This is a genomic window from Bartonella sp. AP11XZML (assembly GCF_042196445.1).
Lineage (GTDB): Bacteria > Pseudomonadota > Alphaproteobacteria > Rhizobiales > Rhizobiaceae > Bartonella.
This window is the reverse complement of the sequence record NZ_JBHIQF010000030.1, coordinates 1-57,671: the sequence shown is the minus strand read 5'-3', so window position 1 is coordinate 57,671 and position 57,671 is coordinate 1. Positions and strand designations below refer to the sequence as shown.

45 protein-coding genes, 1 tRNA gene and 1 pseudogene (1 of these 47 running past the window's edge) are annotated in these 57,671 nt (G+C 37.7%); 12 read left to right on the top strand and 35 right to left on the bottom strand.

Going from position 1 to position 57,671, the window contains the following annotated elements; genetic code table 11:
* Window positions 1–1,250: the 3' portion of a DEAD/DEAH box helicase gene (locus tag ACFIMG_RS02795; protein WP_375620798.1), read on the top strand. It extends 154 nt beyond the left edge of the window; 1,250 of the gene's 1,404 nt are visible here — the last part of the coding sequence; its start codon lies off the left edge, out of view; the stop codon is at window positions 1,248–1,250.
* Window positions 1,251–1,309: 59 nt separating this feature from the next.
* Here the strand turns inward: ACFIMG_RS02795 and gltX (ACFIMG_RS02790) are convergent, their stop codons facing one another.
* The 7 genes from gltX (ACFIMG_RS02790) to ACFIMG_RS02760 form a co-directional block, all read right to left on the bottom strand.
* On the bottom strand, window positions 1,310–2,683 hold the full coding sequence (gltX, locus tag ACFIMG_RS02790; RefSeq protein WP_375678407.1) for a glutamate--tRNA ligase: 1,374 nt from the start codon (window positions 2,681–2,683) through the stop codon (window positions 1,310–1,312).
* A 10-nt stretch (window positions 2,684–2,693) separates the two neighbouring features.
* Window positions 2,694–4,355, bottom strand: coding sequence for an NAD+ synthase (locus tag ACFIMG_RS02785; protein WP_375678408.1), 1,662 nt, complete (start codon window positions 4,353–4,355; stop codon window positions 2,694–2,696).
* Window positions 4,356–4,474: 119 nt separating this feature from the next.
* Window positions 4,475–5,854, bottom strand: a complete 1,380-nt coding sequence (locus ACFIMG_RS02780) for a class II 3-deoxy-7-phosphoheptulonate synthase (RefSeq protein ID WP_375678409.1) — start codon at window positions 5,852–5,854, stop codon at window positions 4,475–4,477.
* 68 nt (window positions 5,855–5,922) lie between these two features.
* Complete coding sequence (gor, locus tag ACFIMG_RS02775) at window positions 5,923–7,314, bottom strand: glutathione-disulfide reductase (RefSeq protein ID WP_375678410.1); 1,392 nt, start codon at window positions 7,312–7,314, stop codon at window positions 5,923–5,925.
* A 203-nt stretch (window positions 7,315–7,517) separates the two neighbouring features.
* Window positions 7,518–8,087: a DUF2059 domain-containing protein gene (locus ACFIMG_RS02770; RefSeq protein ID WP_375674319.1), complete on the bottom strand. Its 570-nt coding sequence runs from the start codon at window positions 8,085–8,087 to the stop codon at window positions 7,518–7,520.
* A 107-nt stretch (window positions 8,088–8,194) separates the two neighbouring features.
* On the bottom strand, window positions 8,195–8,899 hold the full coding sequence (gene rpiA / locus ACFIMG_RS02765) for a ribose-5-phosphate isomerase RpiA (protein WP_375674320.1): 705 nt from the start codon (window positions 8,897–8,899) through the stop codon (window positions 8,195–8,197).
* A gap of 482 nt (window positions 8,900–9,381) precedes the next feature.
* Entirely contained in the window at window positions 9,382–11,640 is a 2,259-nt protein-coding gene (locus tag ACFIMG_RS02760; protein WP_375678411.1) for a ComEC/Rec2 family competence protein, read from the bottom strand.
* A 111-nt stretch (window positions 11,641–11,751) separates the two neighbouring features.
* Between ACFIMG_RS02760 and gltX (ACFIMG_RS02755) the strand changes: the two genes are divergently transcribed.
* From gltX (ACFIMG_RS02755) to ACFIMG_RS02725, 7 genes are all read left to right on the top strand, one after another.
* Window positions 11,752–13,182 (top strand): glutamate--tRNA ligase, encoded by a 1,431-nt coding sequence (gltX, locus tag ACFIMG_RS02755; protein ID WP_375678412.1) that lies wholly within the window; start codon window positions 11,752–11,754, stop codon window positions 13,180–13,182.
* 262 nt (window positions 13,183–13,444) lie between these two features.
* Window positions 13,445–14,740, top strand: coding sequence for a citrate synthase (gene gltA / locus ACFIMG_RS02750; RefSeq protein ID WP_375678413.1), 1,296 nt, complete (start codon window positions 13,445–13,447; stop codon window positions 14,738–14,740).
* Window positions 14,741–15,447: 707 nt separating this feature from the next.
* On the top strand, window positions 15,448–16,200 hold the full coding sequence (locus ACFIMG_RS02745; protein WP_375678414.1) for a transporter substrate-binding domain-containing protein: 753 nt from the start codon (window positions 15,448–15,450) through the stop codon (window positions 16,198–16,200).
* Window positions 16,201–16,666: 466 nt separating this feature from the next.
* A complete protein-coding gene (locus ACFIMG_RS02740) occupies window positions 16,667–17,419 on the top strand; it encodes a transporter substrate-binding domain-containing protein (protein ID WP_375678415.1) in 753 nt (250 codons plus the stop codon).
* A 79-nt stretch (window positions 17,420–17,498) separates the two neighbouring features.
* Window positions 17,499–18,221: an ABC transporter permease gene (locus tag ACFIMG_RS02735; RefSeq protein WP_375678416.1), complete on the top strand. Its 723-nt coding sequence runs from the start codon at window positions 17,499–17,501 to the stop codon at window positions 18,219–18,221.
* The gene (locus ACFIMG_RS02730; protein ID WP_375612132.1) at window positions 18,218–18,925 is read left to right on the top strand and encodes an ABC transporter permease; all 708 of its coding nucleotides are present in this window, start codon (window positions 18,218–18,220) and stop codon (window positions 18,923–18,925) included. Before ACFIMG_RS02735 ends, ACFIMG_RS02730 begins: the two co-directional genes overlap by 4 nt.
* A gap of 79 nt (window positions 18,926–19,004) precedes the next feature.
* Window positions 19,005–19,778, top strand: coding sequence for an amino acid ABC transporter ATP-binding protein (locus ACFIMG_RS02725; RefSeq protein ID WP_375678417.1), 774 nt, complete (start codon window positions 19,005–19,007; stop codon window positions 19,776–19,778).
* 20 nt (window positions 19,779–19,798) lie between these two features.
* Here the strand turns inward: ACFIMG_RS02725 and lpxB are convergent, their stop codons facing one another.
* The 13 genes from lpxB to ACFIMG_RS02660 form a co-directional block, all read right to left on the bottom strand.
* Window positions 19,799–20,995 (bottom strand): lipid-A-disaccharide synthase, encoded by a 1,197-nt coding sequence (gene lpxB / locus ACFIMG_RS02720; protein ID WP_375678418.1) that lies wholly within the window; start codon window positions 20,993–20,995, stop codon window positions 19,799–19,801.
* Window positions 20,988–21,860 (bottom strand): LpxI family protein, encoded by an 873-nt coding sequence (locus ACFIMG_RS02715; RefSeq protein ID WP_375612129.1) that lies wholly within the window; start codon window positions 21,858–21,860, stop codon window positions 20,988–20,990. Before ACFIMG_RS02715 ends, lpxB begins: the two co-directional genes overlap by 8 nt.
* Before the next feature lie 2 nt (window positions 21,861–21,862).
* Window positions 21,863–22,687, bottom strand: a complete 825-nt coding sequence (gene lpxA, locus ACFIMG_RS02710) for an acyl-ACP--UDP-N-acetylglucosamine O-acyltransferase (RefSeq protein ID WP_375609506.1) — start codon at window positions 22,685–22,687, stop codon at window positions 21,863–21,865.
* A gap of 24 nt (window positions 22,688–22,711) precedes the next feature.
* Window positions 22,712–23,179: a 3-hydroxyacyl-ACP dehydratase FabZ gene (fabZ, locus tag ACFIMG_RS02705; protein WP_375612128.1), complete on the bottom strand. Its 468-nt coding sequence runs from the start codon at window positions 23,177–23,179 to the stop codon at window positions 22,712–22,714.
* 1 nt (window position 23,180) lies between these two features.
* The gene (gene lpxD / locus ACFIMG_RS02700; RefSeq protein WP_375612127.1) at window positions 23,181–24,227 is read right to left on the bottom strand and encodes a UDP-3-O-(3-hydroxymyristoyl)glucosamine N-acyltransferase; all 1,047 of its coding nucleotides are present in this window, start codon (window positions 24,225–24,227) and stop codon (window positions 23,181–23,183) included.
* 65 nt (window positions 24,228–24,292) lie between these two features.
* Window positions 24,293–26,689: an outer membrane protein assembly factor BamA gene (gene bamA, locus ACFIMG_RS02695; protein WP_375678419.1), complete on the bottom strand. Its 2,397-nt coding sequence runs from the start codon at window positions 26,687–26,689 to the stop codon at window positions 24,293–24,295.
* 202 nt (window positions 26,690–26,891) lie between these two features.
* Window positions 26,892–28,040 (bottom strand): RIP metalloprotease, encoded by a 1,149-nt coding sequence (locus ACFIMG_RS02690; RefSeq protein WP_375613470.1) that lies wholly within the window; start codon window positions 28,038–28,040, stop codon window positions 26,892–26,894.
* 15 nt (window positions 28,041–28,055) lie between these two features.
* Entirely contained in the window at window positions 28,056–28,871 is an 816-nt protein-coding gene (locus ACFIMG_RS02685; protein WP_375613469.1) for a phosphatidate cytidylyltransferase, read from the bottom strand.
* A gap of 731 nt (window positions 28,872–29,602) precedes the next feature.
* Window positions 29,603–30,163, bottom strand: a complete 561-nt coding sequence (gene frr, locus ACFIMG_RS02680; RefSeq protein WP_375678420.1) for a ribosome recycling factor — start codon at window positions 30,161–30,163, stop codon at window positions 29,603–29,605.
* A 37-nt stretch (window positions 30,164–30,200) separates the two neighbouring features.
* Complete coding sequence (gene pyrH, locus ACFIMG_RS02675; protein ID WP_273790666.1) at window positions 30,201–30,920, bottom strand: UMP kinase; 720 nt, start codon at window positions 30,918–30,920, stop codon at window positions 30,201–30,203.
* Window positions 30,921–31,077: 157 nt separating this feature from the next.
* Window positions 31,078–32,001 carry a translation elongation factor Ts gene (gene tsf / locus ACFIMG_RS02670; protein ID WP_375678421.1) on the bottom strand — a complete coding sequence of 308 codons (924 nt, stop codon included), beginning with the start codon at window positions 31,999–32,001 and terminating at the stop codon, window positions 31,078–31,080.
* Between the two features lie 102 nt (window positions 32,002–32,103).
* Window positions 32,104–32,883, bottom strand: a complete 780-nt coding sequence (rpsB, locus tag ACFIMG_RS02665; protein ID WP_375678422.1) for a 30S ribosomal protein S2 — start codon at window positions 32,881–32,883, stop codon at window positions 32,104–32,106.
* A 167-nt stretch (window positions 32,884–33,050) separates the two neighbouring features.
* Entirely contained in the window at window positions 33,051–33,887 is an 837-nt protein-coding gene (locus tag ACFIMG_RS02660) for a cell envelope integrity EipB family protein (RefSeq protein ID WP_375620783.1), read from the bottom strand.
* Window positions 33,888–34,032: 145 nt separating this feature from the next.
* Between ACFIMG_RS02660 and ACFIMG_RS02655 the strand changes: the two genes are divergently transcribed.
* Both ACFIMG_RS02655 and ACFIMG_RS02650 read left to right on the top strand, forming a co-directional pair.
* Window positions 34,033–34,494, top strand: a complete 462-nt coding sequence (locus tag ACFIMG_RS02655; RefSeq protein ID WP_375607219.1) for a RidA family protein — start codon at window positions 34,033–34,035, stop codon at window positions 34,492–34,494.
* A gap of 134 nt (window positions 34,495–34,628) precedes the next feature.
* Window positions 34,629–35,051 (top strand): HIT family protein, encoded by a 423-nt coding sequence (locus ACFIMG_RS02650; protein ID WP_375678423.1) that lies wholly within the window; start codon window positions 34,629–34,631, stop codon window positions 35,049–35,051.
* A 7-nt stretch (window positions 35,052–35,058) separates the two neighbouring features.
* Here the strand turns inward: ACFIMG_RS02650 and clpA are convergent, their stop codons facing one another.
* Together clpA and clpS are read right to left on the bottom strand one after the other, a co-directional pair.
* Window positions 35,059–37,410: an ATP-dependent Clp protease ATP-binding subunit ClpA gene (gene clpA, locus ACFIMG_RS02645; RefSeq protein ID WP_375613468.1), complete on the bottom strand. Its 2,352-nt coding sequence runs from the start codon at window positions 37,408–37,410 to the stop codon at window positions 35,059–35,061.
* 6 nt (window positions 37,411–37,416) lie between these two features.
* Entirely contained in the window at window positions 37,417–37,788 is a 372-nt protein-coding gene (clpS, locus tag ACFIMG_RS02640) for an ATP-dependent Clp protease adapter ClpS (protein ID WP_375612119.1), read from the bottom strand.
* A gap of 234 nt (window positions 37,789–38,022) precedes the next feature.
* Between clpS and ACFIMG_RS02635 the strand changes: the two genes are divergently transcribed.
* On the top strand, window positions 38,023–39,372 hold the full coding sequence (locus tag ACFIMG_RS02635; RefSeq protein ID WP_375678424.1) for a D-alanyl-D-alanine carboxypeptidase: 1,350 nt from the start codon (window positions 38,023–38,025) through the stop codon (window positions 39,370–39,372).
* A gap of 32 nt (window positions 39,373–39,404) precedes the next feature.
* Window positions 39,405–39,683, top strand: coding sequence for a hypothetical protein (locus tag ACFIMG_RS02630; RefSeq protein ID WP_375612117.1), 279 nt, complete (start codon window positions 39,405–39,407; stop codon window positions 39,681–39,683).
* A gap of 1,829 nt (window positions 39,684–41,512) precedes the next feature.
* On the opposite strand, the gene ACFIMG_RS02625 is transcribed toward ACFIMG_RS02630, so the two are convergent.
* The 13 genes and pseudogenes from ACFIMG_RS02625 to ACFIMG_RS02565 form a co-directional block, all read right to left on the bottom strand.
* Window positions 41,513–42,904, bottom strand: coding sequence for an L-serine ammonia-lyase (locus ACFIMG_RS02625; protein WP_375620780.1), 1,392 nt, complete (start codon window positions 42,902–42,904; stop codon window positions 41,513–41,515).
* Between the two features lie 340 nt (window positions 42,905–43,244).
* Window positions 43,245–43,934, bottom strand: coding sequence for a nitroreductase (locus ACFIMG_RS02620; RefSeq protein ID WP_375612167.1), 690 nt, complete (start codon window positions 43,932–43,934; stop codon window positions 43,245–43,247).
* A 236-nt stretch (window positions 43,935–44,170) separates the two neighbouring features.
* Window positions 44,171–44,344: a hypothetical protein gene (locus ACFIMG_RS02615; protein WP_375646776.1), complete on the bottom strand. Its 174-nt coding sequence runs from the start codon at window positions 44,342–44,344 to the stop codon at window positions 44,171–44,173.
* Window positions 44,345–45,058: 714 nt separating this feature from the next.
* The gene (rpoC, locus tag ACFIMG_RS02610) at window positions 45,059–49,270 is read right to left on the bottom strand and encodes a DNA-directed RNA polymerase subunit beta' (protein WP_375632761.1); all 4,212 of its coding nucleotides are present in this window, start codon (window positions 49,268–49,270) and stop codon (window positions 45,059–45,061) included.
* Between the two features lie 172 nt (window positions 49,271–49,442).
* Entirely contained in the window at window positions 49,443–53,591 is a 4,149-nt protein-coding gene (rpoB, locus tag ACFIMG_RS02605) for a DNA-directed RNA polymerase subunit beta (protein WP_375678425.1), read from the bottom strand.
* Window positions 53,592–53,882: 291 nt separating this feature from the next.
* Window positions 53,883–54,254, bottom strand: coding sequence for a 50S ribosomal protein L7/L12 (rplL, locus tag ACFIMG_RS02600; protein WP_273790654.1), 372 nt, complete (start codon window positions 54,252–54,254; stop codon window positions 53,883–53,885).
* A 101-nt stretch (window positions 54,255–54,355) separates the two neighbouring features.
* Window positions 54,356–54,874, bottom strand: a complete 519-nt coding sequence (gene rplJ / locus ACFIMG_RS02595) for a 50S ribosomal protein L10 (protein ID WP_012755027.1) — start codon at window positions 54,872–54,874, stop codon at window positions 54,356–54,358.
* A 353-nt stretch (window positions 54,875–55,227) separates the two neighbouring features.
* Window positions 55,228–55,932, bottom strand: coding sequence for a 50S ribosomal protein L1 (gene rplA, locus ACFIMG_RS02590; RefSeq protein ID WP_375613460.1), 705 nt, complete (start codon window positions 55,930–55,932; stop codon window positions 55,228–55,230).
* A gap of 4 nt (window positions 55,933–55,936) precedes the next feature.
* Window positions 55,937–56,365, bottom strand: a complete 429-nt coding sequence (rplK, locus tag ACFIMG_RS02585) for a 50S ribosomal protein L11 (RefSeq protein ID WP_273723157.1) — start codon at window positions 56,363–56,365, stop codon at window positions 55,937–55,939.
* 150 nt (window positions 56,366–56,515) lie between these two features.
* Window positions 56,516–57,046 (bottom strand): transcription termination/antitermination protein NusG, encoded by a 531-nt coding sequence (nusG, locus tag ACFIMG_RS02580; RefSeq protein ID WP_273790740.1) that lies wholly within the window; start codon window positions 57,044–57,046, stop codon window positions 56,516–56,518.
* 20 nt (window positions 57,047–57,066) lie between these two features.
* Window positions 57,067–57,279, bottom strand: a complete 213-nt coding sequence (secE, locus tag ACFIMG_RS02575; RefSeq protein ID WP_273790652.1) for a preprotein translocase subunit SecE — start codon at window positions 57,277–57,279, stop codon at window positions 57,067–57,069.
* 200 nt (window positions 57,280–57,479) lie between these two features.
* Window positions 57,480–57,555 (bottom strand) — tRNA-Trp (locus tag ACFIMG_RS02570).
* A 47-nt stretch (window positions 57,556–57,602) separates the two neighbouring features.
* Window positions 57,603–57,671 (bottom strand): annotated as a pseudogene (locus tag ACFIMG_RS02565) (elongation factor Tu); the annotation flags it as partial.

Genomic DNA, 57,671 nt, shown 5'->3' with positions numbered 1-57,671 from the left:
CGGGAACAGGTAAAACCGCCTCTTTCGTATTGCCTATGCTCACTCTCCTTGAAAAAGGTCGTGCAAGAGCACGAATGCCCCGTACACTCATCTTAGAACCAACAAGAGAAATTGCAGCTCAAGTTGAAGAAAATTTTGATAAATACGGAATAAATCATCGTTTAAATGTTGCTCTTTTGATTGGTGGAGTTTCTTTTGAACTCCAAGATCGCAAACTTGAACGGGGAGCTGATGTTCTTATAGCAACACCAGGGCGCCTTCTTGATCATTGCGAGCGCGGTAAACTGCTCCTGATGGGCGTTGAAATCCTTGTGATTGATGAAGCTGATCGCATGTTGGATATGGGCTTTATTCCTGATATTGAACGCATCTGTAAGCTAACCCCTTTTACGCGTCAAACTTTGTTCTTTTCTGCAACAATGGCGCCAGAAATTACAAAACTAACGAAACAATTTTTACATTCTCCTGTATCTGTTGAAGTTACAAAAGCATCCTCAACAGCTACCACAATTACACAACGGCTTGTCAAATCTGGAAATAAATCATGGGATAAAAGAGCGGTTTTACGAGAGCTTATCCAAAATGAAGGTGCAGAGCTTCAAAATGCAATCATTTTCTGTAATCGAAAGAGAGATATCTCTGAACTTTTTAGATCGCTCATCAAACATAACTTTAATGTAGGGGCACTTCATGGAGATATGGACCAATATTCGCGCATGAACACCCTAGCTGATTTTAAAAATAATAAACTTACACTTCTTGTTGCTTCTGATGTTGCTGCCCGTGGACTCGATATTCCAGCTGTAAGTCATGTATTTAACTATGATGTTCCTACACATGCTGAAGACTATATCCATCGAATTGGTCGTACAGGGCGTGCAAATCGCAGCGGAAAAGCTTTTACAATTGTCACAAAAGCTGATCAAAAATATATCAATGCCATCGAAGAAATGAGTAATGAAAAAATTGAATGGCTCAATGGAGATCTCTCAACTTTAATAGCCGATGATCAAACAGAAGATATTGTTGTAAAGAAAAAATCTTCAAAACCATCAAAGAAAACTGCTCCAAAAGAGACTGTTGCTCACACTAAAAAATCTGTAGAAGAGAATAAAACAGAATATATCAAAAATGCAAATAATAAGGAGAAGCCATCTGAGCAACAACGCTCACGAAAAAATAAGAATTACACGCCCATTGGATTTGGTGATGATATTCCTGCTTTCATGCTTATAAAAACGTGTAAATAAACCCGTTCTTTACTCTCTTTAAGAGTGAAATGAACGAAATACTTTTAAAAAATCCGCTCTTATTTCCTAGAGAGCCTTTCCGTTACCTTTTCACGCCCTAAAAGCTGCAAAATTTTTCCCATTTCAGGTCCATGATCCATGCCCGTAAGTGCCTGACGTAATGGCATAAATAAAGCTTTTCCTTTTCGACCTGTTTTTTCTTTTAATGCTGTTGTCCAAATTTTCCAACTTTCCTCATTCAAAGCACCTTCAGGTAAGAAATCGAGTGATTGGTGCACAAAAGCACGATCCTCTAGTGCTACTGTATCAAAATTCTGTTCATCATGAATGATTTTCCACCAAAAAACAGCTTCATTGACTTTATTAATATTGCTTCTTATCGCGTTCCAGAAATATTCCGCTTTATCTCCCTCAATAGAAAGTTTTTTAAGGCGCATTTTTACTTCCTCATAGGTTAACTCATGGACAAGATGACTATTCAAAGCAAGAAGATCAGCAATATCAAATTTTGCAACGGATATTGACGTATCTTGGAGATTAAAATGCTCTAAAAGCGCAGCTTGATTGGGATAGGGACGCACATTTTGCGATGTCCCAATCAAAACGGCAAGGCATTGAACAGCTATAGATTCAAATCCTTCTTCCCGTAGAGAACGAATAGAAAGATCATTATTACGTTTTGAAAATCCTTTTCCTAAAACTGTCGCCAATAAATTGGTATGAGCAAAAACCGGTAATTCTGCATTAAGAGCTTTAAAAAGAGCAATTTGAGCGCCTGTATTTGTAATATGATCATCCCCACGAATAATATGCGTAATAGCCATATCTACATCATCAACAATAGACGGCAATGTATAAAGATAGGTTCCATCTTCACGAATAAGAACAGGATCTGAAAGAGAAGCTAAATCAATCGTCTGCTTTCCCTTTATTGCATCATTCCAGCAAACTTCTGTTCGCTTTGTGTGTAAAGGATCACTTTCAAAATTAGGAAGAAGAAAACGCCAATGGGGTTTACGACCTTGTGATTCAAAGTTTTTTCTCTCTTCTGTTGTCAACTTCAATGCTGCACGGTCATAAACAGGAGGCAATTTGCGTGAAAGCTGGATTTTACGACGCCGCTCTAATTCCTCTGTTGTCTCATAACAAGGATAAAGAAGGCCACGTTGTTTGAGAATTTCTGCCACTTCATCATATCGATTAAATCGCTTGGATTGGTAATAAATTGCATCTGGTTGAATACCAAGCCATTCAAGGTCAACAGCAATAGCATCGATATATTCTTGTTTAGAACGTTCAATATCTGTATCATCATAGCGTAAAATAAATTCTCCCTTATACGCTTGCGCATAAAGCCAGTTGAAAAGCGCAATACGGATATTGCCAATATGAATATAACCTGTTGGAGAGGGAGCAAAACGAACTTTAACCATAAAATAATACTCAATTTTTATCGCGAAAATGATTGACTATAGGATAGCGACGATCGCGTCCGAAATTTTTGTAACTGATTTTTACACCAGGCGCAGATTGACGCCTTTTATATTCGGCACCATAAAGAAGCTGTTCAACTTTCGCAACAGTTTCTCGTGAATGTCCACGTTTAACAATATCACAAATACTCATGTCATTTTCTACAAGAGATTGTAATATATCATCTAAAATAGGATAAGGCGGAAGAGAATCTTCATCTTTTTGATTTTCCCGCAGCTCTGCAGAGGGTGCTTTTTCTATAATATTGGATGGAATGATCATTCCTTCTGGTCCTCTCAAATTGTGCAAGTGATTTTTATTGCGCCACTCCGCTAATGCATAAACTTGCATTTTATAAATATCTTTAAGAGGATTAAACCCGCCATTCATATCCCCATACAGTGTTGTATATCCCACAGCCATTTCTGACTTATTGCCTGTCGTTACCACCATTGAGCCGAATTTATTTGAAAGCGCCATTAAAAGTGTACCGCGTATACGACTTTGAAGATTTTCCTCTGTGACGTCAGAGGGTAACCCTGAAAAAACAGGTGCCATTGTCTTTAAAAAAGCCTCAACAGGTTGTGCAATCGGTATGATTTCATAACGACATCCCAAAAGATCAGCACATTTTTTGGCATCTTTTAATGATTCTTGCGAAGTATAATGATAGGGCATCATAATGGTGCGAACCCTCTCAGCACCAAGAGCATCCACCGCCATTGCCGTACACAGGGCTGAATCAATTCCTCCTGAAAGACCAAGAATAACATCCTTAAAGCCGTTTTTATTAATGTAATCTTTCAACCCCAAAACACAAGCTTGATAATCAGCCGCTAATCCATTGAGAAGACTTTCATTAGGACCTGAAATACAGTGCCATCCCGTCGTTGTTTTTTGCCAATGGCTTAAAGCAATATGGCTATCAAAGTGTTTCATTTGAAATATCTTTTTGCCTTGTCCATTCAAGGCAAAAGACCCACCATCAAAAACGAGCTCATCTTGACCACCTACTTGATTAGCGTAGATAATTGGCACTCCAGATTGTAGAGCCTGTGTATGAACAACGTCTATACGTTTTAATGTTTTATTACGATAATAAGGAGATCCGTTAAGGACAAGAATAATTTCCGCTCCTTTATCTTTAAGCTCTGTACTAAGAGAGGAATCATTCCAAAGATCCTCACAAATGACTATTCCTAATTTAATTCCATGATAGACAATAGGCTGAGGACGTGGACCTGAAGAAAATAAACGCTTTTCATCAAATTCAGCATAATTAGGTAAATCAAACTTCAAACATTCGGCAATGACTTTCCCTTCATCAAGAACCATGACAGCGTTGTAAATATTACCATTGCGCCTTAATGGAAGACCAATAACAATTCCTGGTCCGCCTACGGTTATCTTTGCTAATTTCTCAACAGTCTCTTCACATGTTTTTGTAAAAGCAGGTTTTAGAACAAGATCTTCCGGCGGATAAGCGCTTATAAAAAGTTCCGTGAATAAAACAAGATCAGCCCCCTCTTCTTTGGCCTTTTGATGCGCCATGACAGCTAAAGAAAAATTTCCCTTAATATCACCGACAATAGGATTCAATTGGGCAATTGATACCCGAAAATCATTTTTCATAAGCCTTTGTATCATTTCATCAGTTTAGCAACCACAACTTTATTCTTCATCATCGGAAACATCATTTTTTAAAATTCTTTTCTGCCATAATGACCTAAAAATATTAAGCAAATTTTTGCCTACCCCCCAGCAGCAATTGCTAACGAGTCAGTCACGCGATTTTTTTTAAGGAGTTCAGCAACAAGAAAAGCCAATTCTAACGCTTGATCTGCATTTAACCGTGGATCACATTGCGTATGATAACGATCAGATAAATCGTCCACAGAAATGGCGTGCGCCCCTCCTGTACATTCAGTAACATCACGACCTGTCATCTCAATATGAATGCCTCCTGGATAAGTTCCTTCTCCACGATGCACTGCAAAAAAATTCTCTACTTCTTTTAAAACATAATCAAAGGGACGCGTCTTATAACCATTGGCAGTAATTGTATTGCCATGCATTGGATCACATGACCATATAACCGCACGCTTCTCGCGTTCAACGGCACGGATGAGTTTAGGCAGATAACGTTCAACTTTATCATAACCAAAGCGCGTAATGAGAGTAAGCCGCCCCAACTCGTTTTCAGGATTTAAAATATCAATTAATTTTAAAAGCTCATCAGACTCAATGGAAGGACCACATTTTAATCCTATAGGATTTTTAATGCCGCGACAATATTCAACGTGAGCATGGTCAATCTGACGCGTACGGTCACCAATCCATAGCATATGACCAGATGTTGCATACCAATTTCCTGAAGTTGAATCAATCCGAGTCAAAGCCTCTTCATAACCAAGCAACAGTGCTTCATGACTGGTATAAAAAGATGTTTCACGCAATGAAGAATGTGTTTTGGATGTAATCCCTATAGAACGCATAAAATCAATTGCTTCAGAAATACGCTCTGCCAATAATTCATAACGTTCCCCCTGCGGACTGTTAGAAACAAAACTCAACATCCATGTGTGAACATTTTCTAAATTAGCATAGCCACCTTGTGAAAAAGCACGCAATAGATTAAGTGTTGCCGCAGATTGGCGATAAGCCATAGACATCCGTTGCGGATCTGGAATACGAGAACCGGCTTCAAATTCAATGCCATTAATAATATCCCCACGATAAGCAGGAAATTCAACCCCCTCTTTTCTTTCTATATCAGAAGAGCGAGGCTTTGCAAATTGACCAGCAATACGACCAATCTTAACAACCGGTTTAGAACTACCAAAGGTTAAAACAATCGCCATTTGCAAAAATACGCGAAAAAAATCACGGATATTATCAGCTTCATGTTCTGCAAAGCTTTCGGCACAATCACCACCTTGTAATAAAAAAGCTTGGCCTTTCGCAACGGCTGCTAATTCATTTTTTAAATCACGTGCTTCACCGGCAAAAACTAAAGGAGGATAGCTTCTCAGTTTTCGCTCAACATCTTCTAACATAGACTTATCCGGATAAGTCGGAACTTGTTTAATTGGCCTTGTTCTCCAAGTGTCAGGCGCCCATTCTTTTATCATTACACTCTCTCTAAAGATTAAGCTTAAAGATTAGCATATCAAAAACTTTTTACCATAATATATGCTGTTTAACTTTCTATTTTCTTCCCATTTTCATATATATAACTTGGTTTATACATTGTTACCAATTCTTCTGCCATCGTTGGATGCACTGCCATCGTCTCGTCAAAGATATCCTTCGTCAGCTTACCCTTGAGAGATATCCCTATAAGCTGTGCCATCTCACCAGCATTTTCCCCTAAAATATGAGCGCCCACAACAATACGGCTTTCACCATCAACAATGAGTTTCATAAGCATTTTCTCTGAACTACCAGAAAGAACATTACGCATAGGACGAAAAACTGTACGATAAATTTCAAGACGCTTATAACGCTCTACCGCCTCTTCTTCTGAAAGACCCACCGTTCCAATCTCTGGCTGTGAAAAAACTGCTGTTGTAATTAAATCATAATCAGGTGTTGTGGGAATATTCTCAAATGCTGTCTTAACAAAACACATTGCATCATGAATCGCAACAGGTGTTAATTGAATATGACCTGTTACATCACCAACAGCCCAAATATGGGGGATATTTGTTGTCATTTTCTCATCAACAACAACTGCACCAAATTCATCCACTTGAACACCTGCCCTATCAAGTCTTAAACCCGTTGTATTTGGTACACGCCCCGTAGCCAACATAATCTGATCGGCACTGATTATTTTCCCATTTGATAAAACAACTTCATAACAATTTTCTGCAGCCTGCACTTTAGAAATTGTTATTCCGTAGAGAATAGAAATCCCTTTTTCAATCATTGCATCGCTGAGCAATTGCCGCAAATCATGATCAAAATTACGAAGGATTAAATCACTCCGATGGAGGAGTGTTGTTTTTACACCTAATTCATGAAAAATATTAGCAAATTCAACACCAATATACCCTCCACCAACAATGACTATTGATTTTGGGAGTTGATCAAGGTCAAAAATCTCATTAGAAGTAAGGCAAAATTCACCACCTTCTATGGGAGTATTTTGTGCAAATTTTGCTCCCGTTGCAATCAAAATTTTTTCTGCACTTACCCGCTCACCCGTGGCAGAAAGCTCTAATGTGTGATCATCTATAAAAGTAGCACGACTTTCATAAATATGCACATTGTTATTTTCTAATCCCTTACGATACAGCCCTTCTAACCTTGATATTTCTTTATTTTTAGCTGCAACCAACTTTTCCCAGCTAAAAATTGGATCCGCATATTCCCACCCAAAACCAACACTTTTCTTAAATTCTTTTACATATTGTGAGGCATAAACATAAAGTTTTTTGGGAACGCAACCACGAATAACACAAGTGCCCCCTATACGATATTCCTCTGCTATAGCGACCCGCTTGCCAAGACCTCCAACAAGCCGTGCTGCACGCACTCCACCAGAACCACTTCCAATAACAAATAAATCAAAATCAAAAGAGCCCACGAATTATTCCTTCTTATATAGCTGCAAGAGTAGGCTAAGGTCTTTTATTATCAAATGAAAGTCTTTTTTTCTTTTGAAGAAGCCTTTTTTATAAAGCAGTATTCTAAAAAGACCTACTCTCATTAAAATATTAAAAACGGCGGGAAAACCGCCGCTATTAAAAAAATCAGAAATTGCCCATTGTTGTCATGATATCGATCAAGCTATTTTTTATTTTCTGAAGATTCTGATTTTATTGGCATATTTGTAGGCATAGTAGAATTATTCAAATTAAGTGTTTCAGACATCTCTTTTTTCACATTTTCTATAAGATCCCGCATAAGAGCAGTACGCCATATATCAAATGCTGAATAAGAATCACGTGCAATATTGGGGACTTCTGTCAAAAACTTTTTACCGGTATCAGAATTATAAAATGTTGTTATCGCATCAAGCTCTTTTTGAGTAAAATATTTTGCATATACATGAGCAATCTCTTTTTCTAGATCAGAGCGCCTTTTAATTAAAGCAAGCGCCTGCTTATCAACAATATCAGAAATAGCTGTTGCTAAATTCGGATCATCGCTGATCAGTTCATTTTTGAAATCATGGACCGCATTTGGTAAAAAACTATCAAATTGATCCGTTGCATGAATAGCTCTGATTGCCTTTCGCGCTGAATCCAAATGTTGATCACTCACACCTTGTGCATAAACCGTTCCAACATTTACAAAAAAAATAGCAATTACACCAAAATATACGACAAAACGCTGAAAAGAAAATATTATTTTCATTTAATGATTACCCCGATAGCTAATTATAATTTTAATTCGTTATTCTACCTAAAATCTTTAAGACCCTTTATTTACTGTGCTAACATATCATCATGTAAATGCCTTTTCTAAAAATCAAACGGTTCTAAAACTTTTATTTGACCATCAGCCATAGCGACAATTGCACGTGAAGCCAACCCCAAAAAAAGGCCATGCTCAACAACACCAGGAATAGCAAGAAGTGCATCCGATAATGGTTTTGGTTGCAAAATGCAGCCCCAAAATGCATCAAGAATAAAATGGCCACCATCTGTTTCAAAAGGATCTTTTCCATTCATTCGCAATGAAATTTTCCCAGAAAGCCCTAAATCATCAGCGACTTTTTCAATGGCTCTACATGTTGTGTGGATACCAAATGGATTAACTTCAATTGGTAGTGCAAAAGCACCAAGTCTTTTTACCACCTTTGTTTCATCCGCAATGACAAGCATTGCACGAGATGCCGATGCTACAATTTTTTCATACAACAATGCTCCCCCTCCCCCTTTAATGAGCATCATCTCAGGACCAATTTCATCTGCTCCGTCAATATCAAGGTCCAGCTCAGGTATTTGTTCTAAAGTGCTAACAGGCACTCCAAACTTATGACAGAGTTGTTCAGAATATCTTGAAGTAGCAACACCAGTCACACGCAAACCATCCGCAACACGCTCACCTAGAAGATGAATAAATTCATTGACTGTCGAACCAGATCCGATACCAAGCCGCATACCATCTTCAACAAACTCAAGCGCTTTAATAGCTGCCATTTTTTTTAACTGCTGAACATTCATGAATGACTTTGCCTTCTATCCGTATAAGCAGCATTTATCACCCCTATTACCACCGATAATAATGATAATAAAAGATAACCTCTTGACGCAATCTATTTAAATTTACCATCATCTTTTGCTTGAAGAGATGTTACCCGTTATAGAAATATATGATAAGAATAAAATAGAATAATCAACAATTATCTTTTTTATTTCTTTGAGAAGATTTGTTAGCATTTTTTTCATTCAATAAGAATTTTTGATTTATCTTGTGCTATCAATAGGATGCACAAAGATGCACATATCAATTTTTTTGAAAAAATTAAAATGATCAGATATAAAAAATCATCTATTTCTAGAAAACTGTAGATTATTATCTCGTTTCAATGACGTTGATAAAATTACCAATCTAAATACCGTAAAATATTATGAGAAAAGTCTTCTGTTATTTTTTGTTTTGTCATTATCCAAATGTGAAGCAAAATATGACCGATTATATGTTTTTATGAATGCTGTCTGTGCATATTCCATGGTCTATGAAACCCTAGAGAAGACCAAATAATATCTCCACCTTTGGTCATCATAACGCTTCCTCGTGATAACAATTGTTGAGGCATAAATACTATTTTTGCCTTCTTGTAACAAGTTGGATTATGCATCACAAATGTCTGAATGAGAATATCTGCCTCTACACATTGATCTGTTTCTCTCTGTAAAACGATCACTTTTAATCCATTATCCAATAAAGATGTACATACATGATAATCACAAATAAATTGTCCGTGTAACGAAGGACCATATTTTGTTGGTTTAATCGTTTCATTCACACGAAATGACTTTTTCCATATGGATGTCGTGAACTTAGAAATATGGTAACGATCAATATATAATTTTTTATCATGAATAACGCCCACGAGGCGCATATTATCTGCTATAATCAGTTGTACAGGTGAATGCAATACACAAATAGAAATACCTGCCAAAATAAACAAACTAAAAAAGAGCCGGATGGGTGTTTTGCAAAAAGTCAGTCCAACCAAGCCTATGCTCAATAAAACTAACGCTGATAACGGCATAAAACCAGGATTCAAATCAGGAGAAATAGCCTTGATAGCATGTGCAATCTTTATTACAAGATCAACTCCAAAACCCATAATTTGAAGAGGAAGCCATTCGAATCCTCCTAACATTGCAAGAACTGCGATTAATCCAAAGGGAATGACAAAAATTGAGATGACAGGCAAAGCAAAAGCATTACTAATAATGCTCAAAGATGCCATATTAGAAAAATGATAAGCAGCATAAATTCCACTTGCACTCCCTGCAACAAAGGAAGAAGCACATGTTGAAAGCATCGATGAGAAAACAAAATTTATCACTCCTCCTCCAACATAAGAGGGTGTTGTTTTTCTTTTACGAAAAAATGATCTTCCACTCCACCAATCAAAAAAAGCGATCAAAGCAGCAGTCGCAGAAAAGGACATTTGAAAGCTAGGACCTAATATTTCATGGGGTGTCATCGCTAGAGTTATCAACCCTGCAATGGAGAAATTACGCATTGTTATAGCAGAGCGATTACACAATATAGCAACCAACATAACAGCAATCATCACAAAACTTCTTTGCGCTGATATTGCTAAGCCCGACAATAACAAATAAAAAGCTGTTATCATAAAAGCAACGATAGCAGCAAATTTTTTACTGGAATAATAGGAAGAAAAAACTGGAAAAAATGCTAAAAAACTACGGATACTCAAAAGAACTATGCCGCTTAACAACGCCATATGTAAACCTGATATTGATAAAATATGGGCTAATCCAGCTGTACGTAATGCTTCATTTGTCTCATTTGAAATACCAGCACGCTGCCCTGTTATGAGGGCAGCTGCAACACTCCCCTTTTCTCCTTCAAGGGCTATATGGATTCTTTGTGTCATCTTCGTGCGTAAATTTTCAATTTTCTGTAGAATGATAGCGAATATTCCATCAGGCTGCGAAACGAATATTTTTCTTGGTTTTTCTAAATAAACGCCTTGTGCTCCAATTCTTTTAAAATAATTATGAAAACTAAAATCGTAGCCTCCTGGACGCACAGGCCCAGAGAATGCACGAATCTTAACTTTTCCATGCAGTCCATCACCAATCGCTAAGCCAGATGGCAAATATCTTGCCGATAAACGAACACGATGAAGACTATGGCGTAATACAGGATTTTCTGTATTCAAAATCTCCAAAACTAAACGAAATCCTCCTTTGGCACCTGACTCAATAGAAACAATTCTTCCCGTCAATGTAGTGACAATGTCACTGCTTAGCATGGGTGTTGCAATACGCCACGTTTCTATTTTTGCCGCTAAAGCACCCAATATAATACAAAACAGAAACCCCACGGGAATCCATATTTTTCGATAAAAACGTGCAATATAGAATATTCCCAGAAAAATACTGACCAACGCCCCCAATTGTCCCCAACTTGGTTCCCACTCTAAATGAAAATAGAAAATGATTCCTAGGGCAAAAAAAACTAAAATCAGCGAAAAAAGGATACCAAAAGAAACTTCTTTATTAATACAATCTTCTAACCATTTGCGAAAAAAAATGATTACTTCTTTTAAGAGTGTCAATAAAAAAAGTTTTTGTTGATTATAGCTACCGTTCTTTGCATCATCATACCTAGAAAAAACACTCTGCCCTATCTGACATGGCTTTTTTCTTTCTGTAACAGATTTTTCGGATAAACCCTCTTTACTTTTATAAAACATCAGTCCCCCACTTTAACTCGCAATACGGCTATTGCACGCCCCATCACTTATGCTAACATGACTTTTCTATAAAATTCCATAAGTAATATCTTAGTTTAAAGGAAAATATTCGTGTCTGTTATTACTCGTTTTGCCCCTTCACCCACTGGCTTCCTTCACATTGGTGGTGCTCGTACTGCTCTTTTTAATTGGCTTTATGCAAAACATACCGGTGGAAAAATGCTTTTACGAATTGAAGATACAGACCGAGAGCGTTCAACAGAAGCAGCTGTAAAGGCTATTATAGATGGCTTGCACTGGATGGGTCTTAGTTATGATGGCGCCCCTATTTCGCAATTCGAACGTGCAGAACGTCACCGCCAAATCGCTGAACAGTTGGTCAAGAATGGCAAAGCATATTATTGTTATGCTTCACCTGAGGAGTTAGCTGAAATGCGTGAAAAAGCCCGTACAGAAAGGCGCCCACCCCGTTATGATGGACGTTGGCGGGACCGTGACAGTTCTGAAGCTCCTAAAGGTGTTAAGCCTGTTATTCGCATCAAAGCCCCTCAAGATGGAGAAACGGTTGTACATGATCGTGTTCAAGGTGATGTCCGTTTTCCCAATAAAGATCTCGATGACTTCATTATTTTGCGTTCTGATGGTTCGCCTACCTATATGCATGCTGTTGTCGTTGATGATCATGATATGGGCATCACACATATTATACGTGGTGACGATCATCTTACCAACGCAGCCCGACAAACGATTATCTTTAAAGCAATGGGATGGGACATTCCTGTTATGGCCCATATTCCTCTTATCCATGGTGAAAACGGTGCAAAATTATCAAAGCGACATGGTGCGCTCGGTGTTGATGCCTACCGAACAATGGGATATCTTCCTGCTGCTTTGCGCAATTACCTTGTCCGTTTAGGTTGGAGTCATGGTGATGACGAACTGATGTCACTTAAAGATATGATTTCTTGGTTTGATATTGAGGATATTAACAAAGGTGCTGCTCGTTTTGATCTCAAAAAGCTCGATTCCATCAACGGACACTATATGCGTATGAGTAATGATCAAGAACTTTTTGATGCCGCTCTTAATGTTCTACCAGAAACCGATAGGGGAGCACAAATTATTGAAAAACTTGATGAAAAACGCCGTGTTCAATTTTTAAAAGCAATCCCGCATTTGAAAGAACGTTCAAAAACACTGTGCGAACTGATTGACAATGCCTCCTTCATTTTTACGCAACGACCTTTACAACTTGATGAAAAAGCTCAAATGCTCTTAGATAAAAATGGACGAACCATTTTAAACGATCTTTATCTTGCTCTGAAAGCTTGCCCCTCTTGGGATACAAAAACTCTAGATGAAACACTTCGCTCTTTTGTCCAAACACAGAATCTCAAATTTGGATCTATCGCCCAACCACTTCGCGCAGCTCTTACAGGATGTGCAACATCACCAGGTGTTTTGGATGTTCTTATTTTATTAGGACGCGATGAATCCCTTCATCGCATCAAGGACCAACTTATCACAACAATATGCCCATGATGTGCACTGAGTATATTTCCTCAAATAAGGATCTATACAGATATCTCAACGCGCCTTAAAAGAGTTTTTTATGTTATATCATTGAAATACATTTCTTATTGAGTAATAATGATCAATAAGGAAATATTTTTAGATTGCATGTACTCACTTTTAGAGGCAATCTACCCTTAATATAAGTAAGAAAAGCTTCAGTTATACATCCCCCACTCTGATGAAGCAGAGTCTTAATTTTTAGAAGTGAAGGATCTGAAAGGAATACCGAATGTCTGAGAATAACGCATATATTATTGTGAATGATAAAAAAGTAGAGCTTCCCTTGCGTAAAGGCACGAGTGGACCTGAAGTCATTGAAATTGCTTCTCTCTATAAAAAAACCGATATTTTTACTTATGATCCTGGTTTTACTTCAACAGCTTCTTGTGAATCAAAAATTACTTATATCGATGGTGATAAAGGCATATTGCTTTATCGTGGTTATCCTATTGATCAATTGGCTGAAAAAGGAGACTTTCTCGAAAGTTGTTATCTTTTACTTTATGGTGAACTCCCAACACAGCAAGAAAAAAATGAATTTGATCGATGTATTATGCAGCATACCATGGTCCACGAACAATTTGCACGCTTCTTCCATGGCTTCCGTCGTGATTCTCATCCTATGGCCGTCATGGTTGCCTGCCTTGGCGCTATGTCTGCGTTCTATCACGACTCTATTGATATTACAGATCCTCACCAGAGAATGATTGCTTCTGTTCGTCTTATCTCAAAAGTTCCAACGCTTGCTGCTATGGCCTATAAATACAGTATTGGACAAGCATTTGTTTATCCACGTAATGATCTTAGTTATGCTGCAAATTTCCTCCATATGTGCTTTGCTGTTCCTTGTGAAGAATATAAAACAAACCCTGTGCTTGCTCGGGCGATGGATCAAATATTTACCCTTCATGCAGATCATGAACAAAATGCTTCTACATCTACGGTACGTCTTGCTGGATCCTCAGGTGCTAATCCGTTTGCCTGTATTGCAGCAGGAGTTGCATGCCTTTGGGGACCAGCACATGGTGGTGCCAATGAAGCATGTCTAAAAATGCTACAAGAAATAGGTTCTATTAAAAGAATTCCTGAATTTATTGCACGTGCAAAAGATAAAAATGATCCTTTCCGCCTTATGGGCTTTGGGCACCGTGTCTATAAAAATTATGATCCACGTGCAAAAATCATGCAAAAAACCTGTCATAAAGTTTTAAAAGAACTCAACATTCAAGATGACCCTCTTCTTGATATTGCAATAGAGCTTGAAAAAATTGCCTTAAGTGATGAATATTTTATTGAGAAAAAGCTTTATCCCAATGTTGATTTCTATTCCGGCATTACATTAAAAGCTCTAGGTTTTCCAACTGAAATGTTTACTGTCCTTTTTGCATTGGCGCGCAGTGTCGGGTGGGTGGCACAATGGAAAGAAATGATTGAAGACCCTGCACAAAAAATTGGTCGTCCTCGACAACTCTACACAGGCTATGCTATGCGTGACTATGTTCCTATAGATGAACGTACAAATTAAAAAAAGAGATCAATAAAGCTTCAATTTACTGAAGCTTTATTGAGAGTAATCAAAAAACATCCTTTAAGAATTTTTATAAAACGTGATTTTAAAACTCTTTCTACAGAGATAACATCATCATAAAAATTTACTAAAAAATTCTAAGTTTTAGCTCTGTAAAGAAATTGAGAATACTCTTCTGCAAATTAGCCAAACATTTAGCAAAAAGAAATTGAAAATTTTACCTTATAATCCTCATTATCTTTAATGGAAATGTATTCCCTATCATTCCCCCATGTTTAAAAGCCTTATTACATATTAAAATCTAGCAATGTCAGAATTTTTCTTTCTATCTTCTTCAGATAAAATTGCAAAAAGCTTACATTAAGTGCTTCTCTAATTAGAATAAAAACACTTTTACATTTTGTCCTGTTAAAAGCTGAAATTTTCTTTGTATTTAAGTTGATAGTTTTTCTTTTAAAGATAAATTATTGATTTTTAAATAAAATTATTAAAAATTACCCTATAATCAATAAGAGGTGACTTTCTTTCCTGTATTTTTTATTCCCATACTTGATAAAAAGAAATTATTTTTTTGATAATGATATTCAGCATAATGATAGCAAAATGAACATAGATAAATTTTTTACATTGCTCCAAAAGAGCTTACAGATTATAAAAATTCATGATGGTTTCATATTTGCCAGCTTATCTAATAGGAGAACATAATGAAATTATTAGCAGGAGCTCTTATAATAAGCGCGACACTGTTTACCCTATCGGCCAATTCTCAAACGCTGAAAATTGCAAGCGATTCTTCTTATCCGCCATTTAGTTATATTGACTCAAATAACAAACTGCAAGGGTTTGATATTGATATATCTTATGCGCTTTGTAAAAAAATGAATGTTGAATGTACTATTGTCACACAAGACTTTGAGGGGATGATTCCCGGTCTTCTTGCCAAAAAATATGATGCTATCGTTTCTTCCCTCTCTCCTACAAAAGAGCGCTTACAAAAAATTGATTTTACAGATCCTTACTACAATACAGCACTCGCTGTTATCGTTACCAAAAATTCGGAAATTAAAGAAATCTCAACACAAGCCTTTAGAGGTAAAAACCTTGGTGTACAATCAAGTACAACACAAGCTGCATATGCGGAAGATCATTATGCCTCTGAAGGAGTTAATATCAAACTTTATCCTACAGCAACAGAAGTTAATCGTGATCTTTTAAGCCATCGGCTTGATATCATCATCTTTGATAAATTAAAAGCATTAAATTGGCTTGAAAATGAAGGAAAAGACTGCTGTCTCCTCTTGGGAACTCTAGAAGAAACAAATTTTCCTATTGCAATTGCACTCCGTCAAAATAATAATGATCTTAAAAACAGTTTTAATAAAGCAATAGAAGAAATCCGCGCCGATGGAACCTATGAGAAAATTATGAGAAAATATTTTACTTTCGATATCAATTAGATAGCACTATGAATTAAAACTCAATCTGTATATTTAAGAGGTATCTTTAACTCTTTATTGGACATGCAGGTATAATTGGAAATTCGGCATTTTTATAAGAAAATTTACATTTATCAAAATAACTTTTAATTGCTCCTTGAGATCTAAACATTTTGTAGAATCTAATGACAACAATAAGGTTGTATTTTTATCGTATCAAAATCTAATTTTTTCTTTATGTTCAAATTGAATAGCCTTATTTTCAAAAAAAATCTCAGTTTTGACTCATGAAATGATTCAAATCAATCATTTCGTGAAAATTAAGCTATCATACAAGCAATAAAATATTTATTCTTTTTTTATCAATAATGCCCAACATAATGATCTAAAATAAACATCAATAAATTTTTGAATTGCTCCCAAAAAGCTTACAGATTATAAAAACATAATGATTTCATATTGCCCGCTTATCCAATAGGAGAACATCATGAAACTATTAGCAGGAGCTCTTATAATAAGCGCCGTACTATTCACCCAATTGGCTGATGCGAAAACATTAAAAATTGCGAGTGAAGGCACCTATCCTCCCTTCAGTTATATTGACTCAAATAATAAATTGCAGGGACTTGATATTGATATATCTTATGCACTTTGTAAAAAAATGAATGTTGAGTGTACTATTGTTACACAAGACTTCGAGGGAATGATCCCTGGACTTATTGCAAAAAAATATGATGCTATCATTGCTTCCCTCTCTCTCACACAAGAGCGCTTACAAAAAATTGACTTTACAGATCCTTACTACGATACAGCACTGGCTGTTATTGTTACCAAAGCTTCGGGAATTAAAGAAATCTCGACAAAAGACTTTAGAGGTAAAAATCTTGGTGTGCAATCAAATACAACACAAGCTTTCTATGCAGAAGATCATTTTGCCTCTGGAGAGGTGAAAATAAAACTCTATCCTTCCACAATAGAAGTGAATCGTGATCTTTTAAATCATCGACTTGATGTGATTATTGTTGATAAATTACAAGCATTAAATTGGCTTAAAAATGAAGGAAAAGATTGTTGTCTCCTCTTGGGAACTCTAGAAGAAACAAGATTTCCTGTTGCAATTGCAGTCCGTCAAAATAATAATGATCTTAAAAATAAGTTCAATGAAGCAATAAAAGAAATCCGTTTGGATGGAACTTATGAAAAAATTATGAGAAAATATTTTACAAGTGATGTTTATTAAATATCAATATGATATTTTAATGAAACCCGTTGGTTATTGCTAAAAAATATTATCTAACTCTTTCATGAGGAATACAAGAATGATTGAAAATTTAGCATTGCTATCATTTAGCAATGGTGGATGGGGAGCGGTTATACTTTCCAGTGCAGGAATGACTTTGTCATTGGCATTATGTTGTGGACTTCTAGGATTTCCTCTAGGACTTCTCAATGCAGTAATGATTCGATCCAATATTAAGATAGCTAAAGCTCTAGCACGTCTCTTTTCAACGGTGTTTCGTGGATTACCAGAGCTTTTAACTTTGTTTTTAGTTTACTACGGATTACAAAGCCTTATTCAAAATTTATTTGACTATTTTAATTTTGAAATCATGTTCAGTATCAATGCTTTTGTTGCTGGTGTTCTTGCTCTTAGTATGGTTCTTGCAGCTTTTTCTTGTGAAGTTTGGCTTGGAGCATTTAATATTTTTGATAAAGGTCAATATGAAGCGGCTAAAGCTTTAGGCCTTTCACGAACAACCACATTTTTTCGTATTGTCTTCCCTCAACTCATCCGAAATGCCTTGCCAGGACTTTCTAATAATTGGCTTACTTTACTGAAAGATACATCCCTTGTTTCTACAATCGCGCTTGTTGACCTCATGCGACAAACGAATTTAGCTGTCGCGGCTACCAATAAACCCATGCTATTTTATTTTGTAGCATGCTTACTCTATTTGTTATTTTCAGCGGTTTTTACTGCAATCTTACGCCATTTGGAAACATACACTCAAATAGGCTATAAAAAGGTGCTAAGTCAATGATTCCTGAGTGGCTTTATTTTCTTTTTAATCCTGATCTTTTAAGTCATTATGGACCCAAATTTATTAATGGCTTTATTGTTACTGTTGAACTTGTTTCTATTTCTTGTTCTCTAGGCCTTTTTCTTGGTATGATTATCGCTTTTGCACGTCTATCAGAGAATACATTTTTACAATATTTTGCAAATGCTTATGTCTATTTTTTCCGTGGCTCTCCTTTATTAGCTCAACTCTTTCTTTTTTATTATGGGCTTGGTTCAATGAACAGTTTTTGGCAACAAGTGGGGCTATGGTGGTTTTTTCAAAACGCGTGGTATTGTTGTCTTTTTATTTTTACACTCAATTCTGCTGCCTATCAATCTGAGATCTTTAAAGGAAGTTTTCTATCCGTAACAACTGGACAACGCGAAGCATCAAAAGCTTTAGGTTTAAGCAACTCTGTCACATTTTTTAGAGTTATTCTTCCACAAGCAATGATTGTAGCATTACGCCCCTTAGGAAATGAGTTGATTTTAATGATTAAATCCAGTGCTGTTGCCTCACTTATTACTGTTTATGATTTAATGGGGGTTGCTAAACTCGCTTATTCACGGACTTTCGATTTTCAAGTTTACGTTTGGGCTGCTCTTATCTATCTCTTTATCGTTGAACTCATTCATCGTTTTATTGTTTTTATCGAGCAGCGCCTCACTCGATATTTACGGTAAATAAAATGATCATAAAAAACTTTACCAAACCAAAATGTTGAATTAATCAAGTTCTTCATCAATGAAAGAATAAAATAAGATGAATTTGAAAAATAATAAATCGATCTCTCCCAGTAAAAACCCTGTGATCTCTATCCAAAATCTAAATAAATGGTATGGAAACTTTCAGGTCCTACATGATATCAACTTTAATGTTCAAGCTGGTGAACATATCGTTATTTGTGGACCATCCGGATCAGGAAAATCAACGTTAATTCGTTGTATTAATCAATTAGAACAAGCACAAAAAGGTTCAATCTGTATCCATAACGTTGATATCCATACTGCACCTATACAACAGCAAAAAAATGTTCTTCGTAAGATAGGAATGGTCTTTCAGAACTTTAATTTATTTCCCCACATGAGCGTTATACAAAATTGTATTTTAGCACCTATGACCGTTCAAGGGCTTTCCAAACAACAAGCACAGGAACGGGCAATTCGTTACTTAACGCATGTTGGTATTGAAAAACACTGTGAAAAATATCCTTTACAACTTTCTGGTGGGCAACAACAACGTGTTGCGATTGCCCGTGCACTTTGTATGGAACCCGAAGTCATGCTTTTTGATGAACCAACCTCTGCTCTTGATCCAGAAAGTGTGGGAGAAGTTTTGGAAGTGATGGCTCGATTAGCCGATACAGGGATCACAATGCTTTGTGTTACCCATGAAATGGGCTTCGCACGTAAAGTCTCAGAAAGAATACTCTTTCTAGAAAATGGAAAAATTGTTGAAGATGCAGCCTCTGAAAAATTTTTTACCAATCCTAAAAGCCAACGTGCTTGTAATTTTCTTGCTAAAATTAAATATTAATCATTAAAATATTGCTTTATTTATACAATTTTATTCCTGCTTTTTAAAAGAGTGATAATTGTTTGTGCGCCAACAACCCCCGATGGTACTTCAGTTTTCATTTTCTGTTCTACCATCTCAAAGGAATCAAGTTGTGCCTGTCGCAATAAAGGATTAGCCAAAAGTTGTTCTACCTGTCTTGCTAACATGCCAGGACGGATTAATTCATTCAAATATTCCGAAACAATAGGCTTATCAGCAATAATATTTGGAAGAGCAGCACTCCATAACATCATTTTAGGAAAAATAAATAATTTAGAAAAGAAATCAAGTTTATAGCAAAGAACCATAGGAACTTTTGCTAAGGCTAATTCAAGTGAAACAGTTCCATGTGCAGCAAGAGCAACATCTGCTTGTGCAAAAGCACGCCATTTTTCATCTTCACCAACTACAATTTCTATCTTGCTTTTCCAGCCCTGCACAAAGTCCCGGATTCTATCTACCAAATGAGGTAAGGTTGGTAAAATAATACGTAAATGAGGAATACGTTGTACAAGAATCTCTACTGTTTCTCGAAAAATAGGCATTAAGGAACGAATTTCTGAATTGCGTGATCCTGGCAAAATAACTAATGCAGGCGATAATGTTTGTGTATCGATCAAATTTCTTTGTTCTAATTGGCTTTTTTTTTCTGACTGAACTCTCAAAAGGGGAGGATATGTCAAAAGACGATGTCCAACATAAGTCGTGGCAGGGCCTCCCAAATCTTGCATAATCTTTTCTTCAAAAGGAAAAACCGCTAAAACATGATCAACAAATCCACACATAGCTTTTGCACGCTCTGGCCTCCATGCCCAAACGGTTGGTGCAATATATTTAATGATAGGAATAGAAGGCGCTAAAGCACGTACCTTTTTTGCAATACGATGCGTGAAATCAGGACTATCAATAATAATTAAACAATCAGGTTGTTCTTGTGCAATAAATTTGGATAAATTGCGAATATGTAGCAACAACAATGGTAGTTTTTTCAACACCTCCTTTAAACCTATTAAAGCAATATCATGGGAATCAAAAAAGCTTTTTAAGCCTAATGCCTTTAAATGGCTCCCCCCAACACCAATCAAATGAATATTGCATCCTATCTGTTGTGATAAACAAGAAATTAGATCGGCCCCAAGTAAATCACCAGATTCCTCACCTGAAACCACTGCAATCTTTAAGAAACAATTATTCATGACCAAACTTTTCAAATGTCTCTATAAATAAAGAATATTTGTTGGCTTTTTCTATTGTTGTTTTCACTGATAATATTAGACTTCTATTTGCCTCCACCGCAACACCAGATAAACCACTCTTTGCAATATTCATTATTGTCGCGGGCCCAATTGATGGCAAATCAACGCGATTATCCTGTTGTGGTTTTGCGCATTTTACAAGAATGCCACCTTTAAGGGGAATTTGCCCTCTTTCTCGCATTTCACAAATACGCCACAACATATTATCAGTTCCCTCAGCGCCCTCTAGAGCAACCACCCTTCCTTGGACAACGACAACGGCTTGCCCGATATCTAATTGACCTAAAAGCTTTGCTGCTTCTACTGCTAAAAAAATATCTTTTTTCTCTTTTGGAGTAGCGCGCCGTACTGTTAAATTAAATTCTATAGGAGCTAAAAGATCTGGGACTATTTCGTGAGCACCAATAACACAAAAACCGTGTGCTTCAATAACCCGTATAAAAGCTTTTAATAACGCATCGTCTCCCCTCTTCAAAGCTCCGATTAACTTAGGAAGAGCTAAAAATGTTGTCCAGTCCAGTCGCAATTGTTTAAGAAGTGGACGCTTTTTCACACCACCTGCCAAAACAACATTATATACACCAGCCTCTTTTAAAATTTTAACGAGTCGTGCTAACTCTACAATTGATAGCTCGCAATGCTCATAGCGATAAAGAACAGAATCTGCCTCACCATGCAAAAGCACAAGAAAAGGATTTTCTCCATTCTTCTCAAGAGTCTGCGCAACAGTAATCGGTAGAACACCATTTCCTGCTATAATAGCAGTACGGCCGGAAAGAAAACTTCTGGCTCCCCAAATAGGCATTTTTAATCCTTATGTTCTTTTATTCTAACACCTTCAAATTTTGGTGTGCAATAAAAACGCTTTCCTTCTTCTTTAATAAAATTAACAACTTCAGAAACAGACTGAGAAGAAGAATAGAAAGAAGCAACATCACTGACACGCTCTTTAAATGGTTTGCTATGATCAAAAAGCATAGCAACCGCATGACGGAGTGCATGAATATCTTGACGCTCAAGTCCTGCACGCTTCATGCCAATAATATTGAGTCCAGCAAGTTTTGCCTGCACACCAACAGCTGTTCCATAAGGTATCAGATCACCAACCAGTGCAGATACGCCGCCGATAAATGCATGATGTCCAACACGAACAAATTGATGAACAGCAGCACCACCACCAATAATCACATAATCACCAATAGTAACATGACCAGCAATCATTGCGTTATTGGCAAATGTTACATGATTGCCTACATAACAATCGTGAGCGATATGCGCATAACAAAAAAATTGGCAATTATCACCAACAACTGTCATTCCTACACTCGAATCGGAACCCCTATGCATTGTTACACCTTCACGAATCGTACAATTCTTACCAATAAAAAGAGTTGTAGCCCCTCCTTTATGTTTATTATTTTGCGGATCTGCCCCCAAAACGGCATGAGAAAATACTTTACTCTTGGCTCCTAACGTTGTCTTTCCCATTATTACAACATGACTTGTCAAACTACATTCATCACCAATAACAGCCTCTGAACTAATATGGCAAAATGGTCCAACGCGTACATTCTCACCAAGCTGCGCTCCCTTCTCCACAAGAGCAGTTGGATGGATTTTCGTACCGGACATTTTTTAATTCCCATCAAATATCGTTTATGCTTCTTCGACAATCATCGCAGCAATTTCTGCTTCAGCGACGCGAACATCTTCTACTTTTGCAACACATGAAAAACGTCTCATACCAGATCTTTTTTTCAAAAGCTGAACATGGATTTTTAGCTGATCACCAGGCATAACCGGCTTACGAAATTTCGCATTATCAACCGTCATAAGGTAAACTAAATTTGTTTGCTTATTGCCTAAATTTAAAAGTGCTATTGCTCCTGCCGTTTGTGCCATAGCTTCTAAAATCAAAACTCCAGGCATAACAGGCTTTGAGGGAAAATGTCCCATAAAATGTGGCTCGTTAATCGTTATATTTTTAATACCAATCGCTTCTTGTTCACCATCAATATCAACGATACGATCAATTAATAAAAATGGATAACGGTGCGGTAATATTGATAATAGTTTTTCAATATCGACAGCCTCTAAGTTTTTAGTTTTTTCACTGCTGATCATATCAGCGTTTCTCCTTTTTAACTTTTCCCATACTGCGCAATGCCGCTACTTCACGAAACCATTGTTTAAATGGTCGCGCTGGACTACCTCCCCATTTTTCGCCATCCGGAATGTCATTCATAACACCACTACGAGCAGCAATCTGAACAGATTTACCTATTATGATGTGATCAGCTACTCCCACACTTCCGCCAAGCTGAGACATATCCCCTATAGATGTACTTCCCGCAATGCCACATTGAGCGGCAATAAGACAATAGCGGCCAATTTTTACATTGTGGGCAATTTGTACAAGATTATCAATCTTGCTTCCTTCACCAATAACAGTATCTTGAAATGTTCCACGATCAATTGTCGTGTTCGCACCAACTTCTACACCATCCTCAATAATAACGCGACCAAGCTGTGGAATTTTCTCGATTCCAGAAACGCCCCCAACATAACCAAAACCATCTTGCCCAATGCAAACACCAGGATAAAGCTGAACCTTATCACCTATTATAGAACACTGAACTGTTACCTTAGGAGCAATATAGCAGTCACATCCAATACGGCAATTTTCACCGATAACAGCTGTGGATGAAATAAGAGTTCCTGCACCAATCTCAACATTTTTACCAATAACAGCTCCCGCTTCAATACACACATCATGTGCCAACTTAGCCGTTGGATGAATATGCGCATGCGATGAAATCCCCTTCTGCCCCAACCAAGGCATTGGCTTGACAGAATCTGGAAACAAAATACGACCAATCTGAGCAAAGTCACGCTGTGGTGTGGATGTCACCAAAATTGCCATAGTTTCGGGAACTTTAAAAACAATCTCATTCGTACACAAAACAGCAACAGCAGAACTGTCCAGTAAAGCATCAGAAAACTTCCGATGCTCTACAAAAACAAGCGAACCTTCCACAGCACTCTCAAGTGAAGAAAGAGTATTGATAACTTTATGAGAAAACTCTGGATTAAGAAGCTTTGCACCCGTCAACTCAGCAGCATTTGCAACTGTCAATCGTCGGGACGGCGTAAAAAAAAATGTATCCGCCATCAAAACACTTTCTCTCCCAGCTTAAGCTATTCTCTTCAAGTTTTTCCTTCTTAAAATCGCTCAAATCAGAACTTCGTAGAAATACCAAAGTTCAATTGTTGCAAACGATCACCTTCCTGCTTCGTTATTGGCCAAGCATAATCAAAACGCAAAGGACCAAACGGAGAATCCCACATCAAACTCACACCTGCAGATGAACGCCAAGCACTTTTGGTATTGGTAACAGACGGTTCACCCTTAAAAACGGCTTTATAATTATTGCCATAAAGCGTGGCAATATCCGCAAATAAAGCACCGCGCAACCCAAATCCTTCAGGCACGACAGGGATAGGGAACTGTACTTCAGCAGTCGCATTCATATATGTCGTTCCCCCCAAGAAATAAACCTCACCCTTACTGGAAACCTGACGCGGACCTATTCCATTATATTTGAACCCTCGAATCATATCAGAATTTACTTTAAACATATCGAAAATACGAACACCATCTCGGCCCATTCCGTGGATATAACCACCCCCAAAGGAAAGCAAACCAACGATATCCTTCTGGTCAGAAAGAGTCTTGTACATCATCGCCTTACCCGTGGTCTTCAAGAACTTTGCACTCCCACCAAGCCCTGCATATTCCTGAAGCAGATGCACGTACCACCCATCATGGGGGGATCTCATATCATCAATCGTATTATAGGTGAAACCATAACTAATTGATGAACGTTTCCAAGGGCTGTGTTTTGCAGCTTGAACAATCGCACCAGAATATTTCCCATATAATTCTATTATGTCACTCTCTTTGTCAAAATCATACTCTCCGCCAAAATCATATTCTTCCTGCACATAAGAATAAGCTACATTAGCAGATAATTGATTATTAATAGGTAACGAAAACCGCAGCGATCCACCTGTCTGCCGTACATCATAGGCTTTATCAGCACGATAAGTACTACGAAAAACATCAACACCAGCAGATAAACGATACCCTAAGAAATAAGGATCAACAAATGATAAATTATAATTACGAGATTTTTCTTGCCCCGCACCTAACCCTAAACGAACATATTGACCACGTCCCCCAAGATTACGTTCAGTAACAGAAACTTCAAGTGACATACCAGGACTTGTTCCCCCTGTTGTATACCCTCCAGAAAGAGAGAGATCTCCTGTTGAAGCTTCAACGACATCTATTACCAAAACAACTTGGTCAGATTGATCTGTAGGAACCATTGAAATATTAACGGCTTTGAAGAAACCTAAACTTTCTAGACGACGTTTTGCCCGCTGTAATAAAGTTTGATTGTAAGCATCTCCTTCGTTTAAATCAATCTCACGGCGAATGACGTAATCACGCGTTTTCTCATTGCCACGTATATCAATACGTTGAATATAAGCACGTGTTCCCTGTTCAATATTATATAAAATTGAAATTGTATGATTTGCTAAATTACGATTTCCCCGCGGTTCAACTTTAGCAAAAGCATATCCCGAATCAGCAACTTTGTTATTAATAGTTGCAACAGACTGTTCAATATCTTCTGCACTATAAACATTACCTGGCTGGGTTTTAAGTATCCTTTTCACAGATTTAACGTCAATTCCATCAACATCACTTTCAACCTGAATATCGCTAATTTTATAGAGCGCACCCTCATCAAGAACGAAAGAAATTTTATACGTATTGCTTGCTGCATCAAAAGTTGCTTTAGAAGAAACTACACGAAAATCTGCATAACCACGGTTATAATAAAAGCGACGTAAAGCTTCTTCATCAACAGCGAGGCGCTCTTCACTGTAAACATCACCTCCCAACAACTTCGAAAAAATTCCCGAAGTTTTTGTTGAAATCACATCACGCAAACGGCGACTTCCAAAGACATTATTTCCCTTAAAAGTGATATCACCAATCTTTGTTTTTTTCCCTTCAACGACATTAAATACCACATTAACCCGCCCTTTTCCAAGGTTAATCGTTTGAACGTTAACAGTGATATTATTACGACCAAGAGTTTTATAAGCCTCACGAATTGTATTTATATCAGCAGAAAGCTTAGCAGAATTAAAAGGCTCATTCGGTTTTAAAGAAATAAACCGCTTAAGATCTGGGTCTTTAAAAGATTTATTTCCTTGAAACAATATTTGATTGACAACCTCATATTCTTTTACGAATACAACCAATTTATCACCCACCGGATTTATTTTAACATCATAAAATAAACCCAATTCGAAAAGGTTCTTCACAGCTCTATCAACATCACCACTGGAAACACCTTGCCCAACCTTAATCCCCATATTGTCTCGAATCGCCTGAGAACTTACAAACTTATTCCCACGAACCTCAATAGAGCGGACTACAGACGCTTGTATTTCTCCGACCGCAGCAATTGACATAAAAACCGTTGCTGGGGCAATCATCCCCATCTTTAACACCAATACAGATGCTGCATTTAAAAACTTTGAATTCGTAGTCATTGGCTTTTTTACCTTACTCTCGTTCCTTGGACATGATGCCTTAAAAGCTAACTGCCATAACAACCTTTTTACAGCGAGACTTTTCATTCCTTAATTACTCATTATAATGTACAACGCCACAACATTTTGTAGACATGGTAAACAACCTTCAATTTGTTTTTGCTATTATTACTTAATTTATAAAGCGTTTTCCATAATTTAATTAGCTAAACCAACAAAAATAATCATTAAAAAAGACAAAAATCATAAAAAGGAGAAGAATGGAAAAACCTAAACGAAAAACGATTCCCTGAATTTTAGCAGATATTTTCCTCCCAGTAATGACCTCAATGACATGCAATAAAAGATGCCCACCGTCAAGCGGTAGAATCGGAAAAAGGTTAATAAGCCCAACACTTATTGAAAGAAAAGCTGCCAAATTCAACAAAGAGATAAAACCTGTCTCGCTCACTTTCCAAGCAATTTTAACGGTTTTAGAAGGTCCACTTAGCCGACAACGATCCTCTTTGCCTCCTATTAAACGACTCATAAAAAGAACGGTTTGAGTGGCGATAAACACAGTACGATCTGACGCTTTTCTTACAGCTGTTACAAAACCATAGCGAATATGTTTTATATAAGTTGGATCTAAACGTGCAGGATTATTTAAATCAACAGGAACACCTACACCTATCATAGCACTTCGTGTTCGATTACCAAATCCATCATCTCGCTCAACGACTTTCGGGGTAATCATCGTTGTAAAGACTCGCCCCATGCGTTCTATTTTAAACTCTATGGGTTCTCTTCCGTGAAAAGCTACATAATTCATCAAATCTTCAAAGCTTTCAACCCGTCGTCCATCCATTTCAACAAAACGATCACCTAATTCCAAACCGGATTGAAGAGCAGGGCTATCTTTTACCAAAGAACCAACAACGGGCTCAATGGCTACACGACCATAGATAAAGAAAAAAAATGTTAGAATAACAACAGTAAAAAGGGCATTGAAGAAAGGACCGGCAAAAACAGTTGCTGCTTTTTTCCAAGCATGCGCACTAGCAAATGAACCATCAACAATCAGAGATGATTGGGATGATTCCGTATCGATTTTTTCCTCATCCCCAACAAATTTTACATAACCTCCTAAGGGGATAAGTGCTAAACGCCACTTCGTGCCATGCTTATCTGTATAACTCGCTATTTCTGGTCCAAATCCAAGCGAAAAAATTAACGCCTTAATACCACACCACCGACCAATGAGATAGTGCCCAAATTCGTGCACAAAAATGATAATCATAATGATGAAAAGAATACTCAAACTTCTTAAAAGAAAATCACCCATAGTGACGATATGATTTAAAAGTTCCAAACTATCTTCTCCCAATTAGATCATACTAAAAAGATTAAAAGGCGCATCCATATCAGACATAAATGAACCAATTAAATAAAGAAGAAAAGCTGCCCCTACCAATCCATCTATACGATCCATAAAACCACCATGTCCAGGCAATAAAGAACTAGAATCTTTAACAGAAAACCGTCTTTTGAGCCATGATTGCCCTAAATCACTCAATTGTGAAACAATTGACAAAACAAGTGTAAGGAGTGGCACAAAAAAACTGGCTAAATTTATATCAAAAAATCCAAAAGCAACCCATATACCACCGAAAACTCCGACAAATGTACCACCAAGTGCTCCTGACCATGTTTTATTAGGAGAAAATTGTGGTGCTAATTTAGGGCCCCCTAATGCACGTCCGATAAAATAACCACCAATATCTGTTCCCCACACTATCGTAAATAAGAAAATAACAACTTGGAACCCCAACATTTCATGATCCCGTAGAAAGCATAAAGCAACAACAGGAAAAGATGCATATAAAAAACCACAAAAAACCCAACCACTCTTTTTTATAGATATAATAGCTAACACTGTAGCTAAAACGATTAAAACACAAAAAATCAATGAAGCAGATACACTCAATACTAAAAAAAAGCCAAAGATTAAATAAAAGATACTTGCTAATATTTTTTGTAAAATACACCATTTCTCTTTAGTAATACTCATCCACTCATAAAGAACAAAACCGCCAATACACCATACAAATAAAAAAAAGAAGTTTCCTCCCAACCATGTTAGATACAACGCAATAATGCCAAAAACAAAAGCTGTCAGAATACGATAAACCAAATTAGACAAAACAACATCCAAACAATAAAAATAGAAAATACAAGCTCTAAAATTAACGCAAGAAAAACTCCCCTACGCAGTATTTTTATCTCATACCTGTATAATTTCTCTTATAATTTATCATAAATAATTCAGTCTACTAAGATAGCGCTTATGAAACTAATAATCAATGAAAACAGCTTCAAAAATCTCCGTCAAAATTATAAAATATTTTTTTAATATTTTCTCAAATATAAAATGAAAAAGCAGTTACCTCTGCGCCATACAAATTAACTAATATAGGTTTCGTATAAAAACACTTTTCTATCAACTATTCGTCATTAAAAAATGAATTACGCCACATAACATCTGCTTGATCAATTATACTCACATGTTTTATAATGAGAAATGAGAGAAAGGTTAGACTTGTTTTTTTGCATTATATTCTTTCCCCAACCTTCATCTTAGAATATTTGAATAATTTCTAATAATGCTTTCATTATGCAGTTTAACAAAGACGTACTCAACTAAAAGCCCACACTATGCTGTTAAATAGTGTCTTCCAGCAAAGGGCATGATTTACCACGCAGATTAAAAAATTTAAACATCTGCCCTTTCAAATCAGTCTCTCCCATATCAAAATGATAGAATACCTTCCTGCATCATACCTTGCTATCACAGAACACACCACCCCTCCTATTATCCCTAGAAACAATTTACAGGCTGGGAATAAATATCCTTTTTCTAGTGACAAAATCGTCTTAAACGTGCATAATTTCAGATTCTTTTACGGCTAAAATTTTATCAATATCAGCAATAGTTTCATCCGTGAGTTTTTGAACTTTTTCAGACGAACTACGGGCTTCATCTTGTCCAATTTCACCATCTTTTTCTAACTTTTTCAAATTGTCCAGACCATCCCGACGAACATGACGTGTAGCAACACGCGCTTGCTCTGCATAGTGATGCGCAATTTTTACAAGTTCTTTACGGCGCTCTTCATTCAACTCAGGCAAAGGAATACGTAGATTCGTACCATCAGTTATGGGATTTAAACCAAGACCAGAATCGCGAATAGCGCGCTCTACAGCTCCGACCATCGTTTTATCCCATACAGAAACAGAAAGCATCCGAGGTTCGGGAACAGAAATATTAGCAACCTGATTTATATGCACAACAGAACCATAAGATTCAACGGTCAACGGTTCTAATAAACTGGCCGATGCACGTCCAGTCCGCAAACCACCTAATTCATGTTTAAAAGCCGTAATGGCACCATCCATGCGACGTTTCAGATCATCCATAATTGATGTAACATTCATATTTCTGTCTCCTTCAATTGTCCTTTGAAGCTTACCCTTATTCCGATACTATTGTAAAGCGTCCTGTTCCATTCAAGACCTTAGCCAAACCGCCTTTTTCATGAATGGAGTACACAATAATCGGTACATTGTTCTCACGTGCTAAAGTGACCGCCGTTGAATCCATAACAGATAATCCCCATTGCAAAACTTCAACATGTGTTAATTGGTCAAAACGCTTAGCCGTAGGGTCTATTTTTGGATCTGCTGAATAAATACCATCAACTTGTGTTCCTTTAAGAAGGACATCCGCACCAATTTCTGCTGCACGTAAAGTAGCAGCAGAATCAGTGGTAAAAAATGGATTTCCTGTACCACCTGCAAAAATAACAACTTTTCCCTGATTCATATAAGCTATTGCTTTACGTTGCGAGAAACTTTCACAAATTTGTGGCATAGCAATCGCAGAGAGTACAACAGTTTCAACCCCTAATTTTGTCAAAGATGTTCGCAATGCTAAAGAGTTAATAGCAGTTGCAAGCATTCCCATATGATCACCTGTCACTCGGTCCCCACCATGCGAAGCAACAGCAACGCCACGAAAAATATTTCCCCCACCGATAACAACCGCAACTTCTATCCCCATTGTGCGCACTTCTGCAATATCAGCGGCAATACGGTCTACAACAGAAACATCAATGCCAAAATTCTGCCCTCCCATAAGAGCTTCACCAGAAGCCTTTAAAAGAATACGTTTATACGGAAGTGCTAATGCCATTAATAATCTCCCCAAAAGCCCATTTACTTTTTGCTTTTGACATCACGAAGGGCACCACTTTTTTCACGTGACGCCCTCTCAACAATTACATTGTTCCCCTCAGAGATTCTACAACCAATGATATGACTTTAAATCTCTGATCAAGAGTTTGCAATAACTAGCCTTTTACAGCAGCAGCAACCTCTGCAGCAAAATCAGACTCCTCTTTTTCCACACCTTCACCTAATGCAAAACGAATAAAGCCTGTAATTTTTGCTGGAGCACCAATTGATTTCTCAGCATCCTTTAAAGCGGCCTCAACAGTTATATCAGGATTCATAACAAAAGCTTGAGAAAGCAAAACAACCTCTTCAAAAAACTTACGCATACGTCCTTCTACCATTTTTTCAATGATATTTTCAGGTTTTCCAGACTGACGTGCTTGATCTGAAAAAATTGCTTTTTCTCGTTCAACAGCAGCAGCATCAACATCTTGTGCTGTAAGTGCTAATGGATTGGTTGCCGCAATATGCATCGCGACCTGCCGACCAAAAGCAAGAGCAGCCTCTTTATTTCCTGTTGTTTCAATCGCAACCAAAACACCAAGTTTTCCAAGCCCATCAGCCACACTATTGTGTATATAAGTCGCAACAACACCATTCTCAACAGACAATTTAGCGGAACGACGAAATGTCATATTTTCGCCAATTGTACCAATTGCATCTTTAATCGTAAGCTCTACAGTCTTCTCAGAGCCTGGATAAAGAGAAACAGAAACAGATTCAACATCCCCTGATGTATCTAAGGCAGCAGTTGCTACTTTACGCACGATGTCTTGGAATCCATCATTGCGTGCAACAAAATCTGTTTCAGAATTAATCTCAACCAAAACTGCATGTGAATCTTTTGATACGACTCCGATTAATCCCTCAGCTGCTGTACGACCAGCCTTTTTATCTGCTTTAGCTATTCCTTTTTTACGAAGCCAATCAACAGCAGCTTCCATATCACCGTTGGTCTCTGCTAGGGCGGCTTTACAGTCCATCATACCAGCGCCAGATAGTTCTCGAAGTTCTTTTACTTGTGCAGCAGTAATGCTCATATTTGCCTCTTTATTTTGTAACAGTGAAAGCGTGCAAAACCCCTCTGCACGCCTATAACTTCTTCTTTAGACAATAAAAGTACCTTAATTAGGCATTTTATATTATTCAGAAACTTCTGAAACTGCATTTTCTTCCAAAATAGGCTCCACAGGTGCATCAACTTGAGCTCCTAAATCGATACCCATTGCTCCTTGCTGGCGTGCAATACCATCAAGAGCAGCACGGGCAAAAAGATCGCAATAAAGAGAAATTGCACGTGAAGCATCGTCATTACCTGGTATTGGATGTGTTACGTCATCGGGATCACAATTGGTATCAATAATAGCAATCACTGGAATACCTAAACGTTTTGCTTCTTGGAGTGCAATATTTTCTTTATTCGTATCGATAACGAAGATAAGATCTGGAACAGAACCCATATCTTTAATACCACCAAGCGCACGATTAAGCTTTTCACGATCACGTTCAAGATTTAAACGTTCCTTTTTAGTAAAGCCTTGCGCTTCAGCAGCAAGAATTTTATCAAGCTTCCGCAAGCGATAGATCGAATTGGAAATCGTTTTCCAGTTTGTGAGCATGCCGCCAAGCCAACGTGCATTAACGTAATACTGAGCAGAACGATTCGCCGCATCTGCGATAATGTCAGATGCTTGCCGTTTCGTACCAACAAAGAGAATACGACCACCACGCGCTACAGTATCTGAAACAAGTTTAAGTGCTTGGTGTAAAAGTGGAACGGTCTGAGCAAGGTCAATAATATGGATATTATTACGCTGACCATAAATATAGGGAGTCATTTTGGGATTCCAGCGATGAGTCTGGTGACCAAAATGCACACCGGCTTCTAAAAGCTGGTGCATAGTAAAATCGGGTAGTGCCATAAATCTTATCCTTTCCGGTTCAACCTCCGCGGAAAAAGCAGGAAGACCTGCTACCGGCGGATGCTTGCTAGAAGTTTCTCACAGATCATTTGCAAACACCCAGACTCCGCGTGTGGAATAGCGCAAACATACTAATATTTGATTCTTTTTCAAGTTATTTTCTTTAATCATTTAATATTTGCATTTTCACATTGATTAAGATCTTTTCCAAGTTCCAAGAATTCGAGACTGTTCAATTTTGCACGCACTGAAAAAGTTCCATAATCTATATGAAGATCACGCATGACACCATTCTCATGTAAGAGAAAACTGCTACGATAAACCGGCAAACCATCTTTATTTTCTCCATCATCAAAATAAGAAATTGTAACAGGCCAATATTCTTCTTCATCCAATTTTCTTACTTTTTCCGTTTCGCTATCAGATAAAAGCGTCTTCTTTTCCCCTATGACGATACTTTCTTTTATAACTTTATCTGCTTTATTTGTCCCATCAAATACAGTAACATTGTAAAAATGATCTCCTGCTTTTGCATGGCGGATAATATTTTTTAGTTGCATCATTGGAAATTCAGCCATTGCAAGCTTATACTCTTTTTCCTTTGGCTTTTTTAAGGTAACTGTGATACCATCTTGCGTACGCTCCGCAACCCCCTCGGCACGATGCACAACCTCTTCTCCCTCTTGATCTGTAATATTAAAACGAAATGTACGGCTGTCTCCTGTTTCATAACTCGTCGTCTGTTGATCCGTCAAACGTACTGGCATATCTTCAATGTGAACACGGCTAATGAAACGAAAACGTGTGCTATAGCCTTGGCATGCCGAACCAGTAAGCTCGTAAACCATTCGTCCTGACATCGCAGAAATTGTCATTTCATGAGAAACACTATCGAGATGAAAATCATAAATTGCTCGATGAGGCACAATAAAAATGGGCTCTTCAGCTCTCGCGGTACATAAAAAAACAATATATAAAATTATTATAAATAATGATCTAATCATTCCCAACTTCCGAACTTTATCCCCGTTGCATAACATCATACAATAAGGCAAAAAAGGTTAATTTCTCAATTAACCACACATTTTCTTAAATCAAAAAATAGATTATGCAATGAATATATTATAGAGCAGCTATGGAGTTAAAATTATGACCAATATGATTGAAAAAAACTTAGAAAAATTTGGAATCACTCTTCCTGAAGTAATCTCCCCCCTTGCCAATTACATCACCACTTCACAAAGTGGCAATCAACTCTTTATTTCTGGACAACTCCCTCTTATTAATGGAAAACCAATAGCCATCGGTAAAGTTGGTGCAACTGTGAATACCGAACAAGCCCAAAAAGCATCTGAAGCTTGCGCTCTCAATATTCTCGCGCAACTCAAGGCAACTCTGGGTGACTTAAATAAAATAAAACGTGTGGTCAAAATTACTGTTTTTGTGGCTGTAGATTCTCATTTTACCGATATTCCTTTTGTTGCCAATGGAGCTTCTAATTTATTCGTCAATATCCTTGGTGAAATTGGAAAACACGCCCGTTCTGCTATTGGTGTTGCCTCTCTTCCTATGGATGTTCCTGTAGAAGTTGAAGCCATCATAGAAATCTAAACCTTCATTAAGACAGTGCATTATCCTAAATATAACTGAAGTCAAAATACTTCTTTGTCTTACACTCTGATAAACCTTGCATTTTTTCGTTTTTAAATTAGAATCTTAAACTTACGATAAAAGGAAATATTTGTATGAAACAAGCTTATGACAATAACAATATTTTTGCTAAATTGATTCGCAATGAAATCCCTTCTGTTCGTGTCTACGAAGATGATGATGTTATTGGATTTATGGATATCATGCCACAGGCACCAGGTCATACGCTGGTCATTCCTAAAAAAGGCTCTAGAAACTTACTTGATGCAGATCCTGAAACATTATTTCCTGTTATTAAAGCTGTTCAAAAAATTGCAAATGCTGTCAAAAAAGCCTTTCAAGCAGATGGCATAACTGTCATGCAATTTAATGAAGCAGCTAGTCAACAAACCGTCTATCACCTTCATTTTCATATTATACCACGTATGGAGGGAATAGAGCTTACTCCTCATAATGATATGATAACGTCTCCAGAAATACTTGAAGAGAATGCAAAAAAAATCCGTTCAGCTTTATAACACACTCTTAAGTTGTTGTGCTTTTTTTTCCTACACGTTTTTTTGTAAAGTTTTCCATTTTACTTTTCTTTGAACTTACAGATATATCGGAAGATGAAATTTCTAACTGTAAGCTTTCTTTTTTACCATTTGATTTTTGTGTCAATACGCGAACGGTCCCACCATTGCGTAACTTTCCAAATAAAATTTCATCAGCTAATGGCTTTTTAATATATTCTTGTATAACACGCCCTAATGGGCGTGCTCCCATCTGAGAATCATATCCTTTATTAGAAAGCCATAAAGTTGCAGAAGGGCTTAATTCAAAACAAATTCCCCGATCAGCTAATTGTGCTTCAAGCTGAAAAATAAATTTTTGCACTATCTGATTGATGATTAAATGAGATAACGGTGCAAACGGAATAATTGCATCTAACCGATTACGAAATTCTGGTGTAAATAACCGATTGATTGCTTCTATATCCTCACCATCACGATGTACTTTCCCAAATCCAATAGCTGATTTTGCCATATCTGAAGCACCAGCATTGGTTGTCATAATCAAAATAACATTGCGGAAATCAATTTTCTTACCATTATGGTCTGTTAATCTACCATAATCCATTACCTGCAATAAAATATTAAATAACTCTGGATGCGCTTTCTCAATCTCATCTAGCAATAGAACTGCGTGAGGTTTCTGATCAACCGCATCTGTAAGGAGACCTCCTTGATCAAACCCTATATAACCTGGAGGTGCTCCGATTAAACGTGCTACCGTATGCCGTTCCATATATTCTGACATATCAAAACGCAATAATTCAATGCCTAAAGATGATGCAAGCTGTTTTGCAACTTCAGTTTTTCCTACACCTGTTGGTCCTGAAAATAAATAACTTCCTATTGGTTTATCCGGTTCGCGTAAACCTGCTCGCGCCAATTTTATGGATGAAACTAAGACGGAAATTGCCTGATCTTGACCATAAACAACATGTTTGAGTTCTCTTTCAAGCTTACTCAGTATCTTCTGATCATTCCGGGAAACTGTTTTTGATGGAATTCTTGCAATTGTAGCAACAGTCGCTTCAATTTCTTTAACACCTATACTCTTCTTGCGTTGTTTTTGTGGCAAAAGCTTTTGCGCTGCGCCACTTTCATCAATAATATCAATTGCTTTGTCAGGTAACCTACGATCAATTATATAACGTGAAGATAATTCTACAGATGCCTTCATCGCCTGATCTGTATATTTAATCTGATGAAAATCTTCAAAGTAAGGCTTCATCCCTTGCAAAATCTTAATCGCATCTGTAACAGAAGGTTCATTAATATCAATCTTCTGAAAACGACGCTCTAAAGCACGATCTTGTTCAAAGAATTTGCGATATTCTCTGTAAGTCGTCGAACCAATACATCGCATAGTTCCAGAAGATAACACAGGTTTCAAAAGATTTGCTGCATCCATATTTCCCCCTAATGTCGCTCCTGCTCCAATTAAGGTATGAATTTCATCAATAAATAAAATAGCATCTGGATACAGCTCAAACTCTTTAATAACTTGCTTTAAGCGTTCTTCAAAATCACCGCGATAACGTGTACCTGCAACAAGTCCCCCCATATCAAGAGAAAATATTGTTGCATTTGATAAAACTTCAGGTACTTGCCCATCAACAATGCGTTTTGCCAATCCCTCAATTATAGCGGTTTTCCCCACTCCAGGATCACCAACCAAAAGCGGATTGTTTTTCGACCTTCGACATAAAATCTGAATCATGCGTGAAATTTCTATTTCACGGCCAATTAATAAATCAATTTTTCCATTACGTGCTTTACAATTGAGATCAACACAATAATTCGTTAAAGCACTTGTTCCTCTTTCACCATTATCCGAAATCTGCTGATCTAATTGCTCTTCAAGTCCTTCAAGTAACATGGATAACCCATCATCACGCGTGACACCCTGTGAAATAAAACGTACAGCATCATAGCGTGTCATTCCCATCTCTTGAAGAAAATATGCTGCATGGCTTTCACGTTCAGAAAAAATTGCAACAAGAACATTTGCCCCCGACACTTCATCTTTTCCAGCCGATTGTGCATGAATCACCGCACGTTGGATAACACGCTGGAAAAAAGCTGTAGGCTTTGTATCCTCATCAGCTCTAATCTGTTCATCTAACTCTGAGCGAAGATAATTGGTTAAGCGCTCTCGCAATTCCTCCACATCTACTTGGCAAGCCTGAATAACGGAATTTGCATCGGCATCATCTAACAGCGCAAGTAGAAGATGCTCTAATGTTGCATATTCATGCCGTGCTTGAGTAGCAATTGTTAATGCACGATGTAAAACCTCTTCAAGACTAGGTGTAAAAGATGGCATAGCTCCTCACTTCCATTCCATTACACATTGTAACGGATGTTCATTTTGACGCGCACATTCTCTCACTTGTAATATTTTCATTTCAGCGACTTCATAAGTGTAAGTCCCACATTCTCCTATCCCATTGTGATGAACATTTAACATTATCCGCGTTGCCTCTTCGAAACTTTTTTTAAAAAAGTTCTTCAAAACGAAAACAACAAAATCCATAGGTGTGTAATCATCATTAAGCAAAAAAACTCGACATAATTTAGGTTTTTCGAGTTTTTCTCTAGCCTTAGGCATTATAACCGCACCATGCCTACCTTCATCCCAATTCTTGCCCTTTTCATTATGCATAATATGAGCTATAGAGTTTATTATGAGCATCTGTCCCATTATCGTTTTCCATGCAGCACATTTTTATTAATTTTAAATTCTTTCGTAACTATTGCAATACCTGTTTGTATTAGAAAAAAATTTCCCTCTATGGTTAGACTTCAATCACTCACTCATAAAATAACTTCTGTAAACAAATTAGTAATACCATTCGTCTAAACTGCATCAATAAATTACAGAAAAGGAAGCTTTATAGAAGTTTTTTAGGATAAATGGAGAAATAGGATACTGCAAGTGTATATTAATTATCAAAAAATTATGCGCTACTGTAAAACAATAGCAATTTCTTTTGTTATGTTAGCTTTTTCTTACTGTTGGGCATCCGCCACACCTCAAGGCGCCTATCCTGATAAGTATGCGGCTATTGTTATAGATGCTACTACGGGAAAAACTCTATTTCAAGCCAATGCAACACTGAAACGTTATCCTGCTTCTTTAACAAAAATGATGACATTGTACTTACTCTTTGAAGCTATGCAGATGCGTCGTGTGACACCAAATACACCAATTCCTGTTTCACATTATGCAGCAATGCGTCCACCGACAAAAATTGGATTTAAAGCAGGCCAAACAATTTCTGCAGAATCAGCAGCTAAAGCACTCATTACAAGATCCGCAAATGATGTTGCTGCTGCCATTGCAGAATATCTTGGAGGTAGTGAAAAAAAATTCGCTCAAATGATGACCGTAAAAGCTCGTAAACTTGGCATGAAACATACACATTTTGCAAATGCTTCAGGACTTCCGGATATGCACAATTATTCTACAGCACGAGATATAGCGACTTTGTCATTAGCTTTACGTAAACATTTTCCCAAACAATATAAATTGTTCAAAACAAAAAGTTTTAATTTCCGTGGACATAAAATTAACAGCCACAATAAACTTGTTAAAATAATGAAAGGTGTCGATGGAATTAAAACAGGCTACACACAAATGTCAGGTTCTAATTTAGCAACTTCGATGCGTCTTGAGGGGCGCTCTATTGTCGCTGTTGTTATGGGAGGTAAATCATCTACTGCACGTGACGAGCATATGGCTAGCTTATTGAATCAATATTTGCCCAAAGCAAGCCAAATGAAAAGTGGTGAACGTTTAGTAGCTTCTGTACGCTATCACTTACCCACTGGGGCCAATACTCCTATACCGACCATTAAAGCTGATTCAAGTAATTTTGACGATGAAATTTCGACTATGTTGACAGCATTTTCAGAACAACCTAAAAACTCCAATATCGCAATAACGGCTGTCAATAAGGTAATTATACCAATACCGAATCCTCAAAAAACTATACCGGCTGAGACTCATAAAATTGTAACAGTCTCTTTGTCCGAAAATGCCGGATGGGCTATCCAAATTGGTTCTCTTCCTAGTGAAGAACAAGCAAAAACTCTACTTTTAAAAGCAAAAAATACAGCTTTTTCCACTTTAAAGAACGCATCTTCACATATGCAACTGTTTGAAAAAAATGGGCAGCGTTATTACCGAGCGCGCTTTACAGGGTTTCAATCAAAAAAAGCTGCATTTGATGCTTGTTCTACATTAAAGAAAGCAAATTTTAACTGCTATACTGTAGCCTACTAAAAATTTTTGAATTCTGCATTAAGGATAGTATTATGACAGATAATGCTTTTGCTTCATTCCATAAAAAAGAAGTTTTATTGAAGCAATCATCCCTCCTTTCATTGCGTTCTCTTCACGATGCTGCCGCAAAACTTACTGGTTTAAAATATAATTCGACTGCATTAGATACACAGTCTCTTGTTAACCTTCTCATTTGCCAAACAATGCGCAACCGTCGTCTCATAATGCCTCCTGTACGCATTCATTTACGCGTTGCGAGCCAAACTGGTAATGTGCCTATTAAAATTCGTTTAGGAGCAACAAATATTTAATTCTACAGATCCTCTCTAAAAAATTATTTTATTATTAACCATTATCTAAAGCCTTAGAAAACCTTTTGATAAACATACTTTTTTCTTAAATTGTTGAATTTTTCTGACAGCTTTTCCAACTATCCAATATCTCTAAGCTTTCAATAAAAACATTGTTAAGGACATAAAAATACCCAATATTTTTCCATTTTTGGATTTAATATAAAAAATTATCCTTGATATCTTTCTGGAAAAAATGAATAGCTTCATTAGATGAAAGCTTCTCATTTGAGGGATTATTGTAAAAGTTCAATAAAGAAAGTCCCTCTTAATAACGCTCCCTATACAACATAAACGCTGTAAAAAAACAATCTCACTCCTCTTACTTGTATTTATGTCAACAGGCACAGCAAATTGGAAAATACAAATACTATCGATGAAAAAACGTAAACAAATTATCAGATTAAATATTATGATAACGATTTCCATAAGATTTTAATTTATAATTATAATTTATTTTTTGCATATTGAACAAGAGAGTTTCGTAAAATACTCTTATTTTACTTCTTATATTGAATCAGTCAAAATCGCTCGCTTGCTCATCACGAGCAAAATTGACATATAAAGCATTTACAAAAGGAATCAAAGTATCCCTTATGAATCATTTCAAGTACTAGGATCTTTTGTAACATTGAAAGTTGAAAAAAAGGATGATAGTGCTGGTTTTCTCCCTTTATAAATAAAGATGCTAATACTCTATAGATTTTATACCATTCATAGAAAACTTACATTATATTATTCATATGCAAGATACTGATTTATAAAGATAATTAATTATTTTGTATGTTAGATGAGAATCTCGAATATCGTAAGATTCTCTCATTTAAAATCTGTTTATGTTGAATCAATCAAAACCGTCTCTTGCATGTTATGAGCGAGATTAGTGTGTAGCGTGAAACTGTACCAAAAAGACTAAAAATGCCTATAATGAACCGTTTCAAATGCCAAGTGCTTTAGTCCCTCTGTACAGAGGGGGGGCTCTGGTAAAGTGTGTAACCGTACCAGCGTACTTCTTTTTATTAAGCATAAAGATAGAGACAGCTCAATGGATTTACCGTTATATCATTCACAGGTGCCATCGCGAAATGAGCTTGGGGGGCCCTGAGAGATATTTTTTTAAAACGAACTCATGAACGCGTAACACGATAATGTTCTATCGTGTGCATTTTATTCTCATGAGAATTTTTATAAATATTTCCTAATGTATACGTTATTATTTATTTTAATTTTTTTGTCGGTACAAAATTTATAAATAAAAAAGATATTTACAATATATCTCTTAATTATTGTAAATTAGTGTTTTTTTTCAAGGCATTTTTTACCATACTAGGTAGAAAAAACTTCACTTTTAAAAAATTAAAACCTTTAAAACTCTACTTTCTTCATCATAATGATTCAGACTTAAAACAAATTTTCCTTGGATACTCAGGCATAATCTTCCATTACTTAAAAGATATATGGCTATGGAAACTTTTTAAAGCCATAAAACCCAGCTAAAAATAATGGCAGATTGATCACTAATTTTACTTTACGCTTTCTTATTTTTTCCAAATTACACTTTTTCCCCACTTTAGAGACAAATCAAACAGATGTACAACACTCTCCCCTCCAAGCTTGCATGCAACACCTATTATTCGTTAAGAAAACACTGAATCATCTCAGATTTATTTCAAACTACTGCTGCATTAAAGTGGAATTTTGATTTATAAGGAACAAAAAACATAAGCTTTATTAGGAAATACGATCTCTCTCCAAAAAGTCCAGTTATGGATTGAAAAATGTTCCAGCTCTTAACAAGATATCGCATTGACTGCAAGACCACCTTTACTTGTCTCTTTATAGCGTTCACTCATATCATGACCAGTCTGGCGCATTGTTTCTATACAAGCATCAAGAGAAACAAAATGATCTCCATTACCATATAATGCAAGAGAAGAAGCCGTTACCGCCTTAACAGCTCCCATTGCATTACGCTCAATACAAGGCACTTGTACAAGACCAGCAACAGGATCACATGTCATTCCCAAGTGATGTTCAAGCGCAATTTCTGCCGCATTTTCAATTTGAGCTGGTGTTCCACCTAACGCTGCGGTCAACCCTGCTGCGGCCATTGAAGATGCCGTTCCAACTTCACCTTGACACCCAACTTCTGCACCAGAAATAGAGGCATTATGTTTAATAACACCACCTATAGCTGCTGCCGTTAATAGAAAATTATGTATTCCCTCTCGATCTGAATCATCATTAAACTGAAGATAATAACGCAAAACGGCTGGGACGACACCGGCTGCTCCATTTGTTGGTGCTGTAACAACACGACCACCTGCTGCATTTTCCTCATTGACTGCTATAGCATATACCGAAAGCCAATCATTTGCCCAAAGTGGATAATTGTAATTTTTCTTTTGTTTTTCCAAAAGCGTTTCATGCAGCTTTTTAGCGCGCCTTAAAACACGCAATCCACCAGGCAACTCACCTTCTTGTGAAAGACCTCTATCAATGCAATTTGTCATCGCTGAAAAAATTTCATCAAGCCCTACATCAAGAGAAGAACGCTCTATCTTTGTTTCTTCATTTAAGCGCTTCATTTCAGCAATTGAAAGTCCTGATTTTTCTGCCATTGATAACATTGTACAAGCAGAATCGAATGGATATGGTACCTCAAATGCTTCTGGTTGTATATTATCATTCATATGGCTTAATTCATCCTCAGTCACAACAAAGCCACCACCGATAGAATAATAAATCTGCCGCAACAGAACATTCCCATCAGTATCAAGTCCTTCAAAGGCTAGTCCATTTGTATGTCCAGGGAGGATTTGCTTTCGTTCAAAAATAAGATCACGTTGCACATCAAACTGATAAGCGGGATGACCTTCTGGTTGCACTTTTTTTTCACGTATAACTTTTTCTAACAAAAACCCCATGCTATCAGGATCAACAGTAGAAGCTTTTTCTCCTAAAAGTCCTAATATGATAGCTCTATCTGTTGCATGACCAATACCCGTGAAAGCTAAAGAACCATAAAGATAAACACGTATACGAGAAACTTGAACATCAGACGACTGAGAAAAATCTCCTATCTTTTGCAAAAACATATTAGCAGCTGTCATTGGTCCCATCGTATGTGAGCTAGAAGGACCAATCCCAATTTTAAAAAGTTCAAAAACAGATAGAAACACGTATCACCTTAAACTATAGTACAGCTTGAGCATATATGCTTTTTCATAACGTTTCTTCCGTTTAAAATCAAATTGCGAGATAAACTAAAAAAATGACAACAATAAACACGAATGTCGCTCGTCTTGCTACCACCCAACACTTTCTTTCTATAGTGTTTTCCATTAGCCAACCTTTAAAACGGACAATGCCCCTAGAGTCACCACTCCCAATGTTCCAAACGTAGTAAAATAAGTGTTAATATGCAATATTAAAATTCAATAAGGATGAGAAATCTTATCGGAAATATTTTTCATAATGCACTAAGTTCTTCAAAACATATGCTTAATTGTATAAAATATTTTATGGGTATGTTTCAATGAAACGTACAAATTTTTCTAACGATTCTCGTTCTGTCTCAAAATTGTTTTCTGGAGCACTCATATCGCGATAACCAAGTGCCATACCACAGATAATATGGCGATCAGAAGGAATAGATAAAAGCGTACGAATCTGTTTATGATAATCAGCAAAAGCAGCTTGAGGACAGGTATCTAATCCAAATCCACGTGCAGCTAACATAATGGTCTGCATAAACATACCCAAATCAAGCCAACTCCCCATTTCCATGTCGTGATCCATTGTAAATAAGAGTCCTACAGGTGCATCAAAAAATAAAAAATTTCGCGCCTTTTGATGAAGTATTTTTTCTTCATCACCTTTTTGAATTCCAAGACTCTGATAAAGATCCAAACCAACTTTTCGACGCCTTGAAATATAAGGCTCACGCCACTGACGTGGATAATAACTATATTCACGCTCTCCTTTTACACCTGAAAGCACAAGTTGTGAAAGCTCTTGCCCTACTTTCTGTAATACACTTCCTGTAAGCACAATTACTTGCCATGGCTGAATATTTGTTCCAGATGGTGCACGTGCTGCAAGTTTTAAGATTTCTTTGATTGTTTCCAAACTAACTGGCTGATCAGTAAAAGCGCGAATTGACTTTCGTGACAATATAGATTGAAAAACACTCATAGGAGAAACTGTCATTGTTTTTACTTTCTTTATGAAAAATAGTTTTTTCTTATCAAGAATAATATACTGCGAAAATACCTTTGCAGCTTTTTCAAACACTCTATTTCTTTAAATGACTTACACATTTCACGCAGTGGTAAATATTCCCCTTAGAGATGGTATAATCTATCTCTTTTAAGAGAAAGAAATTAGTCTAAAAGAAGACAAAATAAATTTATAATCAATGACTACCCCCCAACTCCGCTAAGCTCTCAAAAAAAACTCTCTTCAATTCGTTCTAAATCCTGTAGAAGATCATCAACATCATGCTGCATCTGCTTTAAATCAGTTCGTTTTTTATGAATTCCTGCAATTAATTTCTTAAGCTTTTTCTCATCATCAGGTGGTTTTCCAACCATTGTCAACATATCAGATATTTCAGACAACGAAAATTTTACTCTGTTAGCATACAGGATTTGTTTTAACTTATGACGATCCGTTTATGTATAAAGCCGTGTACTTCCACACCGAAAAGGGATAAGAAGTCCCTCTTCTTCATAGCAAAGTTCGAGCTATTATTGAAAACTCACGTGTTAATTTTCCAATTGAATAATATTCGTACATTTTATTATTCTGTCTGCATAGATCACATTGTTATAAGAAATATGTCTATTTTTTATAAAACTTAGTGAGCACCTTAATCTCTACTTTTCTGCATTCTAATTTAGAAGAAAATACATTCACAAACATTGTATAGTAGAGAATCAATTATTTTTAGATTACAGAAAGACTATTGATCTTTCATTATAAATCCTTTTAAATCTCTATAGAAGATATCAATCAAAAATTTTCCTAAAGTTTAAAATCAATCATTATTTGATTTGTAGATAATCAACTCTTTTCCTTGAATCTGATTTTTGAGTTTCACATATTTTGGAAAAATTCTATACTGCTTTTAGAAATTAAGAAACTTTAAAATAAAGTAACAAAAAAGATAAGCATCATTACAAAATAATAAGCTACTAAAGATGTTTAAAATAACTATCGCCTTATAATTTTTGATATTTTTCAAGAAAATATACAACTTCTGCATTTCGAAATAAAAAAACGTCTGAACTTTCTATTCAGACGTTTTTATATTATGTGATGTTGTATTTAAATTATTCAGCAACGGCCCCGGTTGTCATATTTGTCAACATAGCCTTAGCCACTTCGTTATTACTAGACTTACGCTGCTCATCTACAATCAAATCATCACGAACTGCAGCAATACGACGGATTTGAGAAATTGTACCACCCGTACCTGCTGGAATAAGACGACCGACAATAACGTTCTCTTTAAGTCCTTGCAAAGTATCAATTTTACCAGAAACTGCTGCTTCAGTAAGAACACGTGTTGTTTCCTGAAACGATGCCGCCGAAATGAAAGAAGGTGTTTGAAGAGAAGCTTTTGTAATTCCAAGAAGAATGGGATTACCAGATGCAGGTTTCTTCCCTTCTGCAATCAAATTATCATTGATTTCATCAAGTTCAATACGATCAACATTATCACCTGGAATATAACCAGAATCTCCAGATTCAGTAATTTCAACTTTTTGCAACATTTGACGAACAATCACTTCAATGTGCTTATCATTAATAAGAACTCCCTGCAAACGATAAACCTCCTGAATCTCATTAACAAGATAAGATGCCAAAGCTTCAACCCCCTTAATCGCCAAGATGTCATGAGGTGCTGGATTACCATCAAGGATATAATCTCCCTTTTCAATTTGATCGCCTTCTTGGAAGTGGAACAACTTACCTTTTGGAATCAAGTATTCTACTGCCTCAAGAGTTTCATCATTTGGTTCAATAATGATACGACGTTTATTCTTATAACCACGGCCAAATCGAATTGTACCACTAACTTCAGCAATAATCGCATGATCCTTTGGACGACGCGCTTCAAAAAGCTCAGCCACACGAGGAAGACCACCCGTAATATCTTTCGTCTTGGCACTTTCCATTGGCAAACGAGCAATAACATCACCAGCCTTAACATGAGCACCAAGCTCAACAGAAAGAATAGTTTCCACTGACATCATATAACGGGCTTCACCTCCCTTATACAATTTAGCAATGGATTCACCTTCTTTATCCGTGTGAATAATAATAGCTGGTTTAAGATCCGCACCACGTGGATTAGCGCGCCAATCAATCACCAAGCGCTTCGTAATACCCGTAGATTCATCAGCTGTTTCAGTGACAGATAAACCATCAATCATATCTTCAAAACCCACATAGCCTTCAACTTCCGTTAAAATTGGACGTGTATAAGGATCCCATTCTGCTATACGTTGGCCACGTTTAACCACATCACCATCATCAACAAAAATATGAGCACCATAGCTAACACGATGTACAACGCGCTCTTTTCCTAACTCATCCTTGATAAGGATAGCCATATTACGCCCCATAACAACCAAATGGCCTTCAGAATTACGAACTACATTACGATTACGAATTTCCACCTTACCTTCATAAGATGCCTCTAAATACGATGAATCAACAACCTGCGCAGTTCCTCCTAAGTGAAAAGTACGCATAGTAAGCTGTGTTCCCGGCTCACCAATGGATTGAGCAGCAATAACACCAACGGCTTCTCCCTGATTAACAGGTGTTCCACGCGCCAAATCACGACCATAGCATTTTGCACAAACACCAAGACGTGTTTCACATGTTAATGCAGAACGAATTTGAACAGATTGAATCCCAGCTGCCTCAATCTTCGCGACATCAGCTTCCTCAATCATTGCTCCACCTTCAAGGATAACCTCTCCAGAGACAGGATGTAGAATATCAACAAGCGCTGTACGACCAAGAATTCTTTGCCCAAGGGAGGCAACAATTTGTCCTGCATCAACAATCGGCTGCATGGTAAGCCCTTTTGCGGTACCACAATCAACTGCTGAAATAATAGCATCCTGTGCAACATCAACAAGACGCCGTGTTAAATAACCAGAGTTCGCCGTCTTTAACGCAGTATCAGCAAGTCCTTTACGTGCACCATGCGTGGAATTGAAGTATTCATTAACAGTTAGACCTTCTTTAAAATTTGAAATAATGGGTGTTTCAATAATTTCACCCGATGGTTTTGCCATTAATCCACGCATACCGGCCAATTGTCTCATCTGGTTAGCAGAACCACGAGCCCCAGAGTGCGACATCATATAGATAGAATTCATCGGCCGTTGACGACCTGTTTTAGGATCAAAATCCACAGCTTGAATACGTTTCATCATTTCATCTGCGACGCGATCTGTACATTTACCCCAAGCATCTACAACCTTATTGTATTTTTCACCTTGTGTAATCAAACCATCATTATATTGCTGTTCGTACTCCTTAGCCAAAGCTTCTGTTTCTGCGACTAAACGCGACTTACTATCAGGAATAACCATATCGTCCTTACCGAATGAAATTCCTGCACGACAAGCATAAGAAAAGCCAAGCTGCATAATACGGTCACAAAAAATAACCGTCTCTTTTTGTCCACAGTGCCGATAAACATGATCAATCATTTTAGAAATGTTCTTTTTTGTCATCTCTTGATTGACAATATCAAATGAGATATCCGCACTTCTTGGCAAAAGCTCACCGATAATCAAACGACCAGGTGTCGTATCATAAAGTTTAGAGACTTCTTTTCCATCCTTCCCCATATTCTTAACACGGCCTTTAATCTTCGTATGAAGCGTTATAACCTTATTTTCCAAGGCATAATGAAGCTCACCTATATCAGAAAAGGCCATTCCTTCACCTGGTTCTTTTTCAGAAACAATTGAAAGATAATAAAGACCAAGAACCATATCCTGTGAGGGAACAATAATGGGAGCACCATTGGCCGGATGAAGAATATTATTGGTGGACATCATCAAAACACGGGCTTCAAGTTGTGCTTCAAGAGAAAGCGGAACATGAACCGCCATCTGATCACCATCAAAATCCGCATTAAAAGCAGTACACACCAATGGATGTAGCTGTATAGCTTTTCCCTCAATCAAGATAGGCTCAAAAGCTTGAATTCCCAAACGGTGCAATGTTGGTGCACGATTGAGCAAAACAGGGTGTTCACGAATAACCTCATCCAAGATATCCCAAACTTCTGGATGTTCTTTTTCAACAAGCTTCTTTGCCTGCTTTACCGTTGATGAATAGCCTTTTGCATCAAGCCGCGCATAAATAAAAGGCTTAAATAATTCAAGAGCCATTTTTTTGGGAAGACCACATTGATGCAATTTTAATTCAGGACCCGTCACGATAACAGAACGCCCCGAGTAATCAACACGCTTCCCAAGTAAGTTCTGACGAAAACGCCCTTGCTTGCCCTTCAACATATCTGATAAAGACTTAAGAGGACGTTTATTGGCTCCAGTAATCACACGCCCACGCCGTCCATTATCAAACAATGCATCAACAGCTTCTTGTACCATACGCTTTTCATTGCGTACGATAATTCCAGGAGCACGCAATTCAATCAGCCGTTTCAAGCGGTTATTACGATTAATAACACGCCGATAAAGATCATTCAGATCTGATGTCGCAAAACGCCCACCATCAAGCGGAACCAATGGACGCAAGTCCGGTGGAATAACCGGAATTGTTTTCATAATCATCCACTCTGGCTTATTTCCAGATTCAAGAAAATTTTCAACGATTTTAAGTCGTTTAATCAATTTTTTCTGCTTTAACTCTGAAGTTGTTTCAGCTAATTCAAGACGCAAATCATTAGCGATTTTATCTAACTCCATACTAGCTAAAAGCTCGTAAATAGCTTCAGCGCCAATCATAGCTGTAAACTGATCTTCTCCAAATTCATCAATAGCAAGCATATATTCTTCTTCAGAAAGAAGCTGATGGAGCTTAAGAGATGTTAACCCTGGTTCGGTTACAATATAATTCTCAAAATAAAGAACCCGTTCAATATCTTTTAAAGTTAAATCTAAAAGTGTAGAAATACGGCCTGGTAATGATTTAAGAAACCATATATGCGCAACGGGTGCCGCAAGTTCAATATGCCCCATACGCTCACGACGTACGCGCGAAAGAGTAACCTCTACACCACATTTTTCACAAATAATGCCCTTATACTTCATGCGTTTATATTTGCCACATAGACATTCATAGTCCTTAATAGGGCCAAATATACGTGCACAAAAAAGACCATCACGTTCTGGTTTAAAAGTCCGATAATTAATAGTCTCAGGCTTCTTAATCTCACCATACGACCAGGACAAAATTTTCTCAGGACTCGCAATAGAAATACGAATAGAGTCAAATGTCTGCGCTGGCGCTTGAGGATTGAAAAGATTCATGACCTCGTGGTTCATGCTGTTCTCCTTCAAAGATTCTTAGAACCTGTTGTAATATCTCATTTATTTTATAACAGATCTTCTTTAAAATACATTTACTTTTAAAAATGACCTGTATAGCCTTAATAAGGTTATTGAGCCTCTTAAAGTAATAAGAGCGCAGCCTTTTTCTAGTGCGCTCCTTGAATTATTATTCTGCCGTATCAGACAATGCCCGCTGTGCAATAAGTTCACGCGCATCATCAAGCTCCACATTAAGAGCAAGTGAGCGCATTTCTTTTACCAACACATTAAAGCTTTCGGGTATACCTGCCTCAAATGTATCATCACCACGCACAATTGCCTCATAGACTTTTGTTCGACCAGCCACATCATCTGATTTTACTGTTAGCATCTCCTGCAAAGTGTATGCAGCACCATAAGCTTCAAGCGCCCATACCTCCATTTCACCAAAACGCTGACCACCAAATTGTGCCTTACCTCCTAATGGCTGCTGCGTAACAAGTGAATAGGGACCAATAGAACGCGCATGAATCTTATCATCAACAAGGTGATGCAATTTCAACATGTAAATATATCCCACCGTTACTGGACGATCAAAAGGCTCCCCAGTACGACCATCATAAAGCGTAACCTGCCCTGAACTATCTAAGCCTGCGTCTTCCAGCATCATGTTAATATCAGACTCATGTGCTCCATCAAAAACAGGCGTTGCAATTGAAACCCCTTTCTTCATCTGCAATGCCAATTTGTAAAGGCTTTCATTATCATACTGACGAACTGGTTCATTATGATTATCATCAGGCATAAGATTTTCAATACGCTGACGCAACGGCAATATATCCCCAGTCTCTTGATATAACTCTAACAAAGCACCAATCTTCTTGCCCATCCCCGCACATGCCCAACCAAGATGCGTTTCAAGAATTTGTCCAACATTCATACGACTAGGCACACCCAGCGGATTCAAGACGATATCAGCATGGGTCCCATCTTCAAGAAATGGCATATCTTCTACGGGAAGAATACGTGAAACAACACCCTTATTCCCGTGACGTCCCGCCATCTTGTCACCTGGTTGGATTTTGCGCTTCACAGCCACAAAAACTTTCACCATTTTCATGACACCAGGAGGCATTTCATCACCTCTTTGGACCTTTTCAACCTTATCCATAAAGCGACGTTGTAATGCTTCTTTTGATTCATCATATTGCTTGCGCAAAGCTTCAATTTCATTTTGAAGCTTTTCATCCTCAACAGCAAATTGCCACCACTGGGATCGCGGATAATGCCCCATTACTGTACTATCAAGCTTTTTACTACCCGAAAAGCCTTTCGGACCTTCTACAGCAACTTTATCTGTCAACATATCGGTGAGGCGCGCATAAACATTGCGATCAAGAATAGACTGTTCATCATCACGGTCTTTTGCTAAACGCTCAATTTCTTCACGCTCAATTGCCATCGCACGTTCATCTTTTTCCACGCCATGGCGATTAAAAACGCGAACTTCAACAACAGTACCAAAAGTCCCAGGAGGCATACGCATAGAAGTATCACGAACATCGGATGCCTTTTCCCCAAAAATTGCACGCAGAAGCTTTTCTTCCGGCGTCATGGGACTTTCACCTTTCGGGGTAATCTTTCCAACTAAAATATCACCTGGTTGAACTTCAGCACCAATATAAATAATGCCAGCTTCATCAAGATTTCTTAACGCTTCTTCCGCAACATTAGGAATGTCGCGCGTAATTTCCTCAGGTCCAAGTTTTGTATCGCGTGCCGCAACTTCAAATTCCTCGATATGAATTGAAGTAAACACATCATCAGCAACAATGCGCTCGGATAACAAAATAGAATCTTCATAATTGTATCCATTCCAAGGCATAAAGGCTACGAGAACATTCCGCCCAAGAGCCAAATCACCAAGATCCGTGGATGGACCATCTGCAATGATATCACCTTTCTCTACCCTATCACCGACATGTACAAGAGGACGCTGATTAATACAAGTGGACTGATTAGAACGCTGAAATTTCTGTAAGCGGTAAATATCAACGCCTGATTTTGAAGGATCTAAATCTTCTGTTGCACGGATAACAATACGGGTAGCATCGACTTGATCAACAACACCACTACGTTTTGCACTCACAGCAGCTCCTGAATCGCGCGCAACAATAGATTCCATTCCCGTCCCAACAAATGGCGCTTCAGCGCGTACAAGAGGAACTGCTTGACGCTGCATGTTCGATCCCATAAGCGCACGATTCGCATCATCATTTTCCAAAAAAGGAATAAGCGCTGCTGCAACTGAAACCAACTGTTTTGGTGAAACATCCATCAAATCAACATGATCACGCGGCGCCATTAAAACTTCACCAGCATGACGGCAAACAACAAACTCTTCTATAAAACGACCTTCGTTATCTAATGAAGAATTAGCCTGAGCGACATAATGCTTTGCTTCTTCCATCGCTGAAAGATAAATAACTTCTTTTGTGACTTTTCCATCAATAATTTTTCGATATGGGCTTTCAATAAAGCCATATTTGTTAACTCGCGCAAATGTTGCTAAGGAGTTAATCAGACCAATATTGGGGCCTTCTGGTGTTTCAATCGGACAAATACGACCATAATGCGTAGGATGTACGTCACGGACTTCAAAACCCGCACGTTCACGAGTCAAACCACCTGGACCAAGAGCAGAAAGACGGCGCTTATGGGTAATTTCTGACAATGGATTGGTTTGATCCATAAACTGCGACAATTGTGAAGACCCAAAAAATTCACGGACTGCTGCTGCCGCAGGCTTTGCATTGATCAAATCCTGTGGCATAACCGTATCAATTTCAACCGATGACATACGCTCTTTTATCGCACGTTCCATACGAAGAAGACCAATGCGATATTGATTTTCCATCAACTCCCCAACGGAACGAACGCGACGGTTGCCAAGATTATCAATATCATCAATTTCACCACGTCCATCACGCAATTCAACCAACATCTTAACAACAGCAAGAATATCCTCTTGGCGTAAAATGCGAACTGTGTCTGGACAATCAAGATCCATACGTAAATTCATCTTAACACGCCCGACAGCTGAAAGATCATAACGCTCTGGATCAAAAAACAATGAATGGAACATTGCTTCTGCTGTATCGATTGTTGGAGGTTCACCTGGACGCATCACCCGGTAAATATCAAATAACGCATCCTGCCGACTTTCATTTTTATCCACCTTCAAAGTATTGCGGATGTAAGCGCCAATATTCATGTGATCAATATCAAGAATATTGACTTGATCAGCACTAACATCGAGCAGAACTTTTAATACTTTTTCGTCAATTTCATCACCAGCTTCAAGGTAGATTTCACCTGTTTCGTAATTGACGATATCTTCGGCTAGATAACAACCTAATAAATCATCTTCACTAACTTTAACCGCTTTAAGTCCTTTTTCTACCAAAGACTTCGCAGTACGAACTGTTAATTTTTTACCAGCCTCCGCAACGACTTCACCACTATCTGCATCTATAAGGTCAGAAATGAGCTTCATTCCTTTAAAGCGATCCACAGAATAAGGAACTCGCCATCCTTCTCCATCACGCTCATAAGTCACTTTATCATAAAACGTCGATAAAATATCCGACGCATCCATACCTAATGCCATCAAAAGACTAGTAACAGGAATCTTGCGCCGTCGATCAATACGCGCATAAATGATGTCCTTAGCATCAAACTCAATATCAAGCCAAGAACCACGATACGGAATAACACGAGCAGCAAAAAGAAGCTTTCCTGATGAATGGGACTTTCCTTTATCATGGTCAAAAAAGACACCAGGAGAACGATGCATCTGAGAAACAATAACACGCTCCGTACCATTAACAATAAAGGTACCATTCGTCGTCATTAAAGGCATATCGCCCATATAAACGCCTTGCTCTTTAATGTCTTTGATATCTTTGGAGCCAGTATCCTCATCAACATCAAAAACAATCAAACGCAATATGACCTTTAATGGGGCAGCATAAGTTAAATCACGTTGACGGCACTCTTCAACATCAAATTTTGGTAAATCAAATTCATAACCTACAAACTCAAGCATAGCTGTACCGGAAAAATCTGAAATAGGAAAAACCGATTTAAAAACAGCTTGCAAACCTTCATCTGGTCGCCCACCTTTCGGTTCCTCAACCATGAGAAATTGATCGTATGAGGCTTTTTGAACCTCAATAAGATTCGGCATTTCTGCTACTTCAGGAATCTTACCAAAAAATTTCCGTACGCGCTTACGACCATTGAATTGAGACATCATTGCGTGAGTCTGAGCCATCGTCGCTCCTTGATCTTTACTCTTCAAGGTAGACCAACCTTGAAAGCCTTATACCATTAACCTGCATATGCAGACCAGTTCACTTGACACTCAATAATGAGCATCATTAACTTTCCCCACCAACATAAGCCATTTATCTCTTTGGCTCTATGATGAGAAGGGGTAAGTAATCCAAACCTATCCCATTCCTGTTACGAAACCATTGGGAAAAGTTTTTTACTCATTATTTTCCCTCTTTGTATTAAGAGAAAGAAAATCGGCGAACATAAATGCCCGCCGATAAAATTAAATTTACTTAAGTTCCACCTTAGCACCGGCAGCTTCAAGTTGAGATTTAATTTTTTCTGCTTCTTCTTTAGAAGCAGCCTCTTTAATAGGCTTAGGTGCACCTTCAACCAGATCTTTAGCTTCTTTAAGACCAAGTCCAGTAAGAGCACGAACTTCCTTAATAACATTAATTTTTTGTGCGCCACCTTCAACAAGAATAACATCAAATTCTGTTTTTTCTTCAGCAGCTGGAGCAGCAGCACCAGCAACAGCAGCGACAGCTACAGGAGCAGCAGCCGAAACTCCCCACTTTTCTTCAAGTAACTTAGAAAGCTCAGCGGCTTCCAAAAGGGTTAGATTAGAAAGGTCTTCTACGATCTTCTCTAGATCAGCCATTTTTAAATTCCTTCAATTAAAAGATTTGAACCATTATTAAATCTTATTCAAAAAAACAGAAAAGCATTAAAGCTCTTCCATAAACGTGAATACAAACAGCCTTAAGCCGCCTTATCCTCCTGAGCATATGCTCCAATGACACGTGCAACCTGACCAGCAGGGGCATTAACAACCTGTGCAATACGGGTCGCAGGGGTAGAAATCATACCCACAAGTTTTGCACGCAACTCGTTTAATGAAGGCAATGAAGCCAATGACTTCACAGCATCTACAGTTAAACTTGTTGCACCCATTGAACCGCCAAGTATGACAAATTTGTCATTGCTTTTCGCAAAATCAACAGCAACTTTCGGTGCTGTGATTGGATCTTCTGAATAAGCAATAAGTGTTTGTCCAGTAAACAAACCCACTATCGATTCAGATTCCGTGCCCTGAAGAGCGATTTTAGCAAGACGGTTTTTGGCGACCTTAACGGCACCGCCAGCTTCACCCATTTTCGAACGCAGATCATTCATCTGTGAAACTGTCAGACCGGAATAATGTGCAACAACAACAGAACCAGACTTCCGAAAAGCCTCGTTAAGCCATGTAACAAATTCGCGTTTTTCCGCTCTATTCACTGTCTCTCTCCATTTAACAGATTTGCTTAAAACAAACCTGTTGGTTACCTTTGATAACATAAAATACTTCATGTCACCGATGAGGATCCTGTCCCCTTTTTCACGCACAGCGTTCAAAGGCAACCTTGGCTCAAACCCTTTAAGTCTTTAACTCTCAGTTTTTACCCCAGTCTCATGCAGGTTTTTTTGATTAAGATACTTAAAAGCATCACCTACAATCTCGGACAGGATATTCCGGAATTTCTCCCGGTACAACCTAAGCCCTATAAAGCTTAGATAGCGAGCTGATCAAAATCAGCATTTTAAATACAATTTTGATATTCCCATACCCCAAAACAAAATTATAAATCAGCTTATACTAGCTCTGAACGAACCGTTGCTGGATCAACTTTAACACCAATTCCCATAGTCGACGAAACAGCAACGCGCTTAATATACTCACCTTTTGCACCTTGCGGTTTGGCTTTAATAACTGCACTTGCAAAGGCTTTTATATTTTCTACGATTTTTTCAACACCAAAAGAAGCCTTACCAATACCAGCATGCACAATACCAGCTTTTTCCACACGAAACTCAACAGCACCACCTTTAGAAGCTTTGACAGCACCGGCGACATCAAGTGTTACAGTACCAACTTTCGGATTCGGCATCAAACTCCGTGGACCAAGAATCTTACCAAGACGACCAACAAGAGGCATCATGTCTGGCGTTGCAATACAACGATCAAAATCTATAGTCCCTCTATTAACGCTTTCAAATAAATCTTCGGCACCCACAATATCAGCTCCTGCCGCCTTAGCTTCCTCAGCCTTATCCCCACGAGCAAAAACGGCAACACGAATATTTCTCCCTGTTCCATTAGGCAAATGAGCAACGCCTCGAACCATTTGATCAGCATGACGAGGATCAACACCCAAGTTCATTGAAATTTCGATTGTTTCATCAAACTTAGCAACGGCACGCTCCTTAACCATTGAAACGGCATCTTTTAAAGCGTAGAGTTCATTAAAATCAATATCTTTTCGGATATTTTTTATTCTTTTTGCTACTTTTGCCATAATATTAGCCCACCACTTCCAAGCCCATCGAGCGAGCAGAACCTTCAACCATACGCATTGCTGCCTCAATGTCATTCGCATTAAGATCTTTCATCTTTGATTCCGCAATCGAACGAATTTTATCGCGAGAAATGCTTCCTACAGACACTTTACCAGGCTCTTTTGAGCCAGATTTCAGGTTTGCTTCTTTCTTTAAAAAGAATGATACAGGAGGCGTCTTGAGAGAAAAGGTGAAAGACTTATCTTGGTAATACGTAATAACAACTGGAATCGGTGCCCCCTTTTCCATTTCTTGTGTCGCTGCATTAAACGCCTTACAAAATTCCATGATATTAATACCACGCTGCCCAAGAGCTGGACCAATTGGTGGAGATGGAGTAGCAGCTCCTGCAGGAACCTGCAACTTAAGCTGACCTATACTTTTTTTTGCCATAACAATCTGCCTTTAATTTCACTGGTATACTGACAATTCATCTTGCCCGTTACCCGCTTGCAGTCACGTGGTTCGGATCATTAAGCCGACAAAAGCTATAAATCACCTCCCACTCCTTCCTTAAAGTAATTAAAACTACTCTAAGTTTAATCAGAGTTTTTCAACCTGACCAAATTCCAAATCAACAGGCGTAGGACGCCCAAAAATAAGCACTTCAACCTTAAGACGAGAGCGCTCTTCTTCAACCTCTTGAACAATTCCATTAAACGAAACAAAAGGACCATCAGCAACGCGAACTTGCTCTCCAACCTCAAACAATACAGAGGACTTTGGAGACTCAACCCTTTCCTGAACTTGTTTGAGAATTTGCTCAACCTCTCGATCAGAAATAGGAACAGGACGCGCATCCGACCCTAAAAAACCTGTCACTTTAGGCGTATTCTTAATAAGATGATAAACTTCATCTGTTAACTCAGCACGAACAAGAACATAACCAGGAAAAAATTTTCGCTCAGTATCAACTTTGCGTCCACGACGAACCTCTACAACACGCTCTGTTGGAACAAAAATCTTTTCAAAAAGATGATCAAGTCCCTTTTGCTTTGCCTCCTTATCAATAGCTTCCGCTACTTTCTTTTCAAAATTTGAATATGCCTGAACAATATACCAACGAGCTGCCACAGTCACACTTCCTTACATTCTCAACTAAAAAGATATTTCAGAAGATCAATAACCCGCCAAACACCAAAATGCATAACCTGATCCACAATAAAAAAGAAAGCTGAAGCCAATGCAGTTACCAACAAAACCATAATAGTAGAAATAACCGTCTCACGACGTGTAGGCCATTTCACTTTAATTGTTTCTGCATAAACCTGCTTCAAAAAGGTAATCGGATTGGTTTTAGATGCCATCGTCACACTATACTCTCTCTAGTCCTATTGTGTTTTATAGAATAAAATAAACAGGAAAAAAACGCAAAAGCCAACTTTCAGACTTATGCAATTTCCTTACTTTCTATTCAATACCGTTTCACACACAAAAAAACAAGCCCCATATCAAAAAAAGCGAAAAAGGCAGCAAAATCCACTCCCTTATATGTAAAATCTCCCTTTGGCAGGGGCAGCAGGACTTGAACCCGCGACCTGCGGTTTTGGAGACCGCCGCTCTACCAACTGAGCTATACCCCTAACTCTCAAAACTAAAACACTTTTAACACCCCTTTAACAAGCATTATTTATTCAATGATCTTAGAGACGATACCGGCACCAACAGTACGACCACCTTCACGAATAGCAAAACGAAG

What these genes read in the sequence shown, in the direction of transcription:
- gltX (WP_375678407.1), bottom strand. Translation starts at nt 2,683, where the DNA reads ATGGTTAAAGTTCGTTTTGCTCCCTCTCCAACAGGTTATATTCATATT.
- ACFIMG_RS02785 (WP_375678408.1), bottom strand. Translation starts at nt 4,355, where the DNA reads ATGAAAAATGATTTTCGGGTATCAATTGCCCAATTGAATCCTATTGTC.
- ACFIMG_RS02780 (WP_375678409.1), bottom strand. Translation starts at nt 5,854, where the DNA reads ATGATAAAAGAATGGGCGCCTGACACTTGGAGAACAAGGCCAATTAAA.
- ACFIMG_RS02770 (WP_375674319.1), bottom strand. Translation starts at nt 8,087, where the DNA reads ATGAAAATAATATTTTCTTTTCAGCGTTTTGTCGTATATTTTGGTGTA.
- rpiA (WP_375674320.1), bottom strand. Translation starts at nt 8,899, where the DNA reads ATGAATGTTCAGCAGTTAAAAAAAATGGCAGCTATTAAAGCGCTTGAG.
- ACFIMG_RS02760 (WP_375678411.1), bottom strand. Translation starts at nt 11,640, where the DNA reads ATGTTTTATAAAAGTAAAGAGGGTTTATCCGAAAAATCTGTTACAGAA.
- gltA (WP_375678413.1), top strand. Translation starts at nt 13,445, where the DNA reads ATGTCTGAGAATAACGCATATATTATTGTGAATGATAAAAAAGTAGAG.
- ACFIMG_RS02745 (WP_375678414.1), top strand. Translation starts at nt 15,448, where the DNA reads ATGAAATTATTAGCAGGAGCTCTTATAATAAGCGCGACACTGTTTACC.
- ACFIMG_RS02740 (WP_375678415.1), top strand. Translation starts at nt 16,667, where the DNA reads ATGAAACTATTAGCAGGAGCTCTTATAATAAGCGCCGTACTATTCACC.
- ACFIMG_RS02735 (WP_375678416.1), top strand. Translation starts at nt 17,499, where the DNA reads ATGATTGAAAATTTAGCATTGCTATCATTTAGCAATGGTGGATGGGGA.
- ACFIMG_RS02730 (WP_375612132.1), top strand. Translation starts at nt 18,218, where the DNA reads ATGATTCCTGAGTGGCTTTATTTTCTTTTTAATCCTGATCTTTTAAGT.
- ACFIMG_RS02725 (WP_375678417.1), top strand. Translation starts at nt 19,005, where the DNA reads ATGAATTTGAAAAATAATAAATCGATCTCTCCCAGTAAAAACCCTGTG.
- lpxB (WP_375678418.1), bottom strand. Translation starts at nt 20,995, where the DNA reads ATGAATAATTGTTTCTTAAAGATTGCAGTGGTTTCAGGTGAGGAATCT.
- ACFIMG_RS02715 (WP_375612129.1), bottom strand. Translation starts at nt 21,860, where the DNA reads ATGCCTATTTGGGGAGCCAGAAGTTTTCTTTCCGGCCGTACTGCTATT.
- lpxA (WP_375609506.1), bottom strand. Translation starts at nt 22,687, where the DNA reads ATGTCCGGTACGAAAATCCATCCAACTGCTCTTGTGGAGAAGGGAGCG.
- fabZ (WP_375612128.1), bottom strand. Translation starts at nt 23,179, where the DNA reads ATGATCAGCAGTGAAAAAACTAAAAACTTAGAGGCTGTCGATATTGAA.
- lpxD (WP_375612127.1), bottom strand. Translation starts at nt 24,227, where the DNA reads ATGGCGGATACATTTTTTTTTACGCCGTCCCGACGATTGACAGTTGCA.
- bamA (WP_375678419.1), bottom strand. Translation starts at nt 26,689, where the DNA reads ATGACTACGAATTCAAAGTTTTTAAATGCAGCATCTGTATTGGTGTTA.
- frr (WP_375678420.1), bottom strand. Translation starts at nt 30,163, where the DNA reads ATGAATGTTACATCAATTATGGATGATCTGAAACGTCGCATGGATGGT.
- pyrH (WP_273790666.1), bottom strand. Translation starts at nt 30,920, where the DNA reads ATGGCATTAGCACTTCCGTATAAACGTATTCTTTTAAAGGCTTCTGGT.
- tsf (WP_375678421.1), bottom strand. Translation starts at nt 32,001, where the DNA reads ATGAGCATTACTGCTGCACAAGTAAAAGAACTTCGAGAACTATCTGGC.
- rpsB (WP_375678422.1), bottom strand. Translation starts at nt 32,883, where the DNA reads ATGGCACTACCCGATTTTACTATGCACCAGCTTTTAGAAGCCGGTGTG.
- ACFIMG_RS02660 (WP_375620783.1), bottom strand. Translation starts at nt 33,887, where the DNA reads ATGATTAGATCATTATTTATAATAATTTTATATATTGTTTTTTTATGT.
- ACFIMG_RS02655 (WP_375607219.1), top strand. Translation starts at nt 34,033, where the DNA reads ATGACCAATATGATTGAAAAAAACTTAGAAAAATTTGGAATCACTCTT.
- ACFIMG_RS02650 (WP_375678423.1), top strand. Translation starts at nt 34,629, where the DNA reads ATGAAACAAGCTTATGACAATAACAATATTTTTGCTAAATTGATTCGC.
- clpA (WP_375613468.1), bottom strand. Translation starts at nt 37,410, where the DNA reads ATGCCATCTTTTACACCTAGTCTTGAAGAGGTTTTACATCGTGCATTA.
- clpS (WP_375612119.1), bottom strand. Translation starts at nt 37,788, where the DNA reads ATGGGACAGATGCTCATAATAAACTCTATAGCTCATATTATGCATAAT.
- ACFIMG_RS02630 (WP_375612117.1), top strand. Translation starts at nt 39,405, where the DNA reads ATGACAGATAATGCTTTTGCTTCATTCCATAAAAAAGAAGTTTTATTG.
- ACFIMG_RS02620 (WP_375612167.1), bottom strand. Translation starts at nt 43,934, where the DNA reads ATGACAGTTTCTCCTATGAGTGTTTTTCAATCTATATTGTCACGAAAG.
- rpoC (WP_375632761.1), bottom strand. Translation starts at nt 49,270, where the DNA reads ATGAACCACGAGGTCATGAATCTTTTCAATCCTCAAGCGCCAGCGCAG.
- rpoB (WP_375678425.1), bottom strand. Translation starts at nt 53,591, where the DNA reads ATGGCTCAGACTCACGCAATGATGTCTCAATTCAATGGTCGTAAGCGC.
- rplL (WP_273790654.1), bottom strand. Translation starts at nt 54,254, where the DNA reads ATGGCTGATCTAGAGAAGATCGTAGAAGACCTTTCTAATCTAACCCTT.
- rplA (WP_375613460.1), bottom strand. Translation starts at nt 55,932, where the DNA reads ATGGCAAAAGTAGCAAAAAGAATAAAAAATATCCGAAAAGATATTGAT.
- rplK (WP_273723157.1), bottom strand. Translation starts at nt 56,365, where the DNA reads ATGGCAAAAAAAAGTATAGGTCAGCTTAAGTTGCAGGTTCCTGCAGGA.
- secE (WP_273790652.1), bottom strand. Translation starts at nt 57,279, where the DNA reads ATGGCATCTAAAACCAATCCGATTACCTTTTTGAAGCAGGTTTATGCA.